This window comes from Pedobacter sp. MR22-3 (assembly GCF_026240075.1).
Lineage (GTDB): Bacteria > Bacteroidota > Bacteroidia > Sphingobacteriales > Sphingobacteriaceae > Pedobacter.
The window spans coordinates 115343-173013 of record NZ_JAPIVF010000006.1 but is presented as its reverse complement, the minus strand read 5'-3'; the positions used below and the strand labels follow the sequence as shown (position 1 = coordinate 173013).

At 38.6% G+C, this 57671-nt stretch carries 50 protein-coding genes (2 of these 50 running past the window's edge); 26 read left to right on the top strand and 24 right to left on the bottom strand.

From position 1 onward, the window contains the following. From OQ267_RS15965 to OQ267_RS15955, 3 genes are all read right to left on the bottom strand, one after another. Positions 1–703, bottom strand: partial view of an AraC family transcriptional regulator gene (locus OQ267_RS15965; RefSeq protein WP_265836838.1) — the 5' portion only. The gene continues 437 nt to the left of window position 1, outside the view; the window shows 703 of its 1140 coding nt (coding positions 1–703); its start codon is at positions 701–703; the stop codon falls past the left edge of the window. 146 nt (positions 704–849) lie between these two features. Continuing rightward, the gene (locus OQ267_RS15960; RefSeq protein ID WP_265836836.1) at positions 850–1026 is read right to left on the bottom strand and encodes a hypothetical protein; all 177 of its coding nucleotides are present in this window, start codon (positions 1024–1026) and stop codon (positions 850–852) included. An 11-nt stretch (positions 1027–1037) separates the two neighbouring features. Continuing rightward, positions 1038–2138: an acyltransferase family protein gene (locus tag OQ267_RS15955; RefSeq protein ID WP_265836835.1), complete on the bottom strand. Its 1101-nt coding sequence runs from the start codon at positions 2136–2138 to the stop codon at positions 1038–1040. 186 nt (positions 2139–2324) lie between these two features. Between OQ267_RS15955 and OQ267_RS15950 the strand changes: the two genes are divergently transcribed. The 3 genes from OQ267_RS15950 to OQ267_RS15940 are packed head-to-tail and all read left to right on the top strand — an operon-like array spanning position 2325 to position 4871. Continuing rightward, positions 2325–3386, top strand: coding sequence for a sensor histidine kinase (locus OQ267_RS15950; protein WP_265818181.1), 1062 nt, complete (start codon positions 2325–2327; stop codon positions 3384–3386). Further along, positions 3379–4077, top strand: coding sequence for a LytR/AlgR family response regulator transcription factor (locus tag OQ267_RS15945; RefSeq protein WP_265836833.1), 699 nt, complete (start codon positions 3379–3381; stop codon positions 4075–4077). Before OQ267_RS15950 ends, OQ267_RS15945 begins: the two co-directional genes overlap by 8 nt. 59 nt (positions 4078–4136) lie before the next feature. Next, positions 4137–4871, top strand: coding sequence for a DUF429 domain-containing protein (locus OQ267_RS15940; protein WP_265818183.1), 735 nt, complete (start codon positions 4137–4139; stop codon positions 4869–4871). Here the strand turns inward: OQ267_RS15940 and OQ267_RS15935 are convergent. Both OQ267_RS15935 and OQ267_RS15930 read right to left on the bottom strand, forming a co-directional pair. Then, on the bottom strand, positions 4853–5542 hold the full coding sequence (locus OQ267_RS15935) for a response regulator transcription factor (protein ID WP_265818184.1): 690 nt from the start codon (positions 5540–5542) through the stop codon (positions 4853–4855). The genes OQ267_RS15940 and OQ267_RS15935 overlap by 19 nt on opposite strands. Continuing rightward, positions 5539–6921, bottom strand: coding sequence for a sensor histidine kinase (locus OQ267_RS15930; RefSeq protein WP_265836832.1), 1383 nt, complete (start codon positions 6919–6921; stop codon positions 5539–5541). The genes OQ267_RS15935 and OQ267_RS15930 overlap by 4 nt, the downstream gene beginning before the upstream one ends. 133 nt (positions 6922–7054) lie before the next feature. Between OQ267_RS15930 and OQ267_RS15925 the strand changes: the two genes are divergently transcribed. The 5 genes from OQ267_RS15925 to OQ267_RS15905 all read left to right on the top strand — a co-directional run bounded on the left by OQ267_RS15925 (position 7055) and on the right by OQ267_RS15905 (position 14163). Further along, the gene (locus OQ267_RS15925) at positions 7055–7432 is read left to right on the top strand and encodes a hypothetical protein (RefSeq protein ID WP_265818186.1); all 378 of its coding nucleotides are present in this window, start codon (positions 7055–7057) and stop codon (positions 7430–7432) included. Positions 7433–7472: 40 nt separating this feature from the next. After that, positions 7473–9908: an outer membrane beta-barrel protein gene (locus tag OQ267_RS15920; RefSeq protein ID WP_265836830.1), complete on the top strand. Its 2436-nt coding sequence runs from the start codon at positions 7473–7475 to the stop codon at positions 9906–9908. Positions 9909–10146: 238 nt separating this feature from the next. Continuing rightward, positions 10147–10308: a hypothetical protein gene (locus OQ267_RS15915; protein ID WP_265836829.1), complete on the top strand. Its 162-nt coding sequence runs from the start codon at positions 10147–10149 to the stop codon at positions 10306–10308. 104 nt (positions 10309–10412) lie between these two features. Further along, positions 10413–11765, top strand: a complete 1353-nt coding sequence (locus OQ267_RS15910) for a hypothetical protein (RefSeq protein ID WP_265836827.1) — start codon at positions 10413–10415, stop codon at positions 11763–11765. A 199-nt stretch (positions 11766–11964) separates the two neighbouring features. Further along, on the top strand, positions 11965–14163 hold the full coding sequence (locus tag OQ267_RS15905) for a peptidase domain-containing ABC transporter (RefSeq protein ID WP_265836825.1): 2199 nt from the start codon (positions 11965–11967) through the stop codon (positions 14161–14163). 187 nt (positions 14164–14350) lie between these two features. Here the strand turns inward: OQ267_RS15905 and OQ267_RS15900 are convergent, their stop codons facing one another. Further along, positions 14351–14986 (bottom strand): TetR/AcrR family transcriptional regulator, encoded by a 636-nt coding sequence (locus tag OQ267_RS15900; RefSeq protein WP_265836824.1) that lies wholly within the window; start codon positions 14984–14986, stop codon positions 14351–14353. A gap of 384 nt (positions 14987–15370) precedes the next feature. Between OQ267_RS15900 and OQ267_RS15895 the strand changes: the two genes are divergently transcribed. From OQ267_RS15895 to OQ267_RS15880, 4 genes are all read left to right on the top strand, one after another. Beyond that, the gene (locus OQ267_RS15895; RefSeq protein WP_265836823.1) at positions 15371–16375 is read left to right on the top strand and encodes an aldo/keto reductase; all 1005 of its coding nucleotides are present in this window, start codon (positions 15371–15373) and stop codon (positions 16373–16375) included. Between the two features lie 72 nt (positions 16376–16447). Continuing rightward, on the top strand, positions 16448–17344 hold the full coding sequence (locus OQ267_RS15890; protein ID WP_265836822.1) for a helix-turn-helix domain-containing protein: 897 nt from the start codon (positions 16448–16450) through the stop codon (positions 17342–17344). A 101-nt stretch (positions 17345–17445) separates the two neighbouring features. Beyond that, positions 17446–18429, top strand: coding sequence for a Gfo/Idh/MocA family protein (locus OQ267_RS15885; RefSeq protein WP_265836821.1), 984 nt, complete (start codon positions 17446–17448; stop codon positions 18427–18429). Between the two features lie 310 nt (positions 18430–18739). Further along, complete coding sequence (locus OQ267_RS15880) at positions 18740–19825, top strand: fatty acid desaturase family protein (RefSeq protein WP_265836820.1); 1086 nt, start codon at positions 18740–18742, stop codon at positions 19823–19825. A gap of 73 nt (positions 19826–19898) precedes the next feature. Here OQ267_RS15880 and hxlA read toward each other — a convergent pair whose 3' ends face one another. Beyond that, the gene (gene hxlA, locus OQ267_RS15875; RefSeq protein ID WP_265836818.1) at positions 19899–20534 is read right to left on the bottom strand and encodes a 3-hexulose-6-phosphate synthase; all 636 of its coding nucleotides are present in this window, start codon (positions 20532–20534) and stop codon (positions 19899–19901) included. A gap of 28 nt (positions 20535–20562) precedes the next feature. Further along, positions 20563–21162 carry a 6-phospho-3-hexuloisomerase gene (gene hxlB, locus OQ267_RS15870; RefSeq protein WP_265836817.1) on the bottom strand — a complete coding sequence of 200 codons (600 nt, stop codon included), beginning with the start codon at positions 21160–21162 and terminating at the stop codon, positions 20563–20565. A gap of 206 nt (positions 21163–21368) precedes the next feature. On the opposite strand from hxlB, the gene OQ267_RS15865 reads away from it, so the two are divergent. Beyond that, positions 21369–22229: a helix-turn-helix domain-containing protein gene (locus tag OQ267_RS15865; RefSeq protein WP_265836816.1), complete on the top strand. Its 861-nt coding sequence runs from the start codon at positions 21369–21371 to the stop codon at positions 22227–22229. Between the two features lie 339 nt (positions 22230–22568). Here OQ267_RS15865 and OQ267_RS15860 read toward each other — a convergent pair whose 3' ends face one another. After that, entirely contained in the window at positions 22569–23306 is a 738-nt protein-coding gene (locus OQ267_RS15860; protein ID WP_265836815.1) for a dienelactone hydrolase family protein, read from the bottom strand. 221 nt (positions 23307–23527) lie between these two features. Here OQ267_RS15860 and OQ267_RS15855 point away from each other — a divergent pair, with 221 nt between their 5' ends. The 5 genes from OQ267_RS15855 to OQ267_RS15835 all read left to right on the top strand — a co-directional run bounded on the left by OQ267_RS15855 (position 23528) and on the right by OQ267_RS15835 (position 27824). Beyond that, positions 23528–23878: a hypothetical protein gene (locus OQ267_RS15855; protein ID WP_265818199.1), complete on the top strand. Its 351-nt coding sequence runs from the start codon at positions 23528–23530 to the stop codon at positions 23876–23878. A 480-nt stretch (positions 23879–24358) separates the two neighbouring features. Then, entirely contained in the window at positions 24359–25024 is a 666-nt protein-coding gene (locus OQ267_RS15850; RefSeq protein ID WP_265836813.1) for a phosphatase PAP2 family protein, read from the top strand. A 57-nt stretch (positions 25025–25081) separates the two neighbouring features. Beyond that, positions 25082–25744, top strand: a complete 663-nt coding sequence (locus OQ267_RS15845; protein ID WP_416348671.1) for an HAD family hydrolase — start codon at positions 25082–25084, stop codon at positions 25742–25744. A gap of 49 nt (positions 25745–25793) precedes the next feature. Continuing rightward, complete coding sequence (gene mgrA, locus OQ267_RS15840) at positions 25794–26783, top strand: L-glyceraldehyde 3-phosphate reductase (protein WP_265836811.1); 990 nt, start codon at positions 25794–25796, stop codon at positions 26781–26783. Positions 26784–26900: 117 nt separating this feature from the next. Continuing rightward, positions 26901–27824 carry a cation diffusion facilitator family transporter gene (locus tag OQ267_RS15835; RefSeq protein WP_265836809.1) on the top strand — a complete coding sequence of 308 codons (924 nt, stop codon included), beginning with the start codon at positions 26901–26903 and terminating at the stop codon, positions 27822–27824. 31 nt (positions 27825–27855) lie between these two features. Here OQ267_RS15835 and OQ267_RS15830 read toward each other — a convergent pair whose 3' ends face one another. From OQ267_RS15830 to ligD, 7 genes are all read right to left on the bottom strand, one after another. Beyond that, positions 27856–28785 carry an NADP-dependent oxidoreductase gene (locus OQ267_RS15830; protein ID WP_265836807.1) on the bottom strand — a complete coding sequence of 310 codons (930 nt, stop codon included), beginning with the start codon at positions 28783–28785 and terminating at the stop codon, positions 27856–27858. 6 nt (positions 28786–28791) lie between these two features. After that, positions 28792–30216, bottom strand: coding sequence for an NAD-dependent succinate-semialdehyde dehydrogenase (locus OQ267_RS15825; RefSeq protein WP_265836806.1), 1425 nt, complete (start codon positions 30214–30216; stop codon positions 28792–28794). Between the two features lie 27 nt (positions 30217–30243). Further along, positions 30244–31404: a DUF3095 family protein gene (locus OQ267_RS15820; protein WP_265836804.1), complete on the bottom strand. Its 1161-nt coding sequence runs from the start codon at positions 31402–31404 to the stop codon at positions 30244–30246. 74 nt (positions 31405–31478) lie between these two features. Then, a complete protein-coding gene (locus OQ267_RS15815; protein ID WP_088301497.1) occupies positions 31479–31676 on the bottom strand; it encodes a hypothetical protein in 198 nt (65 codons plus the stop codon). A gap of 89 nt (positions 31677–31765) precedes the next feature. Next, the gene (locus OQ267_RS15810) at positions 31766–32086 is read right to left on the bottom strand and encodes a hypothetical protein (protein WP_265836802.1); all 321 of its coding nucleotides are present in this window, start codon (positions 32084–32086) and stop codon (positions 31766–31768) included. 147 nt (positions 32087–32233) lie between these two features. Continuing rightward, positions 32234–32530 (bottom strand): Dabb family protein, encoded by a 297-nt coding sequence (locus tag OQ267_RS15805; RefSeq protein ID WP_088301499.1) that lies wholly within the window; start codon positions 32528–32530, stop codon positions 32234–32236. 45 nt (positions 32531–32575) lie between these two features. Next, positions 32576–35275 (bottom strand): DNA ligase D, encoded by a 2700-nt coding sequence (ligD, locus tag OQ267_RS15800; RefSeq protein WP_265836801.1) that lies wholly within the window; start codon positions 35273–35275, stop codon positions 32576–32578. Positions 35276–35582: 307 nt separating this feature from the next. Between ligD and OQ267_RS15795 the strand changes: the two genes are divergently transcribed. The 5 genes from OQ267_RS15795 to OQ267_RS15775 all read left to right on the top strand — a co-directional run bounded on the left by OQ267_RS15795 (position 35583) and on the right by OQ267_RS15775 (position 42098). After that, on the top strand, positions 35583–35957 hold the full coding sequence (locus OQ267_RS15795) for a hypothetical protein (protein ID WP_265836800.1): 375 nt from the start codon (positions 35583–35585) through the stop codon (positions 35955–35957). A 92-nt stretch (positions 35958–36049) separates the two neighbouring features. Beyond that, positions 36050–36745 carry an ABC transporter ATP-binding protein gene (locus OQ267_RS15790; RefSeq protein ID WP_265836798.1) on the top strand — a complete coding sequence of 232 codons (696 nt, stop codon included), beginning with the start codon at positions 36050–36052 and terminating at the stop codon, positions 36743–36745. Between the two features lie 13 nt (positions 36746–36758). Next, positions 36759–39266 (top strand): TonB-dependent receptor, encoded by a 2508-nt coding sequence (locus OQ267_RS15785; RefSeq protein ID WP_265836797.1) that lies wholly within the window; start codon positions 36759–36761, stop codon positions 39264–39266. Further along, entirely contained in the window at positions 39266–40711 is a 1446-nt protein-coding gene (locus tag OQ267_RS15780; RefSeq protein WP_265818211.1) for an ABC transporter permease, read from the top strand. The genes OQ267_RS15785 and OQ267_RS15780 overlap by 1 nt, the downstream gene beginning before the upstream one ends. A gap of 7 nt (positions 40712–40718) precedes the next feature. Next, positions 40719–42098 (top strand): DUF3526 domain-containing protein, encoded by a 1380-nt coding sequence (locus tag OQ267_RS15775; protein WP_265836795.1) that lies wholly within the window; start codon positions 40719–40721, stop codon positions 42096–42098. Here the strand turns inward: OQ267_RS15775 and OQ267_RS22585 are convergent. The 8 genes from OQ267_RS22585 to OQ267_RS15740 all read right to left on the bottom strand — a co-directional run bounded on the left by OQ267_RS22585 (position 42072) and on the right by OQ267_RS15740 (position 53730). Beyond that, positions 42072–42407: a glycoside hydrolase family 2 TIM barrel-domain containing protein gene (locus OQ267_RS22585; RefSeq protein ID WP_416348670.1), complete on the bottom strand. Its 336-nt coding sequence runs from the start codon at positions 42405–42407 to the stop codon at positions 42072–42074. The genes OQ267_RS15775 and OQ267_RS22585 overlap by 27 nt on opposite strands. A 2-nt stretch (positions 42408–42409) precedes the next feature. Next, on the bottom strand, positions 42410–43675 hold the full coding sequence (locus OQ267_RS15770) for an NAD(P)/FAD-dependent oxidoreductase (RefSeq protein ID WP_265836793.1): 1266 nt from the start codon (positions 43673–43675) through the stop codon (positions 42410–42412). Between the two features lie 616 nt (positions 43676–44291). Further along, positions 44292–45407: a glycoside hydrolase family 76 protein gene (locus tag OQ267_RS15765; RefSeq protein ID WP_265836791.1), complete on the bottom strand. Its 1116-nt coding sequence runs from the start codon at positions 45405–45407 to the stop codon at positions 44292–44294. 53 nt (positions 45408–45460) lie between these two features. Continuing rightward, complete coding sequence (locus OQ267_RS15760) at positions 45461–46606, bottom strand: SusE domain-containing protein (protein ID WP_265836790.1); 1146 nt, start codon at positions 46604–46606, stop codon at positions 45461–45463. A gap of 27 nt (positions 46607–46633) precedes the next feature. Then, positions 46634–48277 (bottom strand): RagB/SusD family nutrient uptake outer membrane protein, encoded by a 1644-nt coding sequence (locus tag OQ267_RS15755; protein ID WP_265836788.1) that lies wholly within the window; start codon positions 48275–48277, stop codon positions 46634–46636. A gap of 15 nt (positions 48278–48292) precedes the next feature. Further along, positions 48293–51676 (bottom strand): SusC/RagA family TonB-linked outer membrane protein, encoded by a 3384-nt coding sequence (locus OQ267_RS15750; protein ID WP_265836786.1) that lies wholly within the window; start codon positions 51674–51676, stop codon positions 48293–48295. Positions 51677–51891: 215 nt separating this feature from the next. Continuing rightward, positions 51892–53043 carry a FecR family protein gene (locus OQ267_RS15745; RefSeq protein ID WP_265836784.1) on the bottom strand — a complete coding sequence of 384 codons (1152 nt, stop codon included), beginning with the start codon at positions 53041–53043 and terminating at the stop codon, positions 51892–51894. A gap of 108 nt (positions 53044–53151) precedes the next feature. After that, the gene (locus OQ267_RS15740; RefSeq protein WP_265836782.1) at positions 53152–53730 is read right to left on the bottom strand and encodes an RNA polymerase sigma factor; all 579 of its coding nucleotides are present in this window, start codon (positions 53728–53730) and stop codon (positions 53152–53154) included. 841 nt (positions 53731–54571) lie between these two features. Here OQ267_RS15740 and OQ267_RS15730 point away from each other — a divergent pair. The 3 genes from OQ267_RS15730 to OQ267_RS15720 all read left to right on the top strand — a co-directional run. Beyond that, positions 54572–55201, top strand: coding sequence for an outer membrane beta-barrel protein (locus tag OQ267_RS15730; RefSeq protein ID WP_265836778.1), 630 nt, complete (start codon positions 54572–54574; stop codon positions 55199–55201). Positions 55202–55551: 350 nt separating this feature from the next. Further along, the gene (locus tag OQ267_RS15725; protein ID WP_265836776.1) at positions 55552–56316 is read left to right on the top strand and encodes a LytR/AlgR family response regulator transcription factor; all 765 of its coding nucleotides are present in this window, start codon (positions 55552–55554) and stop codon (positions 56314–56316) included. A 228-nt stretch (positions 56317–56544) separates the two neighbouring features. Continuing rightward, on the top strand, positions 56545–57671 hold the 5' portion of the coding sequence (locus OQ267_RS15720) for a sensor histidine kinase (RefSeq protein WP_265836774.1). It continues 10 nt past the right edge of the window; the window shows 1127 of its 1137 coding nt (coding positions 1–1127); the start codon lies at positions 56545–56547; its stop codon lies off the right edge, out of view.

Genomic DNA, 57671 nt, shown 5'->3' with positions numbered 1-57671 from the left:
GGAATGTGATCGCTTCATTGTACGGGGAATGAATCTCAATTTTATCGTTAAAGATGCCCGCTTGTTTTATACCAAAATAGCCAATATACAGAATAAAAAGATCAACACAGGTAAAAGTAGTGGTGTCGTTGCCAAAAAGAACAGACAACCAGATTACGCCCATGCCAACCATTAGTTTATTTAACCAGTTTAAATTGATTTTTTCTATATCCGACAGCTGATTGGAAATGGTTTGTTGATGTTCTTTTAATAAAAATAAGGAAAGCACGATATATACCACTCCTGATGGTATAACTGCAAAATGGATGATTTTGAGTATAGTGGTATAACCGGCACCATTATTTTCATAAACCAGAATTTTTTCTGATACGGGCAGCAGAAAAAATGGTGATAAAATCCCATAGATTAAAACAGTTGGAATAAAATGAAAAACACCCGGTAGTGTAGCGATTTTTTTTCCGGTTAATAATGCAGTATACAGATATAAAAAAGGACCGTGAACAGATGGAACCGCAATTTCAAGACCCAATAAATATGGAAATTCAAGAAACTTTCCTGTAGCAAGCAAGTAATAAGTGAGCAGGTGAAATGAAATGAGAAATAACCAACAGGCCAGCACCAAATCTGCTGTAGATTTGCCCCTTTTGGTAAAAAGAAGGATGGAAAGGAAAAAAGAAATAATGATCCCTATGAGATGCCACATGCGCTAACTGCTAAAATATCCGTAAATATAAAGGAAAATGACAACATGTAGAATTCGCTTTGGTATGCTGTTTTTTCCTATTTCAAGGTATTACCAGGATGCTACTCCAAGATTTTGCCCTGGGTTTTATCCTTTAATACACCCACCTATAATACTGGCTGTTCATGAAATAAACTGTTAAAGGTAGCCGAATCTTTTGTAGGGGTACTCTGCATAAATTGCTGTACCACTTCTTTAATTTTAATTTTTTCCTGATGGTGATCTTGAGCAAACGACGGCTTGAACAGTTGAAGTAAAAAGATCATCATAATAATAATTCTCATCGGATTTATTTTTAAAGGTTTATTATTCTATTTTTAAATATACTGGCTGGTTTTTCGATAAAAAACCGATAAAAAACAGCCACCGCCAGACACAGTAGAAAACAGCATAACAGCAACACACCATCAGAAATAACCATATGGTTTTTTTCTACGAACCGTTGTGTGAGGTGTATTACCCCTTTATGCGATAAATAGATAGCATAAGAAAGCATTGCCAGTTGTGAGGTAATAACAGATTTATTTTTCGCCAGGAAAGATGAGCTGGATATAGCCCCTATTAAAATGATGCCGTAACTGATGGCGACTAAAGAGAAGCCCAAAATAGAAGCACTTGCTAAAGTTTGATCTTGGCAAAACCAGAAAGAAAATGAGATAGCGATCATTCCGGTTAACAGTAATAGATTTCCTTTGGTATCAAGCATTTTTTTGAACGGCTTGGAATATTGATATAAATGCCCGATTAAAACACCAATGGCCAATCCATCCAATCGAGTATAGGTGGGATAGTAAATATACTGATACCACTGTTTCCAAAAATCTGGAGAATTAAGGTGAGGTAAGATAATTTCATACCAGGAAAAGGCCCGGATAAAAATGGAAATCAGCAGCAGCAGCATAATGCCTAACTTTAAATAAGAAAATCCTTTGATTCTGATTAAAACGCCTAATGATAAGGGCAACAAAAGATAAAACTGTTCTTCTATACATAGCGACCATGCATGAGAAAAAGTTCCTTTATGTATCACGTCTAATCCATAATTCTGAGTAAAAGTCAAAAATTTCCAGATGGGTGGTAAAGTTTCTTTTTCTCTGAAAACCGGAATGTAGATATATAGCAGCAGGGTAAATAGATAAGGTGGAAGAATCCTGAAGAACCTTTTTAATAGAAAAAGATTCATTTTTATGGCACCAGTTTTTTTAAATTCTTTAAATAATTGATTCGAAATTAAAAATCCGCTTAATACAAAAAACAGGTCTACACCAGTCCACCCTACCGATCCGATGGTATCAATCCATGCAGGATGCTTAAAAGCCCGGTAATGATACGTCAGTACCATTAAAATGGCTAGAGCCCTCAAATGATCCAGTCCATGAAATTTCTTTTCTTCCATTCGTTTCTTTTTCCGGCAAAGATTCTGCTTTTCAAAATGTTTCGGAACAACTGCGTTTATACGCCATGATTTTAAATGCGAATAATCACATGCCCCCTTTAAATGCTAAATGATGTCGTTCGCATGTAAAATCTTGTCATTTGCATTTATCCGGGCATTTAAATGATTTAATCGCTAGTTTTGAAGATGGTGAAAACAGACGCGAACCGTCATTTCAGAAAAGACATTGGCTATCAGATCGTATTCTGGACAGCGCTTTTCGCCTTTGGATTGGCCAAAACATCCGGTGAGTACCAGGAACCCATTGTAAAGGAAATATTTTGTTATGAATTGTGCCACATGATTTTTCAGGTGATTGGTGCCAATTTTATATTTTTTGTATTGATCAGAAAGCTTTTTGATTGCAAAAAATACATGACTTTTTTGGTGTCTTTGCTCTGCAGCCTATATTTACTGGGGGTATTCAATCGTATTTTTGTGATCTACCTGGCGGAACCTTTTTTCATCAATCAACCCAAGGATAGCATGATCGCGATTTTCACAGATCTGAGATACCTGCTGTTTGTTTATATTTTCCCTATCGTAACGGGATCATTCATTTTTATAGCCATCATGTACATGTTGCAGTACCAGTATGAAAAGCAAAATGTGCTACAACTTCAACAAGAAAAATCGGTACTGGAATTGAAGGTTTTAAAAACCCAGCTAAATCCACATTTTTTATTTAATACCCTTAATAATATTTATTCACTCGCCATCCGCAATTCTGAATATACTTCGGCGTCGATCAGCAGGCTTTCTGATATCCTGGATTATATCCTTCATAAAGGACAGAAAAAACTGGTACCCATTGAAGATGAACTTAGCATCATTGATGATTACATTGGCCTGGAAAAACTGAGGTATGATGACCGGCTAAAGATTACAAAAACGGAAAATATCACCCGCAGCAATACCATCCCGCCTTTACTGTATCTTTCTTTGGTAGAAAATGCCTTTAAACATGGTGCAGAAAAAACCAGCAACATTGTAGAAATTGTCATTTCGATAAGCTCCAGCAAGAAACAAAGTATTTTTAAAATAGATAATACCTTTTTTGAAAAAAGGACTGAAACACGGGTCGGAATCGGACTTAAAAACATCAAACAACAACTTGAACTGTATTACCGGCAAAACTACACGTTAACGATAAAGCAGGAGGATAACTGGTTTAAGGTAGAAGTGATAACCCCAGGTAGTGATGATTAATATTATGATTGTGGATGATGAGCCTTTGGCCATTGCACTTTTGGAAGACCATATCTCTAAAATTGATGGTTTAAAATTGTTGGCTACAGCTAAAAATGCTATGGAGGCATATCAGGTATTGCAACACCAAACCATCGATTTAATGTTTTTGGATATTCAGATGCCTGATTTAAATGGCATAGATTTTTTAAAATCGCTGAATAAAAAACCTAAAACGGTATTAACCACTGCATATCGGGAATATGCCATTGATGGATTTGAATTGGAAGCAGTGGATTATTTATTAAAGCCCATTACATTTAACCGTTTTTTTAAAGCAGTAGACCGGGTTTTGAGACATAATAACAAAGAAATCGATCAAGATTTTATTATCCTGAAAGCAGAAGGATTTAACCGAAAGATCATACTGGGTGATATCATATACATGGAAAGCAACGGCAATGACATTAAAGTAATGCTGGGTAAGGAGTTGATTGCTGTTCCAAAGATGACGATTAATGAACTCTCCACCCGTTTGCGCCATAAAGGATTTTTAAGAATTCACCGTTCATTCCTCATTAATACCAGTTGGATAAACGCCGTCAATAATGATGCAATTTTATTATCCGGATTTAAAATTCCGGTTGGACGAAGCTATAAAAAGGAATTTGATGATGTGCTTAAAAAATTCTATGCAAAACGATTGTTTTAAGTTTTAAAGGGAATGGCTAACATTGTCAATTAAATATTAATAGAAATCATAATTTCAATATGAGTAATCATGCCGTGGGTGTAGACGGATGCAAATTCGGTTGGGTGGCAGCCAGCTATGCTGAAGAAACCATAAAGTGCTTTAGCAACATTACCGAAGTGTGGTCATACTTTGGAAAGTATGGTGATTTTCTGATCGACATGCCATTAGGTTTGCCCAGTGCGAAAAACCCACACCGTACCTGTGAGCAGGAAGCCAGAGCAATCTTACCAAAAGAAAGAAAATCCAGTCTGTTTCCGGTGCCCTGTCGCGAAGCATTTGCAGCAGAAAGCTACAGTGAAGCGAATGAAATCAATAAAAATATTTTAGGCAAGGGACTATCAAAGCAAAGCTGGTTCATTATGCCGAAGATGAAAGAAGTGGATGACTTGCTGACTGGCAATCATGCAGCGAGAGTACGTTTTAAAGAAGCACACCCGGAAGTTTCCTTTCAGTTGCTGAATCAGGGTAAACCTTTAAGGGCCGGCAAGAAAACCACAGCAGGCATAGCGGAAAGGCTGGCGATCCTGCAGCAATGGGACTCCCGCACAGAGAACCTTTATCAATCGGCTATTCAGTTGTTTACAAAAAAAGCCCTTGCCCCGGATGACATCCTGGATGCTTTGTGCTTATCAGCCATGCAATCCGTGATTCAGCAAAATGAAAAATCAGGACAGCTGCATACCTTTCCTGAAAAACCATTTAAAGATGCCTGTGGCATAAAAATGGCGATTCATTATGGGGTTCTAATGTAAAACCTGAAACCAATACCGCGTACACTTTCAATCTGGATGTTTGGATCATCAGCCAGATATTTACGTAGCCTGCTGATGAACACATCCATACTGCGCCCGTTGAAGAAATCAGATTCCTTCCATAAATAGTTCAGGATATCATTCCTCTTAATCAATTCGTTTTGATGTTTACTCAAATAATGCAGCAACTGGCTTTCTTTTTCAGTAAGCAGCGTTTCAGAAAAAGCGGAGGTTAAACGCATATTCGGCAAATCGAACTGGTAAACTCCCAGTTGAATCATGGCATCCGTATCTTTCGGTAATTTGTTTGTTCTCTTTAATATATTTCTGATTCTTAGAATAAGTTCATCGGCATCAAAGGGTTTTAAAATATAATCGTCAGCGCCCAACTCCAGGCCCCTCACAATATCTTCCTTCATTTTCCGGGCAGTTACAAACAGAAAGGGCAGATCAGGGTAGTTCTTGCTGAGTTTTTCCACCAGCTGAAATCCATCCTCCCCTGGCATCATGACATCAATGATCAGAATATCATAATGTTTTTCGCGCAATGCGGCCCTTGCTTCAATGCCGTTAAATACCTGATCGGCCTGGAAATGATTTAAATTCAGATACTGCTTCAGCAGGTGGCCAAGGTCAATATCGTCTTCAACAATCAAAATGTGCGCATTCATAGGGGTAAATGAATTAAAAATGAACTCCCCTTGCCCGCTTTACTTTTTAATTCGAGTTTGGCCTGTATCCGGTCTGCAGCCTGCCTAGCTAAAAACAAACCTAATCCTAAGCCTTTAACCGAATGCCGGTTTTCTTCCGGAACCCGGTAAAATTTATCAAATATATACGCCTGGTGGTCCGCTGTAATGCCCGGGCCCTCATCTGTTACGGCAATGGTATAATATTTACCATTGATAGCGGATTCAAGCTTGATAACAGTTTGTGGGGCACTATATTTTTGAGCATTCTCCACCAGCACATTGAGAATTTTCTCTATAAAAAGCGGACTGCTATGAAGGAGGCATGATCCCGGATCAATATCAACAGCCAGTTGATGAGATTTTAACCTAAGGTCATGCACATAGTTTTCTAAAAAAGTATGCATGTCTAATGGTTCAAGCTGAACAGGGATTTCAGATAACATGGCACCTTCCAGCACACTGTCTACAATGTGCTGAATTTTCAGATATTGCCGGTTTAAAGATTGTAACAGATCATCCTGCAATACCTTATTTGCTTTTACATCATCGCGGCCCATGCTTTTTAAAATCAAACTCACAGAACTGAGCGGCGTTTTAAGTTCATGCGTAATATTATTGGCAAAATCAGTTTTGATATCGGCAATTTTCTTTTGCCTGATCATCGCACTAAATACCATATACAAAAGTGAAATGACAGCAATAATTAAGGTTGCCCCCAAAGTAAAGGTGCCTAGCATCTGGCTAAAAACGGCTTTTTTCCAGTCTGACACACTAATGTAATTTGAGGTTCTGACAATCAGTTTTAAATTTTGACTATAGTTTATTTGTTTCTCGCGCATGTTTTTGTTAACCACACTAACTGTTTCATTATGGTTTAACAATAAGGTATTGGCATCATTAAATTTATTTCCGAAAAGCATAACCGGTACATCCGTTGAGGAAAGTAAGGTATCCAGAACACCGCCCTTTTCGATGATGATCTCTTCGTACTGCGACTTATATTGAATGTTTCTCAGATCTTTACGATGTTGAAGATTTTGATAGATGTAGCCGTTTAGTTGTTGATACCATACATGATTACTGTCTTTCAATGATTGAAAAACAACCTTTTTGTTTAGTTTATCTTGCTCATATGCATGTATGATAACCTGTTTTAAATTCTCCTGTAATTTATCCTCAAGTGAATCAACCACAGCAGCATTCATTAGCTGAGTGGTCCTTTTCTTTACTTCTGTATAATATTTCTCCTTCGTAAGCTCATAAGTATTATGGATCAGGTAATATTGTATTGATGACAACGTGCCAATGATTAATAATGATAGTATCATCAGCATCCTGATTGTAAATTTCTTTTCCATTGTTTAACAAAAATAGTTTTATCCTCATAATTAAAGTGATTATTTAATACCATTAACACTTCGTTAACTCATCATTAACCATTATACAGGTTATTTTATTTCAGATTTGTTCCAGATATTAAAACAACATCATATGAAAAAAATCTTTTTGATAGCCATAGCGCTATTCATTACCGGGGCAGCCTTCGGTCAGCAAAAACCAAATCAGTCTAAAACTTCTACTCAATCCACATCTGTTAGCATCAACAACAGTGATAATGAATATCGTTTAAATGCCAGCTTTAATCCTGTTAAAGCAGAAGCTGTTAAGACTTTAATTATTAAAGCCCTGGCACAGTCGGGAGAAAATGAAGCGGATGAAACAATATGGAAATTAAAGGATACGTATTCCATTAAATTAGAAAAGGATCAGTTAACGATTAAACTGGATAAAGAAAAGGCCACAGGGTCGCTTTATAAATTGATCAGGCAGTTAGGACAGGATATCCAGCAAACCTTAACGAAATCATAATTAAGAATTAACCTATCTATTTCACTTAAATGCTCCTGATATGAAATCGAGAATGGCAAACACGCTGATCGTTTTACTGATGTTAATTACAGTTTCAACATATGCCCAAAATGAACTTTCTGTTAGTGGCAAGGTATTAAATCAGATGAATCAGCCTATAAACGGCGCCAATATATCAATGAAGAATGTTGCAGATACTTCCCTTATTTTATCGGCCGTAACGGATATCAATGGGAATTATGCTTTTAATACTGTAAAAAGAGGCATGTATAAGGTTGTGGCTACTTCAATCGGATACGAAAGTGTTTATAGGAATTTTAATGTGGATAGCGCAACAAAAGCAGCAAATATCGTATTACAACCATCTGTTTTAGCATTAAACGAAGTAAAGATTACGGCAAGCAAACCTTTGGTTGAGCAAAAGATTGATAAAACTGTTGTTAATGTTGATGCCATGCTTACTGCAAGCGGTGGCACTGCACTTGAAGTATTGGAAAAATCGCCAGGGGTTATAATTGGCCAAAATGGTAGTATTACACTCAAAGGTAAGGCAACAACAATCTTCATTGATGACAAACCGACCTATCTTTCGGGTCAGGACCTTGAGAATTACCTCAGGTCATTGCCTTCTGCTTCTTTAAATCAGATAGAACTGATGACAAATCCCTCTTCCAGATATGATGCAGCCGGTAACGGTGGTGTAATTAATATACGCACCAAGAAAACTAAAATTGTTGGCATTAACGGGGGCATAAATTTAGGGTATATCCAGGGGAATTATGCCAGAACAAATAATAGCTTAAATGTGAATTACAGGAATAATAAAATTAATATTTCAGAAAATCTGAGTTACATTACAACCAATAGCTACAGCGATCTGGATATTAACCGGCATTTTCAAAATGCGATGGGCGAAACAACGGCTAATTTTTTGCAGAATTCTTTTACACGTTATACCGGAAACAGTTTTACTTCAAGGCTGGGCCTGGACTATTATGTATCTGACAAGACCACGATCGGTATCGGCTGGACTGCAATATCACACCCTGCTAATCAAAAATCGATGGTGAACAGCAGGTTCTTAAATGAAGCAAATCAATTGGATTCAACCATTGTGGCCAACAACCATCAGGATGAATCTTTTAAAAACAACAATATAAACCTGAATTACCGCCATCAGTATAATCAATCAGGCCGCGAATTAACCATAGATGTAGATTATCTCAACTATGATATGGGAAGTCAGCAATCGTTCCTGAATAATAGTTATTTAAGAGATGGAATGCTGACAAATCATGAATTATTAACTGGCGATTTACCAACGAATATTAAAATTTATGCGGCTAAGGCAGATTATAGCCATCCTTTTAAAAATGGCATTAAACTTTCTATGGGAGCAAAATCAAATATTACCTTAACAGATAACGAGGCAAACTATTTTTATACCGTTACGGGTGTGAAAATACCTGATTATAGCAAAACAAATCACTTCAATTACCGGGAAAATATTAACGCTGTTTATATCAGCGCCAATAAAGAATTTAAACGGTTAACGGTACAAGCCGGGTTAAGAATGGAAAGTACATTTTCCAAAGGTCATCAATTGGGTAATATTCAAAAAAGCGACTCCACTTTCAATAGAAATTATACCGGGCTATTTCCGACTTTATACCTACAATATAAATTGGATACCACAGGTAACAACCTCATTGGAATGAATTATGGGAGAAGAATTGACCGGCCTTACTACCAGGACTTAAATCCTTTTATTTCTCCAATTGATAAATTCACCTATTATACAGGCAATCCTTTTTTAAATCCATCCTATTCAAATAGCCTGGAACTTTCTCATACGTATAAAAGCAAACTGACTACTACCCTAAGTTACAGTAAAACCTTAGACCAGGTAAATGAAACCATTGAAATTCTGGATGGAATCTATTACAGTCGGCCAGGCAATATTGGGCAATCTGTGTTCAAATCTCTTTCTGTTAATGGCAATTTCGACCTCCTGCCCTGGTTTAATGTTAATCTGTATGGACAGGTTTCAAATATTCACACCACAGGTTCATTCTATACCGGCTATATTGATACAAAAGGTACCTTTTATTATATTAAACCACAGTTTCAGTTTAAAATAAAAGGCAATTGGATTTTTCAGATTGATGGTTATTACCAAAGTAAGGTAACCAATGCACAGTTTGTAGCCGGTGATCAAAAAAGAGTAAATGCAGCCATCTCTAAAAAAATATCAGCAAGTACAAGTGTAAAACTGGTAATGAATGATGTCTTTCATTCTTATGTAAATAGCGGAACCATTAATAATCTTCTTCAAACACAGGCAAACTACCGCAATGTATTAGATACCAGAACAGCAATACTTACTTTAAGTTATCGCTTTGGCAAATCAATTTCCGGTCAGCGTAAGTATGATAGTAATAGTACAAACAGCGAACAGGGAAGAGTTAAAAACTAAGACTATTAAATACTGTAAATCAGAATCTTAAATAATAAATAATTTATAATAAATAATTTTCCCACAAACGGGAAAATTATTTTGAATTATAATATTTATTTATTAAAATTGTTTATGAAAAAAATATCAACCAATTTTTTTCTTATTTAAGAGTATGATTTGTAACTCTATAATCTAACAAAACATCTAGCTGACAAGGGTGCATGTTTGTCGGGGTCTAATATTAAATCTCAAACTAATGGAAAGTAAAAATTTTGACCCTAAGGATTTCTTAGGCGCAAAGGTGGTTTCACCTTTAGAGCAAGAAAAACTAGTTGGCGGTATTGCAACCGCTGATGACGTTCAGGTTGTTACTGTAGTAGAAACAATTGTTGTAGTAGTAACAGTTGTTGAACCGTAATGCAAAAAAGCTGCCTCACTCTGAGGCAGCTTTTTAAATTAATTCCTTTCTCTTATTAATTTTTTCTTTTAACTTTCTAATTGGTATAAATTCTTAAACTAATTATGATTGATAGTATTGACCAAATTATTACAAATATTATGGAACACATAGACGTAAAAACCCCTGAAATATCCCAAATGGTCAGCTATGATTGGTGGGAAAAATTTTTATCTGTAACAAATAATAGAACACAAACAGCTGTAATTAAGAATGCAATATCCATAGATGATACAAATTTATTATCAGGAGAAATTTTACATGTAATTCAAGAACTTTGCAGGCTTCGTACTAATAAATACGGATATCGCGTTTATGTCGATGACAAACTAGTAAAAGATGATTATTTAAATTATATTTTTGATAATCCACCCTTACCATTAGAGGATGTAGAGCAATATGCTGATCGTGTCTTTAAAGATCAAAACTTTGGTATGATTATAAATGGATGTGAAAAATTTTCTGATCCATTATCTAAAAAATTAATCGAATTGATTTCACCATTACTTGAAATTGTTGGTATTCCAATGGTGGGATTAAGTGTTCATACTTTTGTAGGAAACTATGGTTATACTCCTTTAGGTATCCATAAAGACAATCCAGGAGAAAATGTAATTCATTTTCATTTAGGGCCAGGCGGAAAAACAATGTATAATTGGAGTGATGAAGTTTACGAACAAATAAATGGAAAAAAGAAGAATGAAGATAAAGATTTCGAAAGTTTGCTGCCATATGCAGAATTATACAATTTCGAAAAAGGTGACGTCTACTTTATGCCATGGAATAAATTTCATTTAGGTAAAACTGATGGCTTATCAATTGGCGCAACCGTATGGTTTAATAACCCTCCCAAAAAAAAACTTTTTGATAAAATTATATCCTCGCTATCTCAACAGTATATGGTAAATGACGATAGTCTCAAGGATATCATGACCCCAGTAAAAGATCCTTATGGACAAGAAACGCTAGATGAGTTAAGAGACCTTCTAGTGGTAGATGAAAATATACTTAATTTATCATTTAATGATGCTTTTAAGGTCTTGCATGATGATTATAAGCTTGCATTATTTAGTAATTCCGGATGGAAAACCAGAACGACTTCATTATCTGATGAGAAACTTTTTGATGTTGATAATTATATTTTATTAAAAGACAGAATTATTAAATTAACACAGCCGTTTAAAATATATTCCAGAAGATCAATAGACGGCGAAGAAATAATTATATTTGCTAGAGGTTCAAAATTAAAAATGCGTTATCATCCTGAGATAGAAAATATTATATACGAACTCAATAAAGGCGAAGAAATTAATTCAGCTAAACTTATTGAAAAACTATCTGTAGAATGGCCTGAAGATGCAGGATTATACATTCTTGGACTTTTATACGATAAAAGGGCTATAGAGTTTAATGCTTAACTATTGAACGATTTTAGTGAGTTTTTTAGGGTTGTCTTCCATCCTATTATCTGATTAAATTGTGCTGCAGATTAAATCAGACGATTTATTTCAGATAAAAAACATGAGTTCACATAATTTATAATTATATATAAAAATAAATATATAATATGGATAACAATGAACAATAATACATCGGCTTCATAATCTAATAAAGGTAATGAAATTTAAATTCGTACCTCAACATGATCAAATGGATTGCGGCCCTGCCGCACTTTCCATGATTTCACAATACTATGGTAAAAACTATACTTTACAATTTCTTCGAGACAAATCATATATTACCAGGGAAGGTGTAAGCATTGCTGGAATATCCCATGCCGCAAAAGATATTGGCTTAGATCCGTTTATTATTCAGTTAACTCCTGAACTTTTAGCAGCTGATAAAGACTTCCCTTGTATTTTACATTGGAATCAAAATCACTTTGTGGTATTGTATGAAATTAAAAAATCACTATTCTCAAATAACTTAAAATTCAAGATTGCAGATCCTGGACATGGAAAAATTACATTAGATGAGGTTACCTTTCGTAAACACTGGATTAGCGCAGATAACTGTGGCATTACAATGTTCCTAAAGCCTACGAAAGACTTCTATAAAAAATCAGAACCTGTACAGGAAATTTTTCATTTTAAATATCTTTATAATCATTTAAAATCCTTTAAATGGCAAATCTTTCAATTGGCGCTTGCACTACTCGCAACCAGCATCATTACGTTAATTTTTCCTTTCCTAACCCAATCAATCATAGATAAAGGTATTGGATCAAAAAGTTTAAATATCGTATCTATCCTTTTATTAGCACAAGTATTTCTTTTTATTGGCTCAACTATTATTGATGTTGTCCGGAATTGGATTGCCCTGTATTTAGGCACGAGGATTAATATTCATATTATCTCTGACTTTTTGAGAAAAATATTAAAATTACCCATCTCTTTCTTTGATTCAAAAATGAGATCAGATTTTAACCAGAGAATCCAGGATCAGGTGAGAATTGAGAATTTTTTAACCTCTCAAAGCTTACTAACACTTTTTTCATTAATTAATTTCTTAGTATTTTTCTTTGTTTTATCTTACTATGATGTAAAAATTGTTATCACATATTCATTACTTAGTATTCTTGCCGTTGGCTGGTCTATCATATTTCTAAATAGAAGAAAGATATTAGATTATTATCGTTTTCAAAGGCGATCGGAAAATCAAGATTCCATTTACGAATTCATTAATGGGATTCAGGAAATAAAATTGCATAATCTTGAAAATTACAAAAGAGATAAATGGGAAAAAATCCAGGTAAAACTATTTGGCATTAATATCAGAATACTTAAGACTGACCAATTACAGATCGTTGGTTTTGATTTTATCAATCAGTTTAAAAATATAATTGTAACCTATATTGCAGCCCGAGAGGTAATACTGGGGCACATATCATTAGGGGCGATGCTGAGTATATCTTATATCATTGGCCAAATGAATTCTCCTATAAATCAACTTATCACATTTTTTCGGTCATTTCAAGAAGCAAAACTTAGTCTTGAAAGATTAAACGATGTACAGCGTCAGGAAGAAGAAGAAAAGGCTGATCAAATAGTTTTGCTGGATGACCAACATTTAGCTGATCAAGATATTTACTTAAAAAACTTAAGCTTTCAATATGGTAGTCCAACATCTACTTTCGTACTTAAAAATCTTAATTCTCAAATTCATTTTGGTAAGACGACTGCCATTGTAGGATCAAGTGGAAGTGGAAAAACCACATTAATGAAATTACTTTTAAAGTTTTACGCCACACCTGATGGTAAAATATGCATCGGCAATCATGATCTTGAAGACATATCGCCTGTAAGCTGGAGAAGTAAATGCGGTGTTGTGATGCAGGACGGCTATATTTTTGCAGATACTATTGAAAGAAATATTGTTTCAGGAGATGAAATTATTAATAATTATAAACTTGCAGAAGCAATCAGAATTTCAAATATGTCTGATTTTATTAAAGAATTACCCCTTGGATTAAAAACTAAAATTGGTGCTTCAGGGAGCGGAATCAGCGGAGGGCAAAAACAAAGAATACTTATTGCAAGAGCTGTATATAAAAATCCCAGTTATTTATTTTTTGATGAGGCAACAAGTGCTCTTGATGCTGAAAATGAAAAAATTGTACATGATAACCTACATACTTTTTTAATAGGAAAAACAGCAGTTATCATTGCACATAGGCTCAGTACTGTTAAAAATGCCGATCAAATCATTGTAATGAAAAACGGCCTGATAGTGGAAACAGGCAATCACCAAAAACTAGTTAATAATAAGGCAGAATATTACAACTTAATTAAAAACCAACTGGAATTAGGAAATTAATAAGCGCAAAATGGAAGAACAACTTCAGAAAGAATTAGAGATTAATAAATATTTTTTCATGAAACATGGATATATCATCATTATCATCACAATTGTGTTAATAGCGGCCTCATTCCTTATCATAAAAATTGATCATAAATCTCTATTTCAAATGACTATAGAATATTATTTTCGATAAAATTATTTATTACACCTCATCATAAACTTTTTCTAATATTGAAGATATTGCTTTTTTTATTCGAATCATACCTTCTTGCTTATTTATATCGATTTCGCAGAAAAGACTATCATTCGATTTAGCATGTAATACCAGATAATAAATCCCCGCAACCAGTAAACCCGTTACTGCTCTTAAATCAATATCTTTTCCAGATAGCTCTTTATCTGCAAGATTAAAGAAAGATGAACCAAATCGTTCTCTATCTTCAGAAATTTCATGCATGATTTGGTTTCTTTGACTAATGTGCCATAATATAACCTTTTGCATCTCCTCATCCTCATAAAAACAATCCAATTGATTTTGTAATAGAAAATCTAATAATTGTCTAGTATTTCCACCTTGATTTTTTTCTATCATTTCATTTACATAACCTAAGGCGGCTACCCAATAGTTTTTATTTCTAAAATAAGTTTCTATTAGATTTTCTAATGATTCAAAATAAATAGTAATCAAACGGCGACTAAGACCTGCAGCTTTTGAAATATTTGTGGCAGTTAGTCCAGTATATCCTTTGGATTTAATGATTATTCCAACAGCTTCAATAAGTTTTTGAGTTGAGCGCTCTTTATCATTAGATGTTCCTTGATATCTTTTTTTCGCCATAAAATCTGCTATTCCATTGAATATGTATTTTAAATAATACATAATCAGTGAAAACTGAAAGCTAAATTAATTAATAATTAGATAAATTATAACAATAATTAAATATTATGTATTTTTAATAATACCAATAATAAACAAAAATGTTAAGTTATTATGGATCTGGTAAAATCACTACTTGAAGATTTATGATTAAAAAACATTCTATTTTTATAAAAAGTATTCAGGTGTGAATAAATTAAATGCTTTTGAAAGTTTAATATGCTTTAATATATTTAATCTCATCTCCACCGCAATCACTTTCATTGATTTGCACACAACTTTCAGGGGTTTGCATACAGCTGCGCGTTCCATCTTCCCGAACTTTGAACCATAAAATAAGTAACTATGGAAATCAAAAAAATAAACCTAGGAAATCAAGGCCTGATTGTTCCCGTAATGGGATTAGGCTGTATGGGAATGACAGGATTTGAAGAAGCTGATATGTATGGCAAGGCAGATGAAAAGGAGGCTATTGCTACCATACATCAATCAAAAGAATTAGGCGTTAACTTTCTGGATACTGCAGATTTATATGGCCCGTTAAAAAATGAACAGCTCATTGCAAGAGCGATAGATGGGCATCGAAATGATTACATCATTGCCACTAAGTTTGGTTGGGAAATAGATGATAATGATAAAGTGACATGGGCAATTAATGGTCAGAAGAAATATGTAAAAAAAGCATTAGAGCGGTCGCTTAAAAACCTTAAAACCGATTATATCGACTTATACTACCTGCATCGTTTAGATAAAAATACCCCTATCGAAGAAACAGTTGAAGCCATGAGTGAATTGGTAAAAGAAGGGAAAATTGGCCATATTGGTTTGTCAGAAGTTTCTTCGGAAACCATTAAAAGGGCACACACCGTACATCCAATTGCCGCAGTACAAAGTGAATACTCCCTGTTTGAACGCACTGTAGAAAAAAGAGGGATTTTGCAAACACTGGAAGAACTCGGAATCAGTTTTGTAGCCTATTCACCGCTCGGGCGGGGATTTCTATCCGGTCAGATTCGTACCATTAATGATTTACCTGCCAATGATTTCAGGAGATCGATTCCACGTTTTCAGGAAGCATATTTCCACAAAAATATCGAACTGGTTGATGCCATTGAAGCCATGGCCGCAGATAAAAATATTACGGCAACACAACTCGGACTGGCGTGGATGATGAATAAAGGGATTATCCCTATTCCGGGTACTAAAAGGAGAAAATATTTAGCACAAAATATTGCAGCGGCAGCTATTCTGCTTAGCGAAAGTGATGTCTCAAAACTGGAAAGCATCATTCCGCTGGGTACCGATACAGGCGATGCCTATGATGAATTCAGCATGGGGCTAATCGACTAACCTACAGGCACAACTTCAGAATAAACCGGAGTTGTGCTTTTTCAATTTTATTATCTATAAATTAGCATCATCATGAACACTATTTCATCCATATCAGCATTTCATCGCTTATTATCTCTCCCTGAGCCACATCATCCTTTTGTAAGTGTGATCAATCTGGCAGAAAGCATTTTTATAGCAGATGAGGTATGGAAAGGATTTGTGAACCGCTTTTATTGCGTCGCACTGAAACGTGAGGCTACAGGAAAAATCAAATATGGCCAGCAGCATTACGATTATGATAAAGGCGTACTGAGCTTTACCGCACCCAATCAGGTGCAATCTCTTGATTTGCAAAACATGGAATGTGGTTCTGGCTACCTGCTCATCTTTCATCCGGATTTTCTACTGAAACACGACCTGGCGAATGCAATTAATAATTATGGCTTTTTTTCTTATGCTGTGAATGAAGCATTGCACCTTTCCGCAGAAGAGGAAGATGACCTGATTACTATCCTGAACAAAATCAATAAAGAGTGCCTGCATATTGACAGGCATACGCAGGAAATTATTTTATCGCAAATAGAATTGCTGCTGAATTATTCCAACCGCTTCTACGAAAGACAGTTTATCACCCGAAAAAACAATAACCATCAATTACTGATTAAATTTGAACAGGTTATTGATGAGTATTTTAATGCCAACCATACGGCAAGTTTGGGCTTGCTTACAGTACATTACCTGGCCGACAAGCTGAATTTATCGCCTAATTATTTGAGCGATTTATTGCGTGTTCATACCGGGCAAAATACGCAGCAACATATTCATGAAAAATTAATTGCGAAAGCGAAAGAAAAACTTTCTACAACAACCTTGTCTGTTAATGAAATTGCTTACGCACTCGGTTTTGAGCACGCACAATCTTTCAGCACCTTATTTAAGAAGAAAACAAATCTTTCTCCGCTTGCTTTTAGAAATACATTAATTTAAAACAACAAAAAGCTTACTATTTCTCTAAAATAAAATCTACATCAGTCTTTCCATCTTAAATCACTATCCTTAACTTACCCGCCAAATTAAATTGAGGGTATATGACGGAGATTAAATGGGGAATTATTGGTTGTGGAGATGTAACAGAGGTAAAAAGCGGACCGGCTTTCAACAAAGCACCCAATTCTTCGCTGGTAGCGGTCATGCGGAGAGACGCGGCTAAAGCTGAAGATTATGCCAGGCGGCATCAAGTATCAAAATGGTATAGCGACGTGGACGAGTTAATTCATGACCCTGAAGTAAATGCCGTTTATATTGCCACTCCTCCCCTGCAGCATGAAGAATTGACCATCAAAGCCCTCGCTGCAGGAAAACCGGTGTATGTAGAAAAACCAATGGCCTTAAACAGTGAAGCGGCAAAAAGAATGGTTTCCGCTGCGCATCAATATAATGTTAAACTTTCTGTCGCGCATTACCGGAGGGCCCAACCCTTATTCCTGAAAATAAAATCTTTGATTGAGGAAAAGATAATTGGCGACATCCGCTTCGTTGATTTAAAAATGCTGCAACCACAAAAAAATGATCTCATTGCCACTGCAGAATCAAATTGGAGAACAAATCCGGAAATATCAGGTGGTGGACTTTTTCATGATCTGGCTCCGCATCAGCTGGATTTAATGTTGTATTACTTCGGAAGTATAAAAAGCTATCACGGGATTGCTGTCAATCAATCTGGCAACCAACAGGTGGATGATCTGGTTACCGGGCATATTTTATTTGAAAACGGTGTGGTATTTAACGGCACCTGGTGCTTTACGGTAGCTGAAGCACAACAAGCGGATAGTTGTGTGATTTTTGGGACCAGGGGAAAAATTAGTTTCCCTATGTTTGGCCATCAAATTAAGGTAACCATAAATGGCGATGATGAAAAATTGGATTTTCTCCCATTGGCGCATGTGGAGCAACCCATGATTGAAAAGGTGGTGGCCTATTTCCTGAATGAAGCAGAAAACCCTTGCAGCGGCGAAGAGGCACTTAAAACCATGAAATTACTGGACGGATTTACGCATCAAAAACATGAATAAAAGTTTTTTTATTTTTTTTTAAAAAAGTTAAAAACAATTTTAATTCTGAGTTGTCTATTATGTAGTTTGTTTGGTTTATGCTTTACACGATGGATGTCTTTAAAGCAAAATAATTCAGCCTCATAGAAATATGGGGCTTTCTCATTTTAAAAATGACGGGCAAACGGATTATTTGATAAAATAAAATCATATTATAAAACTTATCATCACATATTACGTTCATACCATGACTGCTTAAATGATTTGCAGTTAAATAGCTTGATGAACTCGGAAATATCGACCCTGTACAGCGGGTGGATTAAGAAGAGACATGAAGACAAAAACAAAGTTCCCGGCGGCAACAGGCGCCCATTTTTATGCAACATTAAGGCAGAGGGTAAATTTCGATTTTGCTTCCAAAAATTTAAGTATACATGCCAATGGACTCATGTGGTTTAAAACATTTGTTTTTCTGAGCTTATTTACCATTCTTTACCTCACCATCATTTTTGCCCATCTAAACGGACTAATACTCACCTTGTTCACCTTAACACTTGGTGTAATTTGTGCATTTATCGGTTTTAATATTTGTCATGATGCCATTCATGGTTCATTTTCAGCCAGTAAACAAACCAATAAAATATTAAGCCTGCTATTTCATCTGGTTGGTGCCAGTCCGTATGTCTGGAACATCACCCATAATATTGTTCATCATACCTATACCAATATTCCGGGGCATGATGAAGATATTGAAATTGCACCAGGATTGATTCGAATCAGCCATGAGGATAAGCTGGAACCACATCAGCGTTATCAGCAATGGTATGCCTTTCCACTCTATGGATTGGCATCTCTTTCATGGGTATTGCGGAAAGATTACAAGAAATTTTTTCAAAAAAACATTGGCGCAAGGCAGAACATTCATCCCGGGATAGAATACTTTAACCTGTTTTTCTTCAAATTCTTATATTATGCGCTTTTCATAATTGTGCCAATACTGGTTATGAATCTGCACTGGTGGCAGGTGTTGATAGGTTTTATTTTATTGCATCTGGCGCAAGGCATTACCATGGGACTGGTGTTTCAGCTGGCACATGTAGTGGAAGGAACGGCCTTTCCGCAACCGAATGCAAACGGTGATATGGAAGAAGCCTGGGCAGAACACCAAATGCGGACCACGGCAAACTTTGCCACCCAATCTCCAATGGCTGCATTTTTTCTTGGTGGATTAAACAGGCAGATTGAACACCATCTTTTCCCTAAAATCTGTCATGTGCATTATGGCCGGATCGCGGTGATTGTGAAACAAACGGCATTAGAATATGGTATTCCTTATCATGAGAACCATACTTTTTCTTCAGCAATGCGCTCACATTTCCGTCTTTTAAAGAAATTAGGCCGGCCCGCTGTGGTATAATTTTATGGGATAGTGGAAATAAAAAAGTGGAACCATCTTACAAAGGCTCCACTTTTTTCTAAATAAGGGAAGGTTAAACTGCTGCTTCCATAGCTTCACGCAAAGCTTTCGCTGCAGCGGCAGGGTCTTCAGCACCATAAATGGCTGCACCAGCTACAACAACTTCTACACCCGATTTAACAACCGCTGCCACATTATCGATATTTACACCTCCAGCAATTGATACCGGCACACCCACTCTGGCAGCCTCATCAATCAACACCTGAATAGAATAACCAGCTGTCCATTGCTCATCTAAGCCAGCATGTAACTCTACGAATTTAACGCCCAGTTCTGTCACTTCCTGTGCCCTTTGTACACGGTCAGAATAACCAATGGTATCAACCACTACGCCTTTACCATGCGCTTTAGCCGCTTTAACGGCACCGATAATGGTCGCGTTTCCGGCAGCCCCCATTACAGTAACCAAATCCGCGCCTGCTTTAAATGCGATATCTGCTTCCAGTTCTCCTGCATCAGCCGTTTTTAAATCTGCAAAAACCAATTTATCAGGATGTGCGTTTTTCATTGCGGTAATAACCGATGATCCCACATTTTTGATTAATGGTGTACCTAACTCAATAATATCTACATAAGGAGCCACTTTTGCGGCCAAAGCCAACGCCTCTTCAGTAGTTAACAAATCTATTGCTACTTGTAATTTTGCCATGATGTTTTGTATTTATATAATTTAATTGTTATTCAAGATTGGCATGCCTTTGATATAATGCTGCTGCCGGCGTACCGTCGAGTTTCCATAAAGACTGGAATACTGCATCCAGTAAAAGCATTAAAAACTGTTCAAATAAACTGCCTGCATATTGAGCTGACTTCCCGCTGCCATGTTCTTCCTTTCCTGCAGCAGGAATATAAACGACATGATCAGCCAGTTTAGCAAGTGCGGCATTCGGATCTGCAGTTAAAGTAACCAGCTTTGCCCCTATCGAAACGGCCTTCTCCGCTGCCCTGACAATGCCGCTTGTGGTGCCTGATCCGGAAGCTGCAATGAGCAGATCTTCCTGATTAATGGCTGGGGTAGTGGTATCACCTACTATATACACCTGCAAGCCTAAATGCATTAGTCGCATAGCAGCTGCGCGCATGGCAAACCCTGACCTTCCGGCTGACACTATAAAAATACGCGGCGATTGCTGGATATAACCGATCAGCGGAACCAGGCTTTCCAGGTCTATATCTTTAACCAGCTTTAAATTTTCATTCAATACCAGTTCTAAATTCATTTGTAGATCCCAAACCAGTTGCTGATTGTCTGCTAATTCTTCTGTTTCGTTTTGCATGTCTCTTTGATCCTGTTCAATGCATCAAAGGTAGACGAAGTGCTGCGCCAGCCTGTTATACAATTGGCACATAATGTAGGACAATCAGCTAAGATCAGACCTGAATAGTCATGCTTTTCACATAAAAAAGACTGTGTTTCCGAATAGTCCACCTTTATGCGTCGATTATCCAAGGCCATAAATCGTAAGCACTTATCTTTGCACATATGAATATTGCTGTACCTACTCCGCTCGAAAAATCATTGCTGTATATCCGAAACCTGAATAATTGTCCACCCAGTTACCTGAACGATCCGGGCCGGAAAGATTTTTTCGAAGTGGTCTGGTTAAAAAATGAAGATCCGCTGCACAGCATGTCTGATACCACCTTTAACATTAAAGGCGATTGGATTTACCTGATTCCGCCTTACAGGGTACACCAATTGAACAAGGCCGGAAAAAATGGTGAGCTGATTTCATTTAAAAGATCCATGCTGGAGGAAGAAGACAAAGATTTTCTATTGGATCTTTTCAGGATTTTTAATGTTCAGGGGGAGTTTTCCTGTTTAAGGTTAGATGCTGCATCTTCAAAGGAATTGGGTGCCATCTATCAAATTATGGAAGAAGAATATAGCCGTGAAGGAAATCATTTCATGATGCTTAAAGCTTTACTTAAAGTTTTCCTCCTTAAACTGATCAGTGTAAAAGAGCATGAATTTACCAGCCATGATGTTCATCAGAAAAGGGTTTATGAGTTTTTAATGCTGCTGGAAAGTAATTTCTTAACGGTTACCAATATAGATTTTTATGCCGGAAAACTGGGCATCAGCTCCAAGCGGTTAAACCAGATTTTGAAAGACAAGTTAGATAAAACCGGTACCCAAATCATTCACGACAGGATTATTCTGGAAGCCAAAAGAAGAATGATCCATAGTGAAGTAACCATCAAGGAAATAGCCTATGATTTAGGTTTCTCCGACCGCCCTTATTTTAGTCGTTTCTTTAAAAAGCAGACTGGTGAAACACCTGATGAATTTCAGAAAAAAGCAAGGGCACACATTGAATCGAAATTTAATACCTTGATATAAGATCAGTCCTTTAAAATACAGCTGCATAAAAAGAGGGCTTCATCATGAATAATTAAGATTTTCATGTTGAGCCTGTCGAAGGACTTGTAAAATCTATTTAAGGTTTTTCGACAAGCTCAGGATGACATTTCAGTTTATGATTCAGCCGTTTTTTATTTTTTCAATAACGCCTATCGGCTTTTTTTGCTCTGAAAATCTCAATAAATACGCCCAGTGAGCTGAGTATCAAAAATACTCCCATGATTAAATTGGTTCTGTCATCCATAGGTTTAAAAGTTTAGGAAATCCAAGCTAAAACTTTCTGATGACATTTCAAAGACATAAACAGCAAAGGAGTATTTATTTAAGTAATTCACCTAAAAACATCAGGGTATGGTTCCATGCCCTTTTAGCCATAACTGCATTATAATCTGCAGATTTCGGATCGGTAAAGGTATGTTTGCTATTGGCATAGGTAATTATCTGCCAATCGGCTTTGCCATCATTCATTTCTTTTATCAAATTACTCATATTTTCTGGCGTTACACTTTGGTCATCAGCCGGGTTTTCAATTAACATTTTTGCAGTTAAAGCCCCATTTTTTCGATCGGCTGCTTTGCCCAAACTTCCATGAATGGATACCACTCCCACTACCGGGAAACCAGCACGGGCAGTTTCCAGCGCACCTGCTCCACCAAAGCAATACCCGATTACGGCCAGTTTATCTGCCTGTGCACCGGCTTTTTTTAATTCTTCCAGCGCCAGGGAAATACGTTTCTGATACGCCTGATAATCCTGCTTATACTTGCCGGAAAGTTGTGCGGCAGCGGCATTGTCTTTAGGTATATTACCTTCGCCATAAATATCGGCTATAAAGGCCATATAACCTTGCTGCTGTAATTCCAAAGCTGCTGTTTTTGCTTCTTCGTCTATTCCTTTCCAGGCAGGGAGGATTAATACACCAGGCAATTTTTTACCGGTATTGGCGGTAACCATTCCATGGAGTTTCTGACTGCCATCAGCATATTCAACTGTTTTTAATTGTGCATTTGCGATTCCGGCAGATAGCAGAAAAATGCTTAGAAATAATTTGTTCATCTGTTATTATTTGATATGGGTTTGAATAGATTTTTAAAAGATACAAATGAATGTATGAATTGTTACATAAATGATGCTACATCACTGATTTATATTATTTTAGTTTACGGCAACATTATATCTGAAGCGTTACAAAGTAAACTCTTTTTTTGCAAACCCTGTTGACTATATTTGTGCTGCTCAACCCTAATCATCCCGATTGGTTTTGTAAATCACATCCTATGAAAAAGTACATGCTTTTAACGGCAATGATGTTCTTGTTTTATTTTGCAAAAAGTCAGACTTTAATTCTGGCTAAAGATGTGGGCCAATATATCGGAAAAACCGTTACCATTTGCGATTCTGTTTATACCACCAAAACACTGGATAAATTAACCCTGATTAATCTTGGTGGTGCCTTTCCAAAAGAATTCATTACGGTGGTGATTAACAAAGCCGACGAAAGTAAATTTACCTCCGAACCAGCCAGCATGTATTTAGGGAATAATGTTTGCATTACCGGCATCGTTAGCGAATTTAAAGGTAAACCACAAATTGTAGTAACAGATCCTAAACAAATTGTCATCAAATAATCTGCCTTAAATCAGAGGGCAGCATGCCTATTTATCTGTACTTCTGTTTAACGCGGCATTATTCATAAGAAATTATCAACCAGACTATCACTTATTTATAAATTTTCTTTTCCTGCTAAAATAGCCGAATAGTACCTTCCCATTGAAAAGGAAGAACTATTCGGCAGAGCGAACTTAATATATAAATTTGATTAGCACTGATGCCTGATGCATTAGCTAAAAGAAAAGACGAATGATATAATGAAAAATTTGCGCTTTGAACTGTAAAGATTAAAAATCCAATGATGATTCTCATACATATTATATGAACACACCTTATTGCAGGATATAAAGCAATAATGGCAGGATCAATCCTAAGGATAACAGTTTATATCTTAATAGGGTATTCAATGCCTCATCACTCGGGTATATCCATTTAAAGAAAATGGTTCACTAAATTATTGATGAAAAATTACAGACCTATGTGATAATTTGATAGTTTTGAAAATTCAACAACAGCAGCAAATGAGGTTTAAACCTACCATTCTTTTATCCATACTCGTTCTCCTGATCCTGATGTTTTCAACATTAAGCGTATTTATTGCGGAGCATCCCATTCTTCCTTTTGATATTAAAGTTTCTTTACTTATTCAAAAATTGCAGTCGGGCTGGATGGATCAGCTGATGCTGGCCATTAGTTTCTTCGGCGAACTTCCCTATTCCCTGCTCTCTGTACTGCTGGTTGCCGGGATATTTTACTGGCAGAAGTTCAGGCGTGAGGCCTTTTACATTGCCATGGTGTTATTTTCCGGCCTGATTATTCTCGGGGTGAAAAATTTAGTTAACCGCCCACGTCCAACAACTTTTTATGTCAGGCTGGTTGAAGTGAACCGGTTTCAGAGTTATCCCAGTGGCCATGTACTTTCTTATGTATTGTTTTTTGGATTTCTGATTATTTTAATGCGAACATTAAAGCAAATCCCTCTAGTTACCAGAAACTTCATTACAGGTATTTCTGCGTTTCTGGTACTGATGATTGCACCTTCCAGAATTTATCTTGGTGCACATTGGTTCACTGATACCATCGGCGGCTTTTTACTGGGAATCATCTGCTTATTCCCTTTATGCTATTTCTATTTCCGGAATAAACCTGTGGAGAAGGTTTAACAAAACAGATAAAGAAGATAACCTATTGTAAAAAAATCTGATATTTTTGTGTTTATGATGGATACAAAACCTAAAGCATTTCTATTTGATTTAAATGGGACAATGATTGACGACATGGCCTATCATAACCATGCCTGGCACGATATTCTGACCAATGATTTAGGTGCAAACATTAGTTTTGCAGCCGTAAAAAAACAGATGTACGGAAAAAACCAGGACCTGCTGGAACGGGTTTTTGGCGTTGGACATTTTTCTCAGGAACAGATAGATCAGATCTCCATTGAAAAAGAGCGCCGTTATCAGGCGGCATACAAAGAACACCTGACCTTAATTCCCGGCTTAAATGCTTTTCTGGATCGTGCAAAACAATCGGGCATTGCCATGGCGATTGGTTCGGCGGCTATTCCATTTAACATCAATTTCGTACTGGATAACTTAAATGTTCGCACTTACTTTGATGCCATCGTAAGTGCAGAAGATGTAAAAAACAGCAAACCAGATCCTGAAACCTTTAGCAAGGGCGCAAACATACTGGGCGTTCTGCCCGAAAACTGTATTGTTTTTGAGGATGCTCCTAAAGGTGTTGAAGCGGCACAACATGCAGGAATGAAGTGCATCGCCTTAACCACCATGCATGGTGCAAAAGAGTTTTCGGCCTACCAGAATATCATTGCATTTATTGAGGATTATCATGATCCTGCATTAAATCAGTTATTTTAATCCCGGTGGTTTATCAATCCATACTTAAATACATCAACCACTCTATTACATGAACCATAGCATCTCTCCCGACCGGTATAACAAAATGAAATATAACCGCTGTGGCCATAGCGGTTTAAAATTACCGGCCATATCACTTGGGCTCTGGCATAATTTCGGGCATGTTAACGATTTTGAAAACAGCCGAAACCTGATCTTTACAGCTTTCAATCATGGCATCACCCATTTCGACCTTGCCAACAATTATGGTCCGCCCCCTGGTTCTGCCGAAGAAGTTTTCGGAAAAATACTGCAGGAAAACTTTCAGGGTTACCGCGATGAAATGATCATCTCGAGCAAGGCTGGTTACACCATGTGGGATGGTCCTTACGGCGATTGGGGCTCAAAAAAGTATCTGGTTTCCAGCCTGGATCAAAGTTTGAAACGCATGAAACTGGATTATGTAGATATCTTTTATCACCATCGACCTGATCCGGAGACACCACTTGAAGAAACGATGGATACCCTGAGCTTAATGGTGCAGCAGGGAAAAGCATTATATGTAGGAATTTCCAATTACAAGGCACATGAAGCAGAGAAAGCCATCAAAATACTGAAAGAAAATGGTACGCCCTGCTTAATCCATCAGCCAAAATATTCGATGTTTGAACGGTGGGTAGAAGGTGGTTTACTGGATGTGCTGGAAGAAAACAGTGTAGGTTGCATTCCATTTTCTCCCCTGGCACAGGGTTTACTCACGGATAAATACCTGCATGGAATCCCTGCAGACTCAAGGGTGGCTACCAGTGGTATATTTTTAAAGGAAAGTCAGATCACGCCAGAAAAAATTGAAGTGATCAGCAAGCTGAATGAAGTTGCCCGTTCACGCGGACAAAAATTATCGCAAATGGCACTTTCATGGATTTTAAAAGACCAGCGGATTACCTCTGTTTTAATCGGCGCCAGCAAGCCTGAACAGATTACAGATGCACTCCCGGCTTTAGACTTTACGCGTTTCAGTGCTGAAGAGCTTAATCTTATTGATCAACTGCTGCCTTAAGATTTCAAAAATAAACCAGGTTCATGTTAGTTTATGATGATCCTGGTGTTTATTATTGCCTGAGCAAACTAAAAACGGCGGATTTGGTTAAAGGTATATCATTTACAAATTCTGACTATGGCCAAAGCCAACAAATCGATATACAGTGCACTTGCAGCCAACTTATTAATTGCCGTTACCAAATTTATTGCAGGCGCATTTACCAATAGTTCTTCTATGATTGCGGAAGGCATTCACTCCACGGTTGATACCAGCAATCAGCTGCTGCTGCTCTACGGTTTAAAGCGCAGTATAAAGCCAGCAGATCAGTACCGGCCCTTTGGCTACGGAAAAGAACTCTATTTCTGGTCCTTTATCGTCTCCATCATGATTTTTGGCCTGGGAGGTGTATTATCAGTTTCGCAGGGCATTACCCATATCCGCTATCCGGAAACGCTTGTTAATCCCGGCTGGAATTATGCTGTCCTGGCCCTATCATTTGTATTTGAGGGTGCCTCACTTCTCGTTGCCATTAAAGAATTTAACCAAACCCGTAAAGGTTTGCCCTGGTGGAAAGCCATCATCAAAAGTAAAGATCCTTCCGGATTTCTGGTACTTTTTGAAGATGGTGCAGCTGTATTGGGACTGTTGATTGTTTTTGTGATGATGGTATTAAGCCATCACCTCAACATGCCTTTTTTAGATGGCCTGGCATCTGTTTTAGTTGGCCTTCTACTGATCTTTGTCTCCTTTATTTTAGCCAGGGAAAGCAGAAGTTTATTAATGGGTGAAGGATTAAGTCCGGAAACTCAGCAAAAACTAAAAGATTTAACGGAAAGTGATCCTGATGTTATGGCAGTAAAAAGTATTTTGTCTACTTATCAGTCTCCAAAGGAAGTTTTACTCGTATTGGTTTTAACTTTCAGGCCTGAACTGGATACTGAAGAATTAACCGGGGCAATAGATAGAATAAGGGAAAGAATTAAGGCTGAATATGAACTTGTTAAATTCGTCATTATTCAGCCTCAATCGGTAAACATCACCACTGAAGAAATTGCTTAATCGGCAATTTATAAATGCGGCCTGTTCAACATTAAATCACCTGCAGTACGATTTTACCGCGGGTATGCCCCTGTTCATTGCTGAGGTGTGCTTTTCGTGCCTCCGTAAATGGCAGTACCTGGTCAATAACAGGCTTAACCTTACCGGCATCAATTAATTGCGCAATTTCTTCCAGTTGTTTCGGAATGGATTGGGCCATATAACTGCTCAAATGAATATTCTTTGCTTTTGCTTCATTTACAAATTCGGGGGCTAGTGTAGTTATGAGCCGGCCACCAGGCTTTAAGACATCAATAGATTTAAGTTGTGTATCACCACCGATGGTATCCAATACCAAATCTATATCATGAAGGATATTTTCAAAGCTTTCCATGTTATAGTCGATCACTTCATCTGCACCCAGCCTTTTCAGAAAATCGATGTTCTGATCAGAAGCTGTTCCAATTACATAAGCACCTTTATTCTTCGCAAACTGCACGGCATAAGTTCCAACGCCTCCAGCAGCTGCATGAATCAAAACCTTTTGTCCTTCTTTTAAAAGTCCGTGGTCAAATAAACCCTGCCAGGCGGTTAAACCTGCCAGAGGAACAGCTGCCGCTTCGGTATGGCCAATACTGATCGGCTTAATACTCAGCAGATTTGCTTTTACCACAATATATTCGGCATAAGCCCCATTTTTTGTCGGATCCGGCCGGCCATAAACCTCATCTCCCTTTCTGAAATGCCCCACTTTGTCTCCAAGAGCTTCAATTACACCTGAAACATCCCAACCCAGGATTAAAGGTAGTTTTGAAGGAAACTTTTCCTTACGGTATCCTTCTCTTATTTTCCAGTCGACAGGATTTACGCTGGTGGCGTGTACCCTGATTAACACTTCATCTTTTTCCGGCTGTGGTACCGGAATTTCATCAATTGACAATACATCCGGACCACCGAATTCGTGGATTCTGATCGCTTTCATAGGCAATTATTTAATATATACGGTTTTAACATTTACAAATTCATGAATTCCGAACAGGCCCAGTTCGCGGCCATACCCGGATTGATTGATCCCTCCGAAAGGCAATGCAGGGTCTGATTTTACACCTTCATTCACAAAACAAGATCCCGCCTGTAGCTGGTTTTTAGCAATATCTTCGGCCAACACAAGATCAGATGTAAAAACAGCAGCCCCTAAGCCAAAGGGTGTATCATTGGCAATGCGAACGGCATCGGCCACATCTTCCGCAGAAATTACCGCCGCAACGGGACCGAAGATTTCCTCGTCATAAGCCAGCATTCCTTTTTTTACACCGGTTAAAATGGTAGGTTGATAGAAGGCGTGATCACCTTTAGATGCAGGAATTTCACCACCCAGGATACAAGTTGCCCCCTGGGCAATGGTTTTTAACACCTGCTCATGCAGCTCATCCCGGAGCGACACTTTTGCCATCGGACCAAGTTCAGTTGTTTCATGAAGGGGATCACCAGTTTTTTTAGCCGCCATAGCTGCTTTTAAATGTGCTGTAAATTCAGTTTCCACTTCCTTTACCACAATAAAGCGCTTAGCCGCAATACAGCTTTGGCCATTATTAATTAAACGGGCTTCGGCACAAACTTTTGCGGCTTCTTTTAAATCGGCATCAGCCAGAACGAGGTAAGGATCGCTTCCGCCAAGTTCCAGAACTGTTTTTTTGATTAAGCTTCCAGCCTGTTCTGCCACTTTTTGACCAGCTTCTGTACTTCCGGTTAAGGTAACGGCTTTAACCAGCGGATGGGCAATCACCCCTGAAACAGCTTTACTTCCACATATTAAAGTTTTAAATACATGGGTATGAAAGCCGGCATCTTCCACCAGTTTTTCAATGGCTAACGCGCAGCCCGTTACACTTGAAGCATGCTTTAAAACGCCACAATTGCCGGCCATCAAGGCCGGGGCCAGAAACCTGAAAACCTGCCAGAAAGGAAAATTCCAGGGCATGACAGCCAAAACGATTCCAATGGGTTGAAAACTGATGAAGCTTTTACTGGCACTGGTTTCAACGTGCTGATCGGCCAGAAAGCTGGCACCATTTGCTGCATAGTATTCACAAACTGATGCACACTTGAGCACTTCAGCCAAACCAGCCTTTAATGGTTTACCCATTTCCAAAGCCATCAGCGTGGCGAGTTCATCCTGCCGTTCTTTTAACAGGCCGGCTATTTTAAGCAAAAAATTTGCCCTGTATTCAAAATCTGTCTGCCGATAAGTAGTCCAGGATTCATGAACCTGTTCAATTTTTTTATTGATGATTTCAGGAGTATCTTCCTGATATGTTTTTATGACCTGCCCATTAACGGGGTTGATGGATGAAATACTCATGTTAAATGAACACTTCATCTCTGAATTTTGTGTGCTGTAATTTGATTTCATGAATCTTAAATTACAGAACAGGGATTCTTAAACCTGTTTTTCCCTTAATTTCTGCTTTAAAATTCCGGCGGCTTTGGTATAACCACCGTCTGCCCCATCCACAAAATGAATATGCTCATCTTCAAAATCACGCACATAACAAGACATGACAGATTCGCCGCTGACATAGATACCAAAAGATATTTCTCCGGTATCTTCTAAATGCTGAAGGGCCTTCTGTAAGGCCAAACGCTGTTTTTCTGTCCCGGTAATTACGGTATTGATCCGGCCATCTATTACCAGTGTATCAGACATTTCAACCAGTTGCTGCAGGTATTTTTTTCCGCTGTCCGTTCTGAAATACACAAAGGCATACATATTTACGAACCAGTTTTTAACCAGTTCCAGCCATTTTATTTTACCTAAACGATGCCGCATTTCCCTGCCCAGATTATTGAAAGAGGTTTTGAATACCAGTTTGGGGATAGATATGGGTTTGCGCTTTTCGGGAGAACCGTAAATCTGATCCAGGCGATGAATAACCTTACTAAACACTTCAGCTTGTTTATTCATGTCACGAGCAACGGCAATCAGTGTGACCACTTCATCACTATGTTCCGGGGGAAGGATTTTGTCCCAGCGGCACTGCATACCTGTTAAATCAATTTCTTCATCGCTACTGTCGTGATCTGAAAACAAATAATCATCACCCTTGATCATTTTCTCGGCATACTCCAGTCCATCACCTAAGATAATCGGAATGGAAAATGTTTCACCACTGTTCAGCCTGCTGATTTTAAGCGAATGGCCCTGATGGTAAATTTCCTTAACCCTGATCATACCCACCCTTAACTCCAGTCTGAAATTATCCATTGTACTGGCACGGTACCTTAATAAGGCTTTCATGCACTTTTCTATAATACTAGATGGCACAATGAAGGTAGCGCCGTCACCACCAAAAAAGAATGGAATTAAAATACCGGCTTTATATGCGATGTTGAGTACGGTTACAATGCTGCCGGTTGCCACAAGGTTCACCTCTTCATGCAAACCAGAATTTACGGCTTGTGTAGAGCTTTTTATATCCGTTATGATCACACACCAATCCTCAGGAATATCCTTAAACAACTTTCTCCTCAGCAGTAACCTGCTTAAATTTAACTTATTAATGACCAGATTGGAATAGAAATGATCCTGTTTTGAAGGCATAAAAACTGATAATGATGCTACAATATAGCTAAAGCAGATGTTTGTAGCGCAATTAAACCAAAAATGTTTATGATTTAAATGATCACCAGGATGGTTCCGGATTTGCCTAAGTGAAAATAGTAATGCAATTCGTAACTGTAGTGGATTTTTTCAATTTCACAAACCTTTCCTGATTTGCCGAACTCATCCGCTACAAAATCACCTACCTTTATCTTTTCCAGCTGATGCCTGCTGACAGATGCCCTTTTAATTTGTGTAGCATATTTTTCCATGATCGCGTTTTTTTTTACTTACGGAAAGTAAATGCATCCGGATTTCAACTGAAAAAAATATACCAGCAGTGCGTTTTCTGGCAAATGATTTAATAATATACCAATTCATAAATCCTTTTCATATACAAGGCTTCATCAATTTTAATAAAAAATTCCTGCCATTCTTCCCGGGTAAACACCAGGCTGATATCAGGAAAAGGTGTTGACAGAATGACGACTTCTTTGCCATCGGGGCGAATTTCGAGATAATCATCGAAGCATAATTTTTTGGTAGCCGTGCAAAAGGCATTAAACTGTTCAAATGAAAAATTCATCAGTACACCCGCACGCCAGATATTAAGCACCTTACAATTATTGCATTGAGCAATCGTGATATTTTCATTATGAGCGAGGATAGTTGTTTTACACATCAATTTTCAAATTAAATTATGAATGTAAACAAATATCACACTATTTAGAATAATTCCAAATAAAATGCCATAAATTTTAGGTCAAATTCTACTCATCCCTGTTCATAAAAAATGCCGGATCGTGCCGGCATTTAATTCTAATATGATTTAGTTAGCATCGTAAATGATTACCTTTTCAAAATATACTTTAAATTCATCCAGAAAGGCTTTGTGCAGCGGATGGACCTGATAAACATCATGGCCGGCCAGATCTTCAAAGAGTAGCAGTAAACTAAATGTATAACTGCTATCTACTACGGCACGTTCAATAGGTGCCGGCGTACCCAAATGAAAAGTTTTTACTTCTTCAATTTGTTCAAGGGTTTCTAAACTCTTACGGAAAGCGGCTTTCTCCGTTTCGGTCATATCGGCTTTAAGCCAAAATAAAACATGGTGTGCAATCATTTATTCAATTTTTTTTCAAATATAGAAATGTATGGGTATTCTTTTCTATCCGAAGACAGTCTTTGCTTTATTTACAGCCTTTTTTAAATCAATTCCCTTTCCTAGAACACCTTTAAACAAATCTCCTTCATCTTTTAAACGATCCATCGCATTAAAAATATTGAAATCTTTCATTTTTAAACCTTTTTTCACTTCTTCCCAGTGTAAAGGCATTGAAACAGTGGCACCGGGTTTTGGCCGAAGGGAATATGGTCCGGCAATGGTGGCACCCGGACGATTCTGAAGAAAGTCAAGGTACATTTTTCCCTTCCTGGCCGGAATCATTCTTTCCAGCGAAGTATAGTCTGGGATCTGCTTTTGAACCAGGCTGACTATCATTTTTGCAAACATCTGGCTTTGATCGTAATTATATTTGGCATTTAAGGGAATGTAAATGTGCATTCCGGTAGAACCTGATGTTTTACAATAAGAAGGAACATCTATGGCATCGAGGATTTCTTTCGTTACCTGCGCGGCTTCCACCACCTGATCAAATGAATGCTGATCCGGATCAAGATCAATCACACAGTAATCAGGATGATCGGGTTTCTGAACCCTGCTGAACCAGGGGTTCATTTCAATACAGCCTAAACCCGCCATCCACAGCAGGGAAGCTTCATCAGTACCCACCAGATATTCCTTTTTCTCACCTTCGCCATTTTCATACGGGAAAGTTTTGGCCCATTCAGGTGCCTTCCCTTTCACATCCTTCTGGTAAAAACTCTTCCCGTTGATGCCCCCTGGAAAACGGTTTAAGGATTGCGGGCGGTCTTTCAGATAAGGTAAAATGTAATCAGCTACCTGATAATAATAGTTGAACATATCCCTTTTGGTTACCTGATCATCAGGCCAGTAAACTTTGCTCAGATTGGTAAACTTTAATTCATGACCTTTTATTTTTCGAACCTGTGTTTGTTCTTTCGGATTGAGTAATGTTTTGTGCCCGCTGTGTTGAGGTGCTTTGATGGCTGCGCTATGCTTTTCAATTTCAGGGGCTTTACCGCCGATAATCTCTTCTGTAGCGATCTCTTCTTCGCGAATAATATCTTTCGCTTTTTTATCTTCACGCATGCCCCGGAAAGATGGATGCCTGAATACGCCATCATCCGTCACTTCGGTAAAAGCCACCTCACATACCAGCTCTGGTTTTAGCCAGGTGGCCTTTGCCTTTGGCGGATTTGGCCTGAAACGTGAAGGTTTATTTACATCAGGCAATTCATCAAAAGGACTTTTAGTGATGATTAAGGGCTCAAACTGCCTGATCATGTCTTTTTGTTGCTGATCAGAAAAACCCGTTCCAACCTTTCCAACATATTGCAGTTTCCCCTTGTCATACACACCGAGCAACAGGGAACTAAATGCTTTTGAAGTATCTTCATTTTTGGTAAATCCGGCAATAATCACTTCCTGCCTTTTGCTGACCTTAATCTTTAACCATTCTTTCGATCTCCGGTCAGAAACATAGGTACTGTTTGTTTTTTTTGCGATGATACCTTCCAGTCCCATCTTTGTTGCCGCTGCAAAAAAATCAATTCCACTGGCCTTAAACACTTTACCCAAACGTACCCGATCATCGTTAGCAGGCAGCACTTCATTTAAAATGGCCTGCCGCTGAAACAAGGGAAGCTCCATCAGGTTCTTACCATCATACCACAATAAATCAAACACATAAAAAATGAGTTCACCATCTGCTTCACTACGCCAGTTTTGCAAAGATCCAAACTTCGAGATGCCCTTTTCATTTAACACGAGTATTTCGCCGTCAATTAAGGCATTGATTTTCCATTTGCCGAGTAAATCATAAATGGGATAAAATTTATCATTGAAAGATTTGTTGTTTCTGGAAAACAGTTCCACTTTCCCTTTATTTATAGCGGCCAGTGCTCTGTATCCATCCCACTTTACTTCGTATTGCCAACCCTCATCATCAAAAGGTTCATCAACCAATGTAGCCAGCATAGGTTTTATAGCGGTTGGAATGGCTGTTTTTGGTATTTTTTTCAAAAGTTTCTTTACGTCAACCACTTCCTGATCACCAATGGTTTCTGCTTTAGCACTGATTTGTTCTGCCGGGGCTTTTTTCTTAACCTTTACCTCCTGTTCTTTGCCGTCCTTCCAAACCTTTTCTGATGATTTTTCCATCACATGGATGGTTTTTCCGGACAGTACCGATTTATCCTGCCTGGTAATATCTTTGGTACTGGCAAAGTCGTCTTTATGCTTAATCAGGAGCCAGCCGTTTTCACCCATGCCTTTTGTTTTCACCAAGGCAAATTCGCCTTTGAGTTTTTGCCCGTTAAGTTTGATTTTAACGGAACCCGCTTCCAGTTGTTCTAACAGATGCTTTTCCTGCGCTTTTTTTCCTTTAATTGTTTCTATCGGTTCATAGGTTCCTTCATCCCATACAATTACTGTTCCGCCGCCATATTCGCCTTTCGGAATGATGCCTTCAAAATCTTTATAATCAAAAGGATGATCTTCAACCATCATGGCTAACCGCTTGTTTTTAGGATCGGTTGACGGACCTTTCGGCACAGCCCAGCTTTTTAATACCCCATCCATTTCTAAACGGAAATCATAATGTAAACGGGTAGCATCATGTTTTTGAATCACAAACTGTAATTTATTTTTATCTGTGCTTTTCCCTGATTTAGGCTCTGCCGTTTTATTGAAATTGCGCTTGGCTTCGTATTGTTTCAGTCCCATGAGGCATGTATTTATAAATGTTCCCACTATTCCGCAATAGTGGATGGTGATTAGAAAACTTTAAAACAGTGCGGAAACAGAAAAGGTTTTTCAATCAGGTATAACCATAAATTTAAGGTTGTTAATTGATCAGTTTCCAAATTTCATGCACCAGAAACGTGGCGCCATGTATTCAATTTCAGGTCATTGAATTAATCAAGGCTCAAGTTTTCCCCCCCCACATACATGCGGATTGAAACCTTATCATTCGGGTTTTAACAAAAAAATAAAAAAACATACTAAAAGTTTTGGCATAAATGTATCTTTGTTGCAATTGGAAAAGGCAATAAAATTATATCGTAAAAAAGAGTTTACCCAGATCAGGGCATTTCTGTTATTGATATTATTTGCCAGTGCCCTGCTGATCCAGGCACTTCACCATCATGAACCGGATGCAGCTAATTACCGCCATTCGGCTTACGAACAGACACAGTCATCCACTCAATTCAAAGCCTATAAAATCAACTGTAAACTTTGTGAGGTACTGAAGCAGCAGGGGCATGACTGCACTTTAACACAACCTGATGTTACTGTTGTGAAGCAGGAAATGGCTTCAGATTTTCATTTCAGGTATTCCAGGAGACATCCTGTTACTTATATTCTTTCAGCGGCCAATAAGGGTCCGCCCAGCTTTATCGCTTAATACACCTGTTCAGGAGTATACTTTAATATCATTAATTTTCTATCCATTGTAAGCCTGCAAGGGCCTACAGTACTCATTTATATTTGATTTTTATGCTTCAAGCCATTGCATTATCCAAAAATTACGGATCATATCAAGCCCTTAATCAATTAAACCTTACTGTTAATCAGGGTGAGGTATACTGCCTGCTGGGGCAGAACGGTGCCGGTAAAACGACCACCATAAACTTATTTCTGGGCTTTATAGCACCCAGTAACGGAAAAATTTTAATTGACAACGAAGAGGTTTCTGTGGATGATCATCAACGTCGAAAACACCTTGCCTATATCCCGGAAGTAGTGATGCTTTACGGAAATCTCTCTGCCATAGAAAACCTGGATTACTTTTCTAAACTGGCGGGTTTCGATTATCGTGAGCAGGAATTAATTCAGTTTTTAACCAATTGTGGTTTGCAATCTATCGCCCACCACAAACACCTGGCAGGATTTAGCAAGGGCATGCGCCAGAAAGTAGGCATTGCCATTGCCGTGGCTAAAAATGCAAAGATCATTCTCATGGATGAACCCACCAGCGGACTCGACCCTAAGGCTACAGCAGAATTTACCGAACTGGTTAAAAAACTTGCATCGGAAGGTAAATCCATCCTGATGGCCACGCATGATATTTTCAATGCGGTAAGCTTAGGCACACATATTGGCATTATGAAACAAGGCGAACTGATTCACACCTTAAAAGCCAGTGAAATTTCAGCTTCAGATCTTCAGGAATTATACTTACAAACCATTTAATAACAACGTTTTAATGGATCAAATCAATAAACCCCGTCAGATATGGCGGTTAATATCCTTTTTTTTATTTTTCAATATTATAACCCTCGCTGCCACCGCACAGGTTCAGGTTACCGGGAAGGTCAATGACCTGCAAGGCAACGGAATCAACAAGGCGACCATCAGATTCAAAAGCGGTAAAGACCAGTTAAATCTCAGCAGCGATTCAGCAGGATTTTTTTCCATTATCCTGCCAAAACCAGCCAATTATACGATTACAGTGAGTGCAGTAGGCTACAGTAGCTTTTCGCAGAATTATCTCCTCAATAGTTCTGATGGTTTAAAATTAGACCCTATCGTTTTAACACCAGCGAATGAAGAATTGCAAACGGTAGAAGTGGTAGGTACCAATGCCAAAAAGTATTACGGTAACTATTCTTTTTCGGCAACCAAAACGGCTACCTTGAATAAGGATATTCCACAGGCCATTTCATCCATATCAAAAGAATTGATTGCCGACAGACAGGCTGCCGTGCTTTCCGATGCGGTTAAAAATGTAACCAGTGTGTCGCAAAGTAGTTTTTACAATCAGTTTTCTATTCGTGGTATTAACCAGAACGAAGAAGGAACAATCATCAACGGGATGCGCACCCGCCAAAATTATTTTAACCAGCCACTAACCAATAACCTGGAAAGAATTGAGGTCATTAAAGGCCCGGCAAGTGCCACATTCTCCAGTGTTGATCCGGGTGGAAGCATCAATCTGGTTACTAAAAAACCTTTAAGTGAACACCGGAAAGAAATCAGCATCTCTGGCGGAAGCTTCAGTACCGTTCGTGGCGCACTGGATTTTACCGGTCCTTTAAACGCTGAAAAAACCTTGCTCTACCGCCTGAATTTAGGTTATGAAGATAGCAAAAGCTTTAGAGACCTGCAATTTAGAAAGGGGTACATTATTGCACCATCCTTCTCCTACATTCCTAACGATAAAACCAGCTTAAATGTAGAAGTGGTGATGAACAACAGCAATTCGAGATTGGATCGCGGCCAGCCTATTTTTGGCGCAATAGCCGGTAAAACGGATCTGAACAGTACTCCCATCCATTTTAACCTGGGGGCCAGTAATGATAAGTTTAATACGCAAGACCTGATGCTGATGGCTAATTTCTCGCATAAAATTTCAAAAGACATTTCTTTCAACATGGCTTATATGAAACAAAACTGGAGCGAGGATTTAGTGGAGCACCGTACCAACAATGCCTTTGCAGTTGATGAAAATAACCAGCCCATCCGCAGTCTGGCCGGCATGATTGCCGTTCAGCGTCAGCAAAAATTTGCCACCGATAATCTCAGTACTTATCTGGCTATCAATACCCGTACTTTTGGGTTAGCGCATAAGATTGTAGTGGGTTACGACCACATTGTGAATCAAAAATTAAGAGGTGGTGGGATCAATACGGCTCAGGGCTATCGCTTGAAAGACGGTACCATTGCAACCCGATATGATGTAACTAAAAAAGACCTTTATCAATTTAAGGTGGTAAATGGCGTGAATGCACCGGTTCCTAATGTGGAACATTTTAACCTCGCCAATCCATCTTATACCCTGAAAAACCTGAATGATTATGTCTTCTCTAAAGTAGAAATTGCCCCATCCTATTACCTCATTAATGGCATTTATCTTCAGGATCAGATCAAATATGATCAGTTAACTTTAACATTAGGACTCAGACAGGAATGGTATGAAGATTACGCCAATTACCAGCTTTCAAATGAAAGTAAAATCAGCCGGCACAAGTTGTTGCCAAGGCTTGGCATTACCTATGCGGTAAATTCACACATCAACATTTACGGAACCTATCTTCAGGGGTACCAGCCACAAGGAAACACATCCAGTCTGGTTATTGTTCCGCCGCCAGCTGGTTCCAATTTTAAACCCCTTGAAAGTAACCTGAAAGAATTGGGTGCCAAATCTGAATGGCTTGGGGGCAATCTGATGGTTAATGTTTCCCTGTTTGAAATTAACCAGAAAAACCTGTTGATGAATGCCAATGATCCTTTTGATGTAAATCGCTTAATTGAACGGGGTGCGCAGCGAAGCAGGGGAATTGAGGTGGAATCTTCTGGCTTTATCAGGCCAAACTGGCAATTTAACATCGGCTATAGTTATGTTGATGCCATTGTAACCGAAGATCTTGATCCATTGATCATCGGCCAGCGTGTGCAAAATACACCTAAACACAGTGCCAGCTTATGGACGCGTTACAACCTCGAAAACAGGCTTTTAAAGGGAGTAGGAATTGGCGCAGGATTACAATACAGCGGTAATAAACTTCCCCTGTATATCAGAGATTTTACGCTGCCCGCCTATACCGTAGCTGATGCCGCCATTTATTACAGTCCGGCAGCATCAAGAGTTCAGTTGGCCATGAATATCAATAACATCTTCAATAAAACTTATTGGGTGGGTGCCCAGAATTACCTGCGCCTTTTCCCTGGTACACCAAGAAATGTCATGTTTAATGTAACCTACAGAATCTAATGCCAAATATCACTTTAACCATTGCCAAACAAACGTACAAATCAACCTTTGGAAATAAAGCTACATTAGTGCTGACCATTTTGCTGGGACTTTCGCTTGGCCTGGCTACCTATGTAGGCTGGCAGAATTTTAAAACACAAAATAATCAAAGGCTCTACTATAAAAATATGGTCAGGGCACAGTGGCTGGCCAAACCGGATAAACATCCACACCGGATGGCACATTATGGCTATCTTGCTTTTCGTGAAAAACATGAACTGAGTTTCTTCGACTTTGGGATTGAAAGCTTTGCCGGTGTTTCTATTTTTCTGGAAGCACATAAGCAAAATACAGTAAATTTCAGTGAGGCCGGTTTTTCGAACGGAATGCTGCGCTTTGGAGAGATCAGTATTGCGATGGTATTGCAATTACTGGTTCCGCTACTCATCTTTTTTCTGGGCTACAATAGTATTTCTGCCGAGCGTGAATCGGGAACCCTGAAAATTTTGCTTTGTCAGAACGTCAGCTGGAAAAAACTGCTTTGGGGTAAAACACTGGGCATCATTGGCGTAGTCCTTACCATTTTTATCCCGCTCATTCTGTTGACGATTTTGCTTTGGGCATCATTAAGTAACTGGCAAATCAGTTTAGATGCAACGCTTCGGCTGGTGATTTTAATTTTAAGCTATTCCATTTACTTTTTCATTGTTTCTGCCCTGACCATATTGGTTTCTGCCTTTCAGCGAAGCTCTAAAACCGCATTGATTACCTTACTATCCTGCTGGATATTTTTCGTCATCTTAATGCCGAGAATCATTCAGGCCATTGGTACCAAAATTCACCCCACTCCTTCCAAAATTGAATTTGCGGATGCCATATCTTCGGATATCCAGAAACAAGGTGATAGCCACGACCCGAATGATCCGCATTTTGCAGCCATTAAAGATTCGTTATTGCAGAAGTATCAGGTTGATGATGTGAAAAAACTGCCCTTTAATTATGGCGGTTATATTATGGCAGAAGGCGAAAGAATTACTTCGGGCATTTACAGCGATCATCAGCGGCAGCTGAATAATACTTTCGATAAGCAAAACAGCTTTACCGTATTTGCCGGTTTGTTCAACCCTTATTTATCACTGAAACAAATTTCTATGGCCCTAACGGCATCGGATTTTAAAACTTATGTTGATTTCCAGAACCAGGCTGAGGCTTACCGGTATGGATTGGCGCAGAAAATGAACAAACTTCAAATCGATAAAATTAGTAACCATGCACCTGGTGAACATGAAAAGCCATTGTCTATCAGTAAATCCAACTGGGCAGAACAACCTGATTTCAATTATAAATTTGATCATTTGAGTCATGTTTTAACCCATGAACTGCTATCGCTGGTGGCTTTGTTCGTTTGGTTCATTACCATTCTGTTCTTTCTCCAATATTCATCTAAATGGCTTAAAACCATCTAACATCATTATGAAAAAAAGCACCTCCATTTTAGAATTTAAACTTTTCTTCAGAAATCGTTCGGCCTGGATAGGCATTTTGGTATTGCTGCTAACCGGCGTTGCCGGATTATATTTTGGAAAAACGTTTATTGCCAACCAGCAGTCAGTAATTGAAAAGGCAGCCGTATTGCAAAAGAAAAACACGCTTGACAATATCAAGCATTTTAACAAGGACATCGGGTTGATTTTCTTCCATAACAAATTCTCTACTGTCAATTTACCGGATCGATGGGCAGCCTTCGCGAACGGTCAGCGGGATGTGAATCCTTATCTAATATCGGTAACGATGCTGGGCATAGAAGGACAGCTTTATGATACCGATATCACCAATCCGGTAAGCATGCTTTTAGGCAATATGGACCTGAGCTTTGTGTACCTGTTTTTGTTTCCCCTTGTGATTATTGCTTTCACTTACAACCTCATTTCAGAACTGCAGGAAAGTGGCATATGGTCCTTACTTAAATCGCAAACCAATGCACTGACAAAAGTGATCTGGCGAAAATTCCTGATTAGGATAGCAGCTGTTTTTGCAGTAGCCTTTTTACTACTTACCGCAGCGGTTATTTACTTGCATTTACCTGTAGACTCCACCCTGGCAGCCGTTACGGGATTAATCATCCTATACCTGGCTTTCTGGTTTGCGGTTTCAATCTTTATCGTTTCATTAGGGCGTTCTTCCAGCTATAATGCATCCGCTCTGGTAGCCATCTGGGTAGCCATGTGCATTGTAATCCCCGCATCTTTAAATCTTTTTCTAACCCAAAAATACGGCGTGCCTGAAGCGCTACAGAATGTAATTAACCAACGCGAGGGTTATCATGAAAAGTGGGATATGCCAAAGGAAGTTACCATGAAACCCTTTTTTGAACACTATCCGCAGTTAAAGAAATATCCTTTTCCGGCCGATAAAACTTTTAGCTGGTTCTGGTATTATGGCATGCAGCAAATGGGTGATGACCAGGCGATAAAAAGCCGGTTGGCAGTAGCTCGTAAATTAGCATCCCGTCAGCATTTCACCAACATAGCTGCACTTTTTTTTCCGACCATTCAAACCCAGCTGGCGGTAAATGAGCTGGCCGGATCTGACTTGAGTGCACACCTCGAATTTCAACAAAAGGTAAGAGATAATCATGAAAAAATTCGCCTGCACTTCTACCCCAGTATCTTTCAGGAAAAAGACATCGCCTCTACAGATATTAAAAGCGTTGGATTAAAAAAATTCATTCCAACGAAGATTCATGACTGGAGCAGGCTTCTACCTTTATTAATCTGGACCTTGATTATGGGTACATTTGCGGTTAGAAACCTAAAAGGCAGTGCTTTAATGAGAAATACAGATACCAGGTAACCTTGGTAAGGTAGAAACTTCTGAAAACGAGTCGTAGCGAAATGCTATGACTCGTTTTTGCACCATGATATCTAAGGCATTAAGGAAGTTAAATAAATAATAATGATCGGTATTCTGATCTTTCTGGTGAGCCTGTTTCATATTGTACGGGCAAATTGTATCTCGTTTTTTCCCGGTTTTAAAGATCAAAAATGGCTTTCCATTACCGGCTTCATTTCCTAAAGACCAGAAAATTACTGCAGCGTGGTTTTTATCGTGCCCCACTAAAGCTACCATCCAGGCGAGATGTGCATCACGATAGCCATTAATGACTAATATTTTTTCTCTACCTCATCATCTGGCCGGATGATGAGCCTTAAAGTTGGGTCATTGGTAATGAAACTCCATAACCAGTTGAAAGCCAGCTTCGCTTTGTTCCTGAAACCAGCAATTGGAATAATATGGATAAATAACCAAACCAGCCAGGCAAAAAATCCCCTGAAAAATCCTTTTGGCAAATCGACCACCGCCTTAAACTTGGCAATAATGGCCATTGAGCCCTTATCATTATATTTAAAGGCCTTCATTGGTTTGCCATGATCAACCGCCGACAAATTTTCGCCCAGCAAATCACCTTGCTGGATGGCCACTTGCGCGAGTTGAGGATGTCCGTTGGTAAAGGCAGCATCACTCAACTGCATACACTGATCACCAATGGCATAAACGCCTTTCAAGCCTTCCACCTGATTAAATGCATCCACAAGAATCCTTCGCCCCTTTCCTATCGCCTCTTTTGGCAGCCCCGGAACTTCGCGGGCGATTACACCTGAAGCCCAGATTAAGGTTGCTGCTTCGATCTCCGTACCATCTGAAAGTGATACCACCTGTCCATCGTAATTCTGCACTAGTTTACCCAGCATAATTTCTACACCAAGGTTTTTAAGCACCTTAATGGCCTCTGCCTGGCTTTTATCACTCATTGGTGCCAGAAGTGTTTGCAAGCCATCAACCAGATAGATTTTACCCAAACCAGATTTTGCTTCCGGATAATCTTTTTTAATGATATGACTACCCATTTCGGCCATCATGCCGGCAAGCTCAACACCTGTTGGTCCGCCACCTGCAATGACAATACTGGAAAGTCTCTTTTTGTCAATATCCTGATCAGACCGCACTGCTTTTTCCAGCTGAAGTAAGATATGATTGCGCATCCGGAGCGAATCGTCAATACTTTTCATGGGCAAAGCATGCTCCTTAATGCGATCATTTCCGAAAAAATTGGTTTCCGTCCCCATTGCCAGTACCAGAATATCATAATCAAGTGTACCATTATCAGTCACCACCTTATGCTGTTCAGGAAGTAGCTCTTTCAATACCCCCATAAAAAAGCGGGTGTTTTGATTATGAAACATTTTCCTGAAAGGATAAATAATGTTGGATGCTTCAATAAAAGCAGTCCCAACCTGATATAATAGTGGTGGAAAGAAATGGTAATTATGCTGATCTACAAGGGTAACCTGATGTGATGTGCTTTTTGATAGCTTTTTAGCCAGGTTAAGCCCTGCAAAGCCACCGCCAATGATGACAACTTTTTTCATATAAGATTTTTAATGCTGTTCACGGAGGGTTCAAATTTTATAAATATAATACCGCTACCGCTATTTTCGCCTGATAACAACAGAACAAACTTTAAGCGATAAAGTTAGGATTTATTCAATTTTATCTGACTAATTTGCAATGAATTGATGGTTTATTAGCTTTTAAGAATTTAAATTCGTGATTTTATAAAAAACGACCTGTTCTGAGCATTCTATTTTTAATCTACTTAGGTGGTGCCTATGGACAAAATTTTCTAAATCAATTTTGAGGCCATTGACCCAGACACTAAATTGCCGAATAACAATCTCATTCACGGCTGGCAAGAGATATTTTTTAAATCAAGAATAAACCAGACAACAAAGTTTGTTACCATAAGCCTGGACATTGAGCCAGAAAACCCTTCCGATTGATAATATAGAGATAGAGGTAAATAAAAAATAACTAGTTAGTCTTGAAGAGACTTAAGGTTATTATTTTTACTATTTGAAAGGATCGGTTCACATAGATTATTTTAATAATGAATAAAAAAATAAGAGGCCGATAAATTTTCGGCCCCTTACTATAATTTAAAAGCTTGGAGGACTTTTTCTAAGTTTGAAGTTATGTAGTCAATATTTATTTTTTGAAAGTTGCTTTTGCCTCTATCATCATACAGCCACTGATCTGGGCAGTCAGCTGTGTTTCTCCCAGGGGAGGCTCATTCCACGAGGGGCCAAATAACAATGTTCCGGGATAATTGCCCTTGGTCCAGGCAATCTGTGCGTTGTTATTAAAAAACGTTTCAAACTTAATTCTGTAAGCGTCATTCAGATCACTTTGTTGAAGTAAGATAAGAAAATAGCGAATAAAAATCCCCTTAAATAAGGCGTTATCCCCGGTTCCTTCATTCCTTAAAATATTGTTGCTGGAATCAATGCATTTGGTTAAAGTATAATTGGCTGCTTTCTGTGCATCATTCAGATATGCTTTATCACCAGTTACCCTATAAATTTCTAGTGCAGAAGCCATAAAGGTACCCTGGTTATAGGTAAGAGCTACCTGACTGATGGCATTGGTGTTCCCGTTAATGTTATCATAAACTGCACCGCTTACCCTTTCAAACAAAACACTTTTTTGCCATTCATAAATCTTCAATGCCCATTGTTTGTAATTTTCCTCTTTAGTTATGTTAAATAAACGGATAGCCAGCAAACTGGCGGGGCCATTTGAACATGCATTTTTGCTATAGGGCTGGGTTTTCATCCAGGCAATACCACCTCCGGCGTATGTTTCGTTCCAACCTGCAGCAATATCTGTCCACAAAATTTTCACCGCTGCCAGGTATTTATCTTCTTTTGTAACCTGATATAATCTCAACATTGTTAGCGCGTTCCATTCCATATCATCATAAAATACATTAAGATAGGTTCCTCCGTTTTTCAGCTTTACACCGGTAAACCATTTATCGAAGTATGGTTTATAGGTTTCGTTCCCTGTTCGGCTATAGGCATCGATCAGTACATCCATGGCATGGGCGTTTGGCCAGTATTGAAATCCTTTATCAGAGCCATTGCTGCCATAATTAAAATAGCCTTCACTATTCCAAAACTGACTTATTAAAACATTGGTACTGCTATTTGCAGCAGCAGACCAATCCACGGCTTTTGGCTGCCCGTACCGGTATTCATCATTTATTTTGCTGCAGCTACATACAAATAAAGATCCGATCAGCAATATTGAAAATATTTTCATAATTTTTTATTTAAAGCTGCGGTTATGGGTAATCTCCGTCCGCAGCAGGGTTTCTAATTAACCTTTACTGTATGGGTATAGTCAGCGTCGCCTTTCAACATTAGCGAGATCGTGTTTGATTTTCCATCTACCTTATCGGCAAACTTCCACTTATCATCCCATTGTGTAACGTTTGCAAGAAGCCTTGCAAAGTAATAAGATGGTGCTGAGGCATCGTTTGGAGGTGAATCCGTTCCGTTGAGTGTGCCGATCTGTTTGGTTACATCACTGCCATTTACAGAGGTAACCAGTTGGAATTTATAACGTTGGTCTTTACCCCAGCTTTCAACCTTGAAGTTAATAACACCTGTGCCCGTCCAGATGCCTTTGCCCTGATAAGGCATGTTCAGAATAACTGCATTGCTTGGAGAGAACCATAAGCCTACACTCTTTATCTCTGTGTAAGAAAGCGTAGCGGTAGAAAAATCAAGATTAATCCTGTATACTGCGGTTTTTGCAGGTGTTATTGCTGCACTTTGTGCTGCCTCCTTGAGTGTTAGGTTGTCAGTTGAATAAAAAATACGCGGCGTTCCGGTTTTTCTATCTGTAAAGTAATATGGCTTTCCTGCTTCCAGTTTAGTATAGATTTCAAATTCGCCTCCTGCTGTAAGTTTAAATGGTAAAGCTGCTGAAAGAGTTGAACCTCCTTCAGACCCTTCTCCGGTAATAAAAACTTCACCCGGAATATCAACAAATCCATTTAAGCTGGTGATGCTTATCGTTCTTTTCTCGGTTGATAATGCGCTTTTTATTCCTCTTGATGATGCAACTGTCCATATCAAATTTCCGGTAGTACCAGGGTCAATCCCCGCCAGTGAAGCAATTTTGTTTAACACCTTGTGCGTGATGGTTGCTCCGTTTGAATAACCATTATTATCAGAGGTGGTACGAAATAAAGGTTTGCTGAAATCGCCTCCCACCTTGTCAAAAATAACCTCATAAAGCGCTGCTCCACTATCTTCAACTCTTACAGCCTCCCAGTTAAAGTACAATGATGCTGTTGCTGAGGATAATAGTTTAATGGTTTTATTATTCACGGGCTCATAAAGTGCATTTACCGGATTAACGTTAGCATCTTTGTAGATCATATCATCAGATTTACAGGCAGCGAACATGGTAAACACGAAAAAGAAAAGAAGGATATTAAATTGTGTTTTCATATTAGTTTTTTTGAATTCTTAAAAAAATTAGTTTGCATAACCAGGGTTGTTGGGTTGTAAGTTGCTGTTTAAATCCATTTGGGATCTTGGCACAGACCATAAATAATCTCTTGACTCATCGAACCTCCTATTGTCCAATCGGATGTCTTCGGTATTATTGTTGATAAACCGCGCACCATAGACATAACCGTTAAAGTATTGAGCACCTGCTTTCCAACGAATGATATCAAAGTAACGCAGGCCTTCCAGCGCCAATTCACTGCGGCGTTCATTTCGGATGAGCATACGCCTGTCCGCAGTTGACAATGCAGAAGGGAAATTTAATGCAGCAGCAGCAGTAAATCCTGCTCTTGTGCGTATACTCCTGATGGTTTGGTTCCAAACGGTTTCATCCATTTCTCCAAGCTCAAATTTAGCTTCGGCATACATCAACAAAATATCAGCATACCGGTACAGGATAATGTTAAGTCCGGCATCGAAAGTAGCCGTTGAGGTCTGGTCATAATACTTTTTGATATAATAACCGGTTGAGGTTGAGTTCGAACTCGCACTGACATAGTTATCCATCCTTTCGGTTCCGTTACTGCCTGTGCCAGGTTTAATGTAAATAGTCGACTCTTTTCCATTAAAATTGGTCCACTTACCGCCATGGAAAACGATGGTGGCAGCCATCCTTGGGTCGCGGTTTACATATGGATTGGCGGGATCATAGCTTGGATCTTTGTCAATAGGAGATCCGTTCAATGTGAGGTAGTTATTCACTAAACCCTGTAATGGTGCATAAGCGTTTAATCTTGCGCCTACTGATAGTGGTGCTGCATCATAAAATTTACCCCATGTTTTCAAAGATGGAACATATCCATAATCAAATATTACTTCATTGTTATATTCATTTGCGGCTGTGAAGATTCCGGCATAGTTTGAGAAAAGGGAATATGTTCCGAACTCAGCAGCATTTTTGATCAGTTTTTGGCAGTATTCAGCGGTTTTTGTCCAATTGCTTTCATAGAGATAGGCCCTGGCCTGGAATGCACATGCGGCACCTTTGGTAATGCGACCATTTTCTGCAGCAGACAAATTTTCTTTTTTAGGTAACAGGGGAATAATATCATCAAGTTCCTGATGGATGAAACTCATAATTGCCGCCTTGGGTGCCCTGGTCATATTGTTGGCTTCATCCAAGCTGATATCCTTTGTGAAAAATGGCACGGCACCATAAAAATTTGTCAGGCGGAAGTAGATGGAAGCCCTGATAAAACGGATTTCTGCTTTTCTTCTATTCTTTAAGGCAGGGTCCATTCCTGGTACAAGGTCTATATTTGCCAGATAAACATGGCAACTTTTAATGCCTTGGTAACCCCATTGCCATTCGCTGCCGAAAAGGTCAAGACTCGGATCAGCGGTGCCATTCCTGATCGAGCGCTGTGCCGTATTGCTTCTGCCCTCAAAAATATTATCGCTCAATGCCTCATCATTCCACATTTTGTCGGCCGAAAACATTTGATTGTAGGCCATGTTGACCATTTGTTCAGAATTTTCCAATGACTGCCAGAAATTAGCATCCGTAAATTTGTTTGTGGGAACGGTATCCAGTTTATTGCACCCATTGATTATCAGTACACATAATATTATCAGGAAACTATATCCTGTGATCTTAATGTTGATTTTCATATTCTTTCGCATTTTTTAGAGTACTATATTAAATCCCAATCCGTAATATTTCAATGTTGGATAGTTCCTTGCACTGTTGGCAGCGCCAGACATATTCGAATCAAACTCTGATGATTCCGGATCAATCCATGAGTTAGCACTGAAAGTGAGCAGGTTCTGCGCATTTGCGAAAACCCTGAATTTCTGTATCCCAACTTTTTTTGAGAACGCTGATGAAACGGTATAGCCCAGCTGGATATTTTTCAGGCGGATGTAGCTGCCATTGAAAAGGTAAAGATCTGATCCCATCTGATAATTATTTTTCGTTGATGCAGCACCTGGCGGCGATAATCTTGGCTGTGTGGCGCCGGTATTTGTTGGGGTCCAATAGTTGAGCTGATGCTGATAAATAGCATAGGAATAGTTTTCATGGAATGGTTCAATAAGCTCTCCACGTACCATCATATCCCTTTTGCCTACGCCCTGCCATAACATCCCAAAATCAAAGCCTTTATAATTGAGATTATAATTAAAGCCAAATGTATAGTGGGGAAAAGCATTGCCCAGTACAAAGCGGTCTTTGGAATCAATTACCCCATCACCGTTTCTGTCTGTATATTTCACATCACCGGGTTTCAGGTCCGAGGCACTCATGCCCACAGGAAGGGCAGACGTTTCGATCTCTTCCATCCCCTGGAACAGACCACTTATTTTATAGCCATAGTAGGAGTTGAAAGGAAGGCCAACGCGGGTAATCTTACTGATGTTATCTGCTGTGGAAATCTGTTCATCACCAACAAACCTTAACACTTTATTACGCGAATCGCCAACATTTCCGCTAAAATCATGATAAAAGTCGCCTGTTTTAACCTTGTACCCCAAGCTAAGTTCCCATCCTTGATTTTTCATCTGGCCAGCATTGGTTTTACTTAATGTAGTTCCGAATACCGATGGGATTTCTGGTGTAATTAAAATCTCCTTTGTGGTTTTGTTGAAGTAATCAAAGGATACCGATAATGCCTTATTAAAGAAGTTTGCATCAACACCGATATTCAGCGTATGTGTTACTTCCCATCTCAGGTTTGAGTTTCCAAAAGTAAATCCGGCACCGGATACGCCGGTATTATTGAAACCGTATGAATTGGTATAAGGTGTATAAGAGGTGAGGAACTGATAAGAATCGATATCCTGGTTACCTAATAAGCCATAAGATCCCCTGATCTTCAAATCCCCTACCTTTTCTTTATATCCTTTGAGAAAACTTTCTTCAGAAAGTGACCAGCCTAAGGATCCTGATGGAAAAAAGCCCCATCTAAATCCGCTCGCAAATTTAGATGAACCATCATATCTAAAGTTAAATTCTGCGGTGTACCTGTCATCATAAGAATAGCCAGCACGGCCGAGTAAAGAATTGATACTGGTTTCAGTCGTTCCGCCTAAAGAGCCATAACTGCCGGTCTGGTCAATTTCAGTTCCCGTGGTTGGTGTACCCAGAATAGGGTCAGTAAACTTAAACTTGATTTCATTTGCACGACGGGTGTACGATTCGTTGGTTGCACCAAACAAACCGGTAATTTTATGCCTGCCAAAAGATTTGTTGTAATCCAATAAAAGCTGATAGTTGAGTAAAGAAACCTGTTGATTATAGTCTTCGGTATTACGGGTGGAATTCACATACACTAATGGTACTGCAGACGTTTCAGATGAATAGAGCGGTACTTGTTTTCTCCTTGTAAAACGGTGATCAGCAAATACATCTGCACCAAACACACTACGGAATTTCAGACCATCAATCAATTTAACTTCCAGGCCGAGATTTACATTGAAATAATTATTATCTGAGCTGATGTAACCGCCATCTCTCAGTTCAGCCAAAGGATTTTGGTCTGTGAGGACATCATTCACCAGGTATTTGCCACTGGGAGATACCATTTTATAGTAGTAATACGTTGGAATCCGCGATGAATTGATGATTGCATTGGCTGCGGTACTGGCATTGGAATTATTGCGCGTATAGGTCAATATTGAGGTGAACTTAAAGCGTTTATATTCAGCAGTAATATTTGATCGAAGATTGTAGCGTTTTATGCCATAATTACCTACAAAGTTGCTTGCCTGATCATAAAAGCCTCCTGAGAACAAATAGGTTGTATGCTCACCACCGCCCGATACACTTACATTATAGTTTTGTTGCATGGCGGTTTTTAAAATCTGGTTAAAGTACCAGTCCTCTTCACCTTCATGGGCATGGAGATCAAGAAGCTGAGCCGGGCTAAACTGCGGTGCCAGGCCAACATTGGTGAGTGAGAGATTTTTCAAAGTTGCATTTTGATATCCGGTGACGGGTTTAAAGAGGATCTTCGGTTCCTGCGCACCGAACTGTCCATCCAACCTGATGGCTGGTGCCTGGTTTTTGGCCCCTTTTTTAGTTGTGATCAAAAGAACTCCGTTTGCAGACCTGGAGCCATAAATAGCAGAAGCCCCGGCATCTTTCAGCACGGATACGCTTTCAACGTCAGCCGGATTGAGCTTATTCAAACTGCTTCCATCACTGATCAGCCCATCGATTACAATCAGTGGAGAATTGCTGTTCATGGTGCTGACTCCCCTGATATTCAGGTTCATGACATTTCCGTTGGGATCCATGCTCCGCTGCTGGATACTCAAACTTGGAGCAGCACCCTGCAGAGCTTGCGTAAGGTTTGCTGTTGGGCGGTTTGCCAGCTGTGATGCCTTTACCTGATCAACCGCACCGACGATTCTTTTTCTGGTTGTTGTACCGTAGCCTACCACGATCACTTCATCCATTTTGTTTATACTCGACTGGAGTACGATCTTTATGTTTCCATCACCTATGGTTTTTTCCTGCGTTTCGAACCCGATTGCCGAAAACTGTAATACAGCCTGATCATTGGGAACCTGAAGGCTAAATTCTCCATTCGTATCGGTTTGCCCAAGTGGCACACCGCCTTTGATCCTGATGCTGACACCTGGGACAGGCTGGTTTGTTTCATCGACAACTTTACCTTTTACAAGGATAAACTTCTGTGGTTGTTTTTTTGTTTTTTCGATCAGAACAACGTTATCAAAAATGCTATAAGTTAAGGGTTTATCCTTTAGCACGAGATTGAGCACTTCTTTAAAAGGTACATTGCTGATGTTGAAATGCTGGTTTTTATAGGAAGCGAGTTCTTCGGGTTCATATAAAAATTCATATCCGGTTTGCTTCATCAGTGACTGAAAAATTTCGGTCATGCTGGCCCTGTTCAGTTTGAGGGTAACACTTTGTGCATAGGTTGCCTTTGCATTTACCTCTACAACAGTGAAGACCATTACAAAGACAATAACTTTTGTAAGGAAAACCGGTGTGAGCTTGGAAGCAAGTTTTTGGCAGTGATTAAGTAAATAGTTTATAAACATATTTAATGAAAGGATTTATGCAAATATTTGGTTAATTAAATCATTTAAGGGCGAAATCTACAGGGCTGTCCAGTACATTGCCGACTGATTTTTAATCAGGATTCAGGTAGTTCAGATATTGATTCATGAATTTATTTGGTTAGTGGATTAATGGTAAGCGTTACATAAATCGTTTTATGATTCTTGGCATAAAAAGCTGATGAACTGAGGTGCAACTAGTTTAGTTTTTTCAGTTCGATGATTTTTCCATTGACATCAATAGTAAAACCCTTAAGCTGGCCTATATAAGTTAGGATTTGTTCGATGCTTCTTTTATTGGAAAACTTTCCCGCCACGGTAGAATTTTCCAATTCTCTATCCAGTATGATTTTAGTACCGTACCACCTGGAAAGGATATTCATTACCTCTTTTAAAGGCTGATCAAAAACAAAATATCCTGATCTCCAGGCAATGGTATTCTCAATATTGGCTTCGGCTTTGATGATCGGTTGATTATCAAGGTTACTAATCGATTCTTCACCGGGCACTAGTTTTAAGGTCTGGTTTGCAAAGGTTATATTTATACATCCCTCAATCAATGTGGTTTTTACCTCACTTCTATCCGGGTAGGATGCTACATTAAATTCGGTTCCAGTAACTGTTATCCGGCTTTGTTTGGTGTGGACGATAAATGGTCTTGAAACATCCTTTCTTACCTGAAAATAAGCCTCTCCGCTGACATAAACCTCTCTTTCTTTTGACTGAAAAGCAACCGGGAATTTTAAAGAAGATGCTGCGTTTAACCAAACCCGGGTTCCGTCGGCCAGGGTGATTTTAAATTGTTTCCCGTAAGGAATTTTCACCTCATTATAAGCAGCTGTATCCAGTGGTTGCAACAGACTGGTTATATAATTGAGTTCACCTGGTTTTTCGCTGTAGAAAGTAGTGCCACTTTCAGTAATGGTTTTACTGAGGCCATCGTTTTCCAATTTAACTTCTTTCCCGTTGGCAAGTTTTAATACAATCTGCCCGGCATTCAATGAATTATTATTTGCCAAACCCCGTCTGTCGGATTGATCCTTGTGCGTATGGGTAAAGATAAAGTATGAAACTGATAACATTGCTGCTACCAAAAGTGCAGCGGCGTATTTAAAGAATGTGAAATTTGTTTTTATAACCGGTTCAATCGTACCAAGATCTTTTGTTATACTGCTATTAATCTTGTCTTCAAGTGTTTTTCTTTCTGAACCGGATAGCTGATTGGTGAAATCAGATGCCTGTTCAAAGGCATTATAATAAGCATGGAGGAAATCAATTTCCCTTTTAGTTGCCTTGCCTGCTAAATACCGGTTCACTATCTGGTCAAAATTGGTCTTATCCAGCTTCATATTATATTTGGCTATATAATATAGAGACACAGAAATGGATTTTGCCCGTAGAAAATTGTGTCTTGACTAAAACAAATTGCAATTTATTGATTATCAGGTTAAAATATTTTAAGTAAATATAGACCAAATGATAAACTGCAAACAAAAAAGACTTGTGCGCAACTTATAGTTTATCTTTCCGATCTGATTGCGTACGGTTTTTGGAGATAGCTTGAGGATCACAGCGATTTCATCCGCTGATAAATCCTGCACATATTTTAAATCATAGATGAGCTGCTGTTGCTGGGTTAAATCCAATAGCAATGCGGCATAAGCCTGAGAAAGCTCATTGTAGAGCAGGTTGGCATCTGAACTTTCAGAAACGGCTTCTTTTAATTGCGTTAGCATATCTTCTATAGGAACAAACCTGGACTGTCTTTCGAATAATCTGATCACCCGGTTACGGACAGCGATGAACAAATAACCTTTTAGATTTGAGATTAATGCAGTATTTGGCGCATTCCAGAGCTGTATAAAAACATCATGGGTCACATCTTCAGCAAGTGTGGGATCTTTAAGCCGCTTATGGGCACTGTTATAAACATACGCCCAGTATTTTTTGTATAACGCTTCGAAAGCATACCTATCCCCTTCACTTAACTTGAGTAATAAGTCAACATCATCACTTAAGATGCTCTGAATGGACATGTTTTATATTCGGTTAATTTTTTTATCAAATATAAATGAAAAAATGATTCATAAATGAAATGTTGCACTGATGTCTACGTATTTATGAAGAACTCCTTCAGCGTTTTTTACAAAAAAATTAATGTCTTGATAATAGCTAGCGAAAGACCATTATAAATGGTATATTAATGCTTTATTAAAATTAATAACAATGGATGATCTAAAAAACTATAAGTTTGGTATTTTCTATTTTAATCCTGAGGATTCCAGGCTATTAGTCCCAAGAAAGATTTCAAGAATGAAAGGCTATACTCTTAATTTCGCCAGACCAATTAGTTTTGTATTATTTGGGTTGTTCATTGTTCTGCTTGTCTTCCTCATTTGCTCCTTATTGAACGTTTCTTTCAGCCGGGATTCTTCATTATAGAAAAATATTTAGCCAATCATAAAACGGTGGAATAGTGATGATAGCTTAAAGTTTATCTACAACATTGGTTTAGATGGGCATTTCGGCAAAAATGGCCACCGTTCCGCATGTAAACTGTCACTCATTTCGCCTTATAAAGTGCTTCTCCCCCACTTTCACCGATATATACTCTACACGGACAAAATTGGAAAAATAAAAATGAAGATGAGTTAAGGCCTGTCGATTTAAGGATTAAAACTTATCTGGATAAGTTTGTTAAATGCAAGCACCCTGACTCCTAGCATCCCATTTCTAATGATAAAAAATTACCTAAAAAATGGTATAGGACGGGTAATTGACACGGGTTTATCTTTGACCAACCTTTTAAATGGTTTTTAAAGGCCTATTATAATTCACATACATCCATTTTATTTAACCGTAATTCAATTGATCTCAATGAAAAAGCAATTATTAATGATGTCCTTTTTTATGGCTCTTGGCGTTATTGCATCAGCCCAGTCTAAATCTAAAAGTAAGGTTACGCCGAAGGCGAAAACTGAAACCAAAACGATGGCTTCCAGAAACAACACCCCTTCTCTTAGGGCTTATGGCAAGGGAGATAACCTGTTAAATATAGGTATTGGCATCGGGAGCCCGTTTTTTGGCTCAGGTTACTCTTCATCACTGCCGGTTAATCCGAGTGTGTCTTACGAAAAAGGTATTACGGATGAAATCAGCGTAGGTGGACAAGTAGCTTATGCGAGTTCTAAGTATAATTCAGATTTTCCGGGTTCAAATTATAGCTTTAAGCAAAATGCTTTTTATATCGGTGCCCGTGGTTCATATCATTTTAATGAACTGTTTAAGCTGGATCCAAAGTTTGATGTTTATGGGGGTGCCAGTCTTGGTTATGTAGTGGTTAGCACAAGCAATGACCAGGGTTTTGGCGGCACTACAGGCAGCGGTATAGGTTTTGGTTTGTTTGCAGGAGGTAAATACTATTTCTCTACTAAAACCAGTGTATTTACAGAACTGGGTTATCAGAGTCTGGCATTGCTGAATGTAGGTATCGCATTTAAGCTTTAATCTCTATAAAGTATACTTTCTTCTGACTCACTTAAATCCCTGAAAGTTCATTTAAATACTCATTTTAAATCCCTAAAGGGTTATGAAAAGCTCCACATCACGTGGAGCTTTTTTTGTAAAATGGCATTTAAGTACAAGCTAAAGATATAGATCAGCCGGTGAATGATGGCGCTATTGTCTCATCATTTGAATAGCTGACAAGCACACTTAAAAAATATAGTGACCAGTGTTTATATTTAAGATTTGACATGTTCTGATTTAACTGGTAATTACTAAATTCATCTGATAATTATGACAAATACATTTGTTAAATGTAGTATTTAAACTATATTAGGAGTTTTGATATGCATATGTACCGTTTTGTAATTGTAGATGATGAAGCTCACGCTATAGAAGGATTAAAAGTTTACATGGAACATTTGCCGGCCTTTAATCTGATGGCTACCTATACTGATCCGGTATTGGCCTTAAAAGAATTAAGTTGTGGAAGCGATGTGGAATTGATCTTTATGGATGTGGATATGCCACACTTATCCGGAATAGAACTGGCCTCCATAATCAGGCAGAAAACGAACAAGTTAATTTTAACCACGGCGCATACCAAATATGGTTATCAGGCATTTGAAGTGAAGGCAGATGGCTATCTGCTCAAGCCTTATTCACTCGGAAAGTTCCTCGAAACCATGCAACGTGTTTTTCCTGATAGTATAAAAAAGGCAGAACCTGTTGCCCCGCAGGTATTGGAAAATTTCTTTTTTGTAAAAAGTAAGGAAGATAGCCTGAAACTTGTGAAAATCAGGTTTGAAGAAGTGGTCGCTGTGGAAAGTAAACTGAATTATGTTCAGCTGCGCTTAGAAAACGGAAGAAACGTTACCACCTATATGTCGCTCTCTGAAATTTCAAAATGGCTGGTTGAGACCAGGGGATTTATACAGTTTCAAAGAAGTTTTATTTTAAACCGGGAGAAAATAGATGCGGTGGATGGAAATACGATTATCATGGATAATGGGCAGAAGATAACGGTTGGAGATTACTACCGCAAAGATTTTAACGAATTTATAAATCGGTATTTAATTAAACCCAGGCGTAGGGTAGACAAGCCTACACCTGAATAATTAATTTAAATTCCTGACATACCAGTTACCGTAATGCTGGAGGTTAATGTGGTGGGATCTGTACTGTAAGATTGAACTTTTACCGATTTAAAAATGAAAATTGTTCTGCGTTTAGATAGTTTAATTGCCTGTTTCATGGTTTTTTTCCTGAAACTTATGGCTTGGAAACTGACCTTAAAAAGTTGTTATACAGAACGATATGAATCCTATTTAAAAGCCTGACAATACATGAAAAAGTTTATCATCAAATCAGTGCGCAAATACCGGATACATCTTTTGGCCTGGTCTGCTTTTATCACTTATGAAGTCCTACTTATAGGATTGAGGTACGGGGTATTTGGGCATCCGCTTACCTATGCCGCTCATTATGGAATTATCATTGCCTATTTTTATGCGGTATCAGATAAAGCACTTCCATGGTCGCTGGCTTCAAAGAGGTTAATCATCATCAGGTTGCCATTGGCCATGGTGGTGCTGTTTTGTGCTTATGTATTGTTAAACTATGCTGTTGATACCATTCTGGTAGCAAACGGAATCGTTAAACACCTGAAGAAGGTCGTTCTGGATAGAAATTTTATCCTGGATGATCTATACCGAAGTTTATATTTTACAGGCTTTGCCACGGCCTATTACTTCCTTAAAACTTATTTTAATGAGAAGAAGCATACCAGCTTTCTGGAAGAGCAACGCCTTTTAGGCCTTATTAAAGAAGAAAAGATGGCAAAAACGCTCGCTAAAGCTCAAAATGATTTTCTTCGGGCACAGATTAATCCACATTTTTTATTCAATACTTTAAATTATGTGTATAACAATATCACCAGGAATCCTCAGCATGCACGAGATGCTGTTATTACCCTGTCGGATATTATGCGATTCGCCATTGATTCAGGAGAGGATGAATTGATTGCTCTAGGGGAAGAAATGCACCAGGTTAAACAGCTTCTTGATTTACACAAGGCAAGAATGGATTTCAAAGATTTTATTGATGTTTATATTGATGAGGATGCAATGGACTTAAGGTTTGTCCCATTGGTATTGTTGAGTCTGATGGAAAACATTTTAAAACATGGAAATCTTTCCGTTGAGGCATATCCGGCTTTACTGGCTGCATACATCGATGAAGATAAGCTACATATTCATAGCGATAACCTGGTAAATAGTGCAGGAAAAAAAATAGGCACTAACAATGGAATTAAAAATATCAGTACACGCCTAACTGCCGCCTATGGCGATGGATTGGATTTTTTTCATGGCCTGAATGATGACGGACATTATATTGTTAATATGGTTATACCACTTCAAGCTATTCATGATTATATCCGGAAAATCGACTTCCAGCCATCAGAACAGCATGA

Excerpts from the sequence above, each read along its gene's own strand:
- OQ267_RS15945 (WP_265836833.1), top strand. The coding sequence starts at position 3,379 with ATGATTAATATTATGATTGTGGATGATGAGCCTTTGGCCATTGCACTT.
- OQ267_RS15955 (WP_265836835.1), bottom strand. The coding sequence starts at position 2,138 with ATGGAAGAAAAGAAATTTCATGGACTGGATCATTTGAGGGCTCTAGCC.
- hxlA (WP_265836818.1), bottom strand. The coding sequence starts at position 20,534 with ATGGCAAAATTACAAGTAGCAATAGATTTGTTAACTACTGAAGAGGCG.
- OQ267_RS15855 (WP_265818199.1), top strand. The coding sequence starts at position 23,528 with ATGAAAAAGTACATGCTTTTAACGGCAATGATGTTCTTGTTTTATTTT.
- OQ267_RS15835 (WP_265836809.1), top strand. The coding sequence starts at position 26,901 with ATGGCCAAAGCCAACAAATCGATATACAGTGCACTTGCAGCCAACTTA.
- OQ267_RS15960 (WP_265836836.1), bottom strand. The coding sequence starts at position 1,026 with ATGAGAATTATTATTATGATGATCTTTTTACTTCAACTGTTCAAGCCG.
- OQ267_RS15895 (WP_265836823.1), top strand. The coding sequence starts at position 15,371 with ATGGAAATCAAAAAAATAAACCTAGGAAATCAAGGCCTGATTGTTCCC.
- OQ267_RS15770 (WP_265836793.1), bottom strand. The coding sequence starts at position 43,675 with ATGAAAAAAGTTGTCATCATTGGCGGTGGCTTTGCAGGGCTTAACCTG.
- OQ267_RS15785 (WP_265836797.1), top strand. The coding sequence starts at position 36,759 with ATGGATCAAATCAATAAACCCCGTCAGATATGGCGGTTAATATCCTTT.
- OQ267_RS15750 (WP_265836786.1), bottom strand. The coding sequence starts at position 51,676 with ATGTTTATAAACTATTTACTTAATCACTGCCAAAAACTTGCTTCCAAG.
- OQ267_RS15910 (WP_265836827.1), top strand. The coding sequence starts at position 10,413 with ATGATTGATAGTATTGACCAAATTATTACAAATATTATGGAACACATA.
- OQ267_RS15930 (WP_265836832.1), bottom strand. The coding sequence starts at position 6,921 with ATGGAAAAGAAATTTACAATCAGGATGCTGATGATACTATCATTATTA.
- OQ267_RS15925 (WP_265818186.1), top strand. The coding sequence starts at position 7,055 with ATGAAAAAAATCTTTTTGATAGCCATAGCGCTATTCATTACCGGGGCA.
- mgrA (WP_265836811.1), top strand. The coding sequence starts at position 25,794 with ATGAACCATAGCATCTCTCCCGACCGGTATAACAAAATGAAATATAAC.
- OQ267_RS15725 (WP_265836776.1), top strand. The coding sequence starts at position 55,552 with ATGTACCGTTTTGTAATTGTAGATGATGAAGCTCACGCTATAGAAGGA.
- OQ267_RS15915 (WP_265836829.1), top strand. The coding sequence starts at position 10,147 with ATGGAAAGTAAAAATTTTGACCCTAAGGATTTCTTAGGCGCAAAGGTG.
- OQ267_RS15830 (WP_265836807.1), bottom strand. The coding sequence starts at position 28,785 with ATGAAAGCGATCAGAATCCACGAATTCGGTGGTCCGGATGTATTGTCA.
- OQ267_RS15935 (WP_265818184.1), bottom strand. The coding sequence starts at position 5,542 with ATGAATGCGCACATTTTGATTGTTGAAGACGATATTGACCTTGGCCAC.
- OQ267_RS15845 (WP_416348671.1), top strand. The coding sequence starts at position 25,082 with ATGGATACAAAACCTAAAGCATTTCTATTTGATTTAAATGGGACAATG.
- OQ267_RS15745 (WP_265836784.1), bottom strand. The coding sequence starts at position 53,043 with ATGAAGCTGGATAAGACCAATTTTGACCAGATAGTGAACCGGTATTTA.
- OQ267_RS15805 (WP_088301499.1), bottom strand. The coding sequence starts at position 32,530 with ATGATTGCACACCATGTTTTATTTTGGCTTAAAGCCGATATGACCGAA.
- OQ267_RS15790 (WP_265836798.1), top strand. The coding sequence starts at position 36,050 with ATGCTTCAAGCCATTGCATTATCCAAAAATTACGGATCATATCAAGCC.
- OQ267_RS15880 (WP_265836820.1), top strand. The coding sequence starts at position 18,740 with ATGAAGACAAAAACAAAGTTCCCGGCGGCAACAGGCGCCCATTTTTAT.
- hxlB (WP_265836817.1), bottom strand. The coding sequence starts at position 21,162 with ATGCAAAACGAAACAGAAGAATTAGCAGACAATCAGCAACTGGTTTGG.
- OQ267_RS15890 (WP_265836822.1), top strand. The coding sequence starts at position 16,448 with ATGAACACTATTTCATCCATATCAGCATTTCATCGCTTATTATCTCTC.
- OQ267_RS15765 (WP_265836791.1), bottom strand. The coding sequence starts at position 45,407 with ATGAAAATATTTTCAATATTGCTGATCGGATCTTTATTTGTATGTAGC.
- OQ267_RS15885 (WP_265836821.1), top strand. The coding sequence starts at position 17,446 with ATGACGGAGATTAAATGGGGAATTATTGGTTGTGGAGATGTAACAGAG.
- OQ267_RS15920 (WP_265836830.1), top strand. The coding sequence starts at position 7,473 with ATGAAATCGAGAATGGCAAACACGCTGATCGTTTTACTGATGTTAATT.
- OQ267_RS15865 (WP_265836816.1), top strand. The coding sequence starts at position 21,369 with ATGAATATTGCTGTACCTACTCCGCTCGAAAAATCATTGCTGTATATC.
- ligD (WP_265836801.1), bottom strand. The coding sequence starts at position 35,275 with ATGGGACTGAAACAATACGAAGCCAAGCGCAATTTCAATAAAACGGCA.
- OQ267_RS15755 (WP_265836788.1), bottom strand. The coding sequence starts at position 48,277 with ATGAAAATCAACATTAAGATCACAGGATATAGTTTCCTGATAATATTA.
- OQ267_RS15905 (WP_265836825.1), top strand. The coding sequence starts at position 11,965 with ATGAAATTTAAATTCGTACCTCAACATGATCAAATGGATTGCGGCCCT.
- OQ267_RS15730 (WP_265836778.1), top strand. The coding sequence starts at position 54,572 with ATGAAAAAGCAATTATTAATGATGTCCTTTTTTATGGCTCTTGGCGTT.
- OQ267_RS15825 (WP_265836806.1), bottom strand. The coding sequence starts at position 30,216 with ATGAAATCAAATTACAGCACACAAAATTCAGAGATGAAGTGTTCATTT.
- OQ267_RS15900 (WP_265836824.1), bottom strand. The coding sequence starts at position 14,986 with ATGGCGAAAAAAAGATATCAAGGAACATCTAATGATAAAGAGCGCTCA.
- OQ267_RS15860 (WP_265836815.1), bottom strand. The coding sequence starts at position 23,306 with ATGAACAAATTATTTCTAAGCATTTTTCTGCTATCTGCCGGAATCGCA.
- OQ267_RS15780 (WP_265818211.1), top strand. The coding sequence starts at position 39,266 with ATGCCAAATATCACTTTAACCATTGCCAAACAAACGTACAAATCAACC.
- OQ267_RS15760 (WP_265836790.1), bottom strand. The coding sequence starts at position 46,606 with ATGAAAACACAATTTAATATCCTTCTTTTCTTTTTCGTGTTTACCATG.
- OQ267_RS15815 (WP_088301497.1), bottom strand. The coding sequence starts at position 31,676 with ATGGAAAAATATGCTACACAAATTAAAAGGGCATCTGTCAGCAGGCAT.
- OQ267_RS15775 (WP_265836795.1), top strand. The coding sequence starts at position 40,719 with ATGAAAAAAAGCACCTCCATTTTAGAATTTAAACTTTTCTTCAGAAAT.
- OQ267_RS15950 (WP_265818181.1), top strand. The coding sequence starts at position 2,325 with ATGGTGAAAACAGACGCGAACCGTCATTTCAGAAAAGACATTGGCTAT.
- OQ267_RS15820 (WP_265836804.1), bottom strand. The coding sequence starts at position 31,404 with ATGCCTTCAAAACAGGATCATTTCTATTCCAATCTGGTCATTAATAAG.
- OQ267_RS15740 (WP_265836782.1), bottom strand. The coding sequence starts at position 53,730 with ATGTCCATTCAGAGCATCTTAAGTGATGATGTTGACTTATTACTCAAG.
- OQ267_RS15940 (WP_265818183.1), top strand. The coding sequence starts at position 4,137 with ATGAGTAATCATGCCGTGGGTGTAGACGGATGCAAATTCGGTTGGGTG.
- OQ267_RS15810 (WP_265836802.1), bottom strand. The coding sequence starts at position 32,086 with ATGTGTAAAACAACTATCCTCGCTCATAATGAAAATATCACGATTGCT.